Genomic DNA, 56,203 nt, shown 5'->3' with positions numbered 1-56,203 from the left:
GAAAAGCTTCCCCATCCGGAAAGGCCTGTACGGACTCGGGCAGATAAGTATATGCCGAGCTGTCCTTGGAGACCGTTTTCCCTATTATTGGCAATATGTATTTAAAATAAAAATTGTAAATCTGCTTGAACGGAAAGCTTTTGGGCTTCGAAAATTCGACCACCACACAAGTTCCGCCCGGCTTCATCACGCGGTTCATCTCTGTCAGTCCGGCCAGCAAATTCTGAAAATTGCGTACTCCAAACGAAACGATAATCGCGTCAAAATAATTGTCTGCAAAAGCCAAACTTTCCGAGTCGCCGCTTTGCAGGGTAATCACGTCCTGCTTGCCCAGTTTCGCGATTTTCTCGCGGCCGACGGCCAGCATACCCTCCGAAATATCGACGCCGACGATTTTCTCAGGCTTCAACGCGAGGGCCTCGATCGCGAAGTCGCCTGTACCGGTCGCAATATCGAGAATCACCTTCGGCTGCTGCTTTTTGAGCAGTTTAATGGCTCTTTTACGCCAGTATATATCTACGCCTCCGCTCAGGACGTGGTTCAGCAGGTCGTACTTGGGTGAAATGTTATCGAACATCTCTGCAACCTGCTCCCGCTTGGTCCCTTCTTTATCTTTATAGGGTACTACACTCATCTTTATATTGTATTTTCAACTACAAGCAAAACTAACAGATATTTACGGTTATCGCACGGCGGGCCGGCATCTTATTGGTTCTACAAAAGGTGACCAAAATGAAAAGCGTACGTATCAATGGCTGAACAAACATTTCATCCTGATCAATTCCAGCCATGCGTTACATTTTGCTTCTTACCGCTTGTGCATTAGCCGGCATAACCTTCGCGCAGCCTGTCCATTACCGCTCACCGAACGGCATTAGCGACAAGAAAAACTATAACCGCCGCGCTATGCATCCCTGGTCTCTGGACGTGCGATGCGGCCTCACGCAGTTTTACGGGGAACTGAATGCCCAGGCGATGCACGGAATCGCCGGAATAGGCATTGGAAGGTCGATTAACAAACAGTTCGCCATTCAGCTCGATTACAACGCCGGCAGCATTGGCGGCGAGAAAAGGGATTTTTTCAATTCCTGGTTTGTGAATGAATACAATAGCGCCGAATGTCTGGTAAAATGGGACCTCTCGGAGCAATTCTTAGAAAGAGAGCCCGGGCTTACACACATTTCTGTTTTTGCCGGATTAGGGCAAATCTGGTTCAGTGCCAATGCCTATGACCTCAACGACAACCGCCTGTTACGCTTCACCAACAGCGAGCAAAGTGCCAGAAACCCGCTTTTCCTGCGCTGGGGCCCCGCCAGGGGGCCGAAGGGTATCAAAAGAACGCGGGAAGGGATATTACCGCTCGGCACTTCTGTGAGCTATGCTTTGTTAGAAAAATTGAAGGTTTCATTCGAATACCGTTTCTATTTCGTGCGGACCGACAAGCTGGACGCCACATCGGGCAGGCGACTGATCAACCCCGAGGAAAGCGAATCGTACAGCGATACGCCGAACGATACTTTCAGTTTTATTGCGTTATCATTGCAATACCATTTCGGCCAAAAGAAGCACTGAATGGCTGTTAACATCATTAAACAATGTTTTCTACCACTGTTAAATACAAACTTTATCCATCCCTGCTAAGCTGTTTCGACCGGTTTGAACGCGGCTATATCAATGAGCAGGAACTCCTCGACCGCATTAACCGCGTGCCGGTACCGCAAACGGAAGCGCAGTTCCGGGGCTCCTCATTTGAAGATGCGGTGATAAAAGGCATTGGTGAAGAAACATTTGATCCGGAAATCCTGTCCAAAGTGCGGTCGTATCTACCTCGTCCAATGCTGAAAACGCAGGTATACTGCGAATACCAGCTAAACGACAGCCTGATTTACGGATATGTGGACGTGATCGGAAAAATGCTGGCCGTGGACATCAAAACCACCAGTAATTATCGCGAAGGCTGCTTTGTCAAAAGCCACCAGAACTTTTACCTGCCTGCATTACGCACGAAAGGCATCAAAAGCTTACGCTATGTGATCACCGATTTCAAGGATGTTTATCTCGAAGAATATGATCAAATGGCTGATCTTACTTATCAGGAGGAACAAATCGCCCGCTTCTGCGCATTTCTTGAAACCTACCGCGACCGCATTACCGATTTGCGGGTGTTTGCTCGCATTTAACACTGACAACCAGGCTAGAAATCCAGTAATTGATATTTCACGGCGAATATCGCGAGACTGACTGAGTTGCTTGCGCCCGTTTTTTCCAGCAGGTTTTTACGGTGACCTTCCACTGTTCGGTAGCTGATAAAAAGCTCCTCCGCGATTTTGGCCGTATTATAACCCTTGCAAATGAGCGTCAGAACCTCCATCTCACGATCGGTAAGGCCGACGTTCAGAGAAGGAATAGCCACTTTACTCCGCGTCGGTTTGATATCCCCCGCCTGCAAGCCTTGCCGCATTACTTGCGCGATGTCGTCATTGATATAATACCCTTTTGTCACCACCTGCCCGATCGCATCGCTCAGAATACCCTGGTCGATGTCCTTGGGCAGGTAGCCGTGTACGCCTACACGCATGAGCTGTAATATGTGCTCAGGGGAGTAGTTCATGGAGAGGATAATGATCTTTACACCGGGATGCTGTTTTAAAAGCAGCCCGGCCACCTCCTTCCCGTCCATTCCTTTCATAAAGAGGTCCAGCAGCACCACGTCGGGCACGGCTTTGCCTATTTCTTCTAAAAGCTCCTCGCCGGAGGCCGCTTCCAGAACCACCTGGTAGTCTTCATTCCGGGCCAGAATCTGGCCTAATCCCTGACGGAAGAGCTTATGATCGTCCGCTATTGCTATTTTAACCGGTTCCAATTCGATCGTTGAGATAATGTTAGACGGGTATTTCAATTTTAAAACGGGTGCCTGCACCGGGGGCAGAGTTCAGTTCGAGTGTGGCGCCCAGCAGGTCGGTGCGGGTACGGATCGTGCTCATTCCCATCCCGACCGGCTTTGAGCCCGAAAGCATATCGAACCCCTTGCCATTATCGCTCATCAGCAAGCTCAGTTGTGAGCCATTATGGTGCAAGTCGAAAGTAATTTCACTGGCTTCCGCATGCTTGACCACATTCCCGATCACTTCCTGGATAATGCGGTACAGAACCAGCTGCTGGTACGGCGAAAGCACCTCGGCCGGGTCATCGATCGTGCAATGGATATCCATTCCTGCATCCTCCATGCGGTTTAACAGAATTTTTACCGCTCCTGCAAAACCGAAGTTCTCGATAATCACCGGCGACAGATTATGCGCGATTTGCCTTACATCCTTCACCACATCCCCGATAATCTGCCCCGAACGCGCCGCGAGGCCCTTCATTTCCTCCGGCGACTTTTCGTACTGGATCTGGTTTACAAACAAACGGACCGCCGACAACGACGCCCCAATCTCGTCGTGCAGGTCGCGCGCGATGCGCCCGCGCTCGTTCTCCTGCGAGGCCACGATCGATTCGAGGATCCTTTTCTGGTGGACCATTTCCATTTGATGCAGACGACTTTGCTGAAAATGCAGCTTGCGCTGGTAAAGCAGCACAAAAATGACGATCGCAAGGGCCATCATCACCATAATACCGATCCCGCCGAAAAGCAGCTGAGCAAACTCTATTTCTCCCGGCCTACCCATAATGCGATGGCATAAGTAATGTACAGCATATAGTTCATCAGCGCATGGATCATCCAAATCTGGTCATTTAAATTTTTGGAATACAGCAAAATGAAATTCATGAATATGAAAATCAAAAAGTTGCCCGAAAAGAAAAGCAGTAACCCTGCCGACACCCAAAAGAAAGGCTCAAGCAGCAGATTTTGTACTTTTAATTCCTGAAAAACTTTATAGAAATAAGCGAGCGCCAGAAAAATCACTATCACACTTTCAATCGAGCGCCCGGCATTGTCAATCCACACCGACTGTCCGGACTGCCCCAGCTCACGCACCAGGACAATGACCGTAAAGCCCGCCAACATCCAGCCCCGCAACGCCACCAGCCACTTCTGATCCAGCGCCAGGCTGAACATCCAGGTAAGCAAAGCAAATTCCACCGTAATGTAAATAGGCCACAGAAACAGGTTGGACACTTTAAAGAACCAGAAAATACGTGAAATGCTCTCGATGAGCAATGCAAAGAAGATCAGCCAGCAAAGCAACCTCAGGGGGCGGTCGGCCTTGCGGTACCGCGCCAATGCCATTCCCGCTGCCACGAGTACGGGCAGGTACGTAAAAAGCACGATCAGTTGCTCTTTGGAATAGTGCATGGTATTAGTTGGATGAAGGTTCGGAACAGGATACCCAGGCGCCCCTCGTGCAAAGGGTAGCTTTGCGTATCAGCTACTGGAAGTATTGTCGGCAGCGAACGCCTGGTGAATTTTCTGAGAGGGAGGCTGTCAAGGCCGATGGGAAATTAATGGTTAAACCAAAAAGAAAAAAGACCACTTCGATTATTAGTGAGACAGCTTATTTAACGGCAAATTCCACCTCAGGAGATTAGAAAAACAAAAACGCCTTGACAAGTTAGGTGTCAAGGCGTTATGGCATTTTAAAGTGGTGATGGACGGAATCGAACCGCCGACACATAGATTTTCAGTCTATTGCTCTACCGACTGAGCTACATCACCGTTTCAGTTGGCACCTTTTGGGACTGCAAAAATAGATGTCTGTTTTGGCTTTACAAATATTTTAAGCAAATATTTCTGAAATAGTTTTTTAAGAGTACGTATCACACTGATTATCTTACATTTAATTTTACGGCATATTAATTTACACCCAATCCATTTGCGCCGGAATGCATTTTTATCCTACCTTGTTAGTATGCAAGCATACCAAACCAGCCCTTTTTCGCAATGGCGATCTTACAGCAAATCCTCTTTATAGCCGCCCTCGGCGCGACGGCCTGGCTGATTTACCAGCGAGTCGGCATTATCGGCAGAACGATCCGGCTTGGGAAAGATGAGAATCGCACCGACCAGCCCGGCAAGCGCCTTTCGATCATGATGCGCATCGCGTTCGGACAGAGAAAAATGTTTGACCGACCGCTGATCGGCTTACTCCATTTTGCCGTTTATGCAGGTTTCATACTGATCAATATCGAAATACTGGAAATCGTGCTCGACGGCATTCTGGGCACGCACCGGATCTTCGCCGGTCCACTGGGCTCGTTTTACGGCGTTCTGATCGGCTTCTTCGAACTGCTGGCGTTAAGCGTACTCATTTCTTGCTCTATTTTCCTGGTCCGCCGAAGCGTTCTGAAAGTGGAGCGTTTTCAACCAGTACGCCACCGTGAGATGACCGGATGGCCACAGCTCGATGGCAAGCTGATCCTGGTTTTTGAGATCGTACTCATGATCGCTATCCTTACCATGAATGCCTCCGATAGCGCATTGCAGGACCTTGGTAGCGCACATTACCCGGTCGTGGGCGATTTCCTGATCAGCCAGTGGTTGAAACCCCTGTTTGCGGGCTGGAACGAAGGCGCATTGATCGCCTACGAGCGCATTGCATGGTGGATTCACATTCTGGGCATTTTCATTTTTGCGGTTTATCTCACGTATTCCAAACATTTACATATTGTGTTGGCATTCCCCAACACTTATTTCTCCCGACTGGAACCCAAGGGTGAAATGAAGAACATGCCCGAGATCACGCAGGAAGTAAAAATCATGCTGGGGCTCGAAGCGCAAGCAGGAGATGCGGCGGTTCCGGAGCGTTTTGGCGCGAAGGATGTGCCCGATCTGACCTGGAAAAATTTGATGGACGCCTATTCGTGCACAGAATGCGGGCGCTGCACAGCAGCATGCCCCGCTAATATCACGGGTAAAAAGCTTTCGCCGCGCAAGATCATGATGGACACACGCGACCGACTGGAAGAGGTCGGCCGTAATATGCTCACGAATAAGGGCGAATTTGTGCCAGATAACAAAAGCCTGCTTGGTGACTATATTCTCGAAGAGGAAATCCTAGCGTGTACGACGTGTAATGCGTGCGTGCAGGAATGCCCGGTGCTGATCAACCCGCTCGATATTATCCTGCAATTGCGCAGGCATAAGGTCATGGACGAAGCGCACGCACCAGGTTCGTGGAATATGATGTTCCAAAACCTGGATACCAACCAGGCCCCATGGAAGTTTTCACCTGGCGACCGGTTCAACTGGGCTTCGGCAGTGGCAGATAGTGGCCCGAATGGCAATTCAACAGCATCCTAAAAGCAGCAATAAATATGAGTGAGATCGCATACCGGGTGCCTACAATGGCCGAAATGGCGGCAAGCAATGAGACTCCCGAAGTTTTGTTCTGGGTAGGCTGTGCCGGGTCGTTCGACGACCGCTATAAAAAGGTGACAGTCGCTTTTGTGAAAATACTCAACAGTGCAGGCGTGAAATTCGCGGTACTCGGGACGGAGGAGAGCTGTACAGGCGATCCGGCCCGGCGGGCAGGAAATGAATTTACATTTCAGATGCTGGCCATGTCGAATATCCAGGTTTTGGATATGTATAATGTGAAAAAGATCGTCACAGCATGCCCGCATTGTTTTAATACACTTAAAAATGAATACCCGGCATTGGGGGGGAACTACGAAGTGCTGCACCATTCGGAATACCTGCAGCAACTGATCGACACCGGTCGCGTACGCTTGCAGGGGGACGAGGTTTTTAAGGGAAAGAAGATCACTTTCCACGATTCGTGTTACCTTGGCCGTGCGAACGATGTTTACGAAGCGCCCCGGCATGTGCTGGAAGCGCTGGATGCGGATCTGGTCGAAATGAAGCGTTGCCGCACGAAAGGCTTATGTTGCGGCGCGGGTGGCGGGCAGATGTTTAAAGAGCCCGAACCCGGCAGAAAAGACGTGAATATCGAGCGGATCGAGGAAGCCTTACAGACGGGTGCCGATACGATTGCCGTGGCATGTCCGTTTTGTATGGTAATGATGACCGACGGTGTGAAAAATAAAGAAAAAGAACAGTCGGTGAAGGTATACGACCTTGCCGAGCTGATAGCCCAAGCCAAAGGTTTGTAGCCAGATATTGCGAGAACTATGCAGCTAGCACGGTTGTTTTAAATACCCATACAGTACACCGTTTAACCGGCATTTAACCCTTTTTAACCATGTACATCCCTTTTAGTGATATCGATTTTCAATCCCGGGTCTGGGTGTATCAGGCCAACAGGGAACTCACCCCGGAAGAAACAGGAATTATCACCGAAACGCTGAAAGCTTCGCTAGATACCTGGGAAGCACACGGCAAACCACTCACCGCCTCCGGAAAAATATTCGAACACCGCTTCATTGTGATCGCGGTGGACGAACGCGATGAACTGCCAAGTGGTTGCTCGATCGACAAGTCGGTGCATTGGTTGCAGGAAATCGGGCAGCGGATGAATATCGATTTCTTTGACCGCTCACTTGCATACGTCGACGAGAACGACCACGTAAAAACCATCCCGGTACCGAAAATCAAGCAGGCAGTGATCAATGAAACGATCCTGCCGACCACCACGATTTTCGATAACCAGGTGGCTACCAAGGCCCAATGGATGAGCCGCTGGAAAATCCCGGCGTCGAATTCATGGTTGAGCCGTTATTTTACGGAGCAAACCAGCTTATAAAATCGATAAACAGATACTTTTGCAATTCAACATATCAGAGTCTTTCATGAAGTTCGTCCGACTGGCTGTCGTCGTTTTTTTGGTGTTCCTTTTATCAGGCTGTGACAAAAATGTCGTCTATAAAGCCCACGAGGATATTGATGACGGACTCTGGTATATTAAAAACAAACCTTCATTCAAAGTAGAGATCACCGACACGACGCAGGCCTATAACCTGTATTACGTGTTGCGGAATGCACTGCAATATCCGTACTATAACCTCTACATCACACGCAACTTCGCCGGGCCCGACGGGAAGGTCATTTCTAATACATTGGAAGAGGTGTTTATTTCCAATGAAATCACCGGTAAGCCGTATGGCCACGGCTTGGGCGATTTGTTCGACCATAAAATTCCTTTCCTGAAAAATTATCGTTTCCCGCGCTCAGGAACTTACACATTTACAATATCCCAGTCTATGCGCCAGAACCCGCTGCCGTTTATCATCAGCGTCGGAATCAGTGTGGAAAAAGTGGCTGTGGAAAAATAGCCTGATAACTCAGACAACGGGCCCGGTAGGGACGCCGCCTTCCGGTTTTTTCTTCGGTCTGTTGCGGTGCCGGCGGTAGGGCTTTTTTTTGAATTCCTTTGCGACCGCCTGTTCCCTGGCGAAATCGGCCTTTTCTTCCGCAACTTCGTGCACCGGCTCACCCAGCAGGAAGCCGTAAGGTTCGAGGCTTGGAATGGTGTCCATAATCACTTTCAGGATTGCGGTAACCGGCAATGCGAGGATCAAACCGGAAAGCCCCCAGAGCTGTCCCCCCAAAAACAATGCGACGATGGCCGCCAGCGGGTTGACGCTCACTTTCGAGCCCACAATATGCGGCGTGATAAAGTTGCCTTCCAGAAATTGTACAAAGCTCATAACGCCTATCACGCCGAGCGCATACCAGGGCGAATCCATGGTGACGATGCTCAGCAATGCCGGTAATATCGAGCCAATCAGGATGCCTATGTAAGGTATAAGAATCAGAAAGCCGGCGAGGAAACCGAAGAATATCGCATGCGGAACGCCTAATATCAACAATCCGACACTGTTTAGCACGCCCACGATCAGGATCACCAGGAACAGACCGGAGAGATAGCTTTGGATTACCTCGTAAATTTTCTTCAGCAGTGCATTCAGCTCTTCGTTCGGCACACTGCGAATGGCTTTATGAACAAACATCCTGAAAAAATCGCGGTAGAGCAGGAAGAAGAATATGTACAACGGGATTAGCACAAATGTAGAAATAGCGCCAGTCGTCGTCACAAGCGTATTAAGCAACACCGCACGACCCTCGCTCAATGCGTTGATCAGGTACTTTTTGGCCTCGCTGACCTGCTGGGTACGGCTGATATTCAAGTAGCGCTCACCCATCGTAAGCGTCTCGTCGAGGATTGCCTCCGCCTTTTCAGTAATGCGGGGAAGCTCTTCCGCAAAACTGCCTATTTGCATCGAAACGACGTAAACGAGGATCACAAGCACCGTAAATAGTGCAAGAATGCTCAGTAGAATGGCCCCTATCCGTGGTACTCGCCGTACTTCGAGCCATGCGCAAACCGGGTGCAGCAGGATCGCCAGCAAAATCGAGAACGCCAGCGGGATAATTGTTTCGCGAAGTACGTAGAGAATGTATACCGTCGCGATGAGCGCCACGAGCGAGCTGGCGATCTTTAAGTACACGGGGGTTTCGCTATCTTTGTTTGGAAGAGGACGCAACGTTGAATTCATGAACAAGCTGATATATCTGTGGTTAGCGGTCAAAACGGTGTTCTGTACCTGTCAGCCCGATCACAGAACCAATGATTTTAAGAAAGTTAAAGCGCATTACAAAAATAGCAAAATAGGAAAGCTTCCCGCGGTGGCTTCCGAAAGTTCGGGACTGGCCCCTGGCAAGCAGCCCGGCACGTTCTGGACGCATAACGACAGCGGCGGGAAACCGGAGCTGTACCTGTTCGACCTGGACGGCAAACTACTCGATACAAAAGCCGTTCCTAACGCCAAAAACATCGATTGGGAAGACCTGACGCACGACGACAAGGGTAATCTCTACATCGGCGATTTCGGAAACAATGCCTCACAGCGTGATGTTTTTGACATTTACCGCTTCAACCCGGAAAGTAATGGAAGCGAGCGCATTACATTTCGTTACCAGTCAGCGGCACCCGATTGTGAGTCTTTTTTTTATCATCAGGGAAGTTTGTATCTTTTTTCGAAAAACTGGGGCAAGGACAAATGGGTGAAAATGTACCGCCTCCCAGCGCAGGCCGGCGAGCATAGCATCGCGCCCGGCGACAGCATCCGCATTAGTGCACAGGTTACTTCCGCAGCCATCAGCCCTGACGGTAAAACATTCGCATTGCTGACTTATGGGAAAATATTGCTGTTCGAAACAGCTGGCGACAACATCGATTTCAGTAAACCAAAAGGCTGTTTCCGCTTTTCAAGGAAGCAAACCGAGGCCATTGAATTTTTGAACAATACCGATATGCTGATCACCAATGAGCAAGGCGGCGTCTATCGGACTACTTTTCGTTGATGTTATGTTTATGTTAATATTAGATTTCCTCATGTAATGTGAACATCACATCTGCTAATTTCGAATCGTGTTTTAATCATCAAAACAATGAGCACTGCTAAATCTGCAAACTCGGCTCCGAAAGTACTGGTAGTTGACGACGATTCCGACATAGTTGAACTTCTCGAATATAACTTAACCAAGGAAGGCTATTCGGTATTAACTGCTTCCAATGGGAAGAAGGCCATCGACATCGCCAAGGCATTCGTACCGGATCTTATCCTCCTCGATATCATGATGCCTCAGCTCGACGGCATCGAAACCGGCAGGATCCTGCGCCAAAATCCCGATATCAAGAACACCTACATCCTGTTTCTGACTGCCCGCTCCGAGGAATATTCGGAGGTAGCGGCGTTCGAGGTAGGTGCCGACGATTATATTACGAAGCCTATCAAGCCACGTGCATTGATGAGCCGTATTAATGCATTGTTCCGCCGGGAAGCCCAAAAAGCGGAGTCGGGCGACACGATCGAAATCCTCGATTTGTCGATCAACCGGAAGAATTATACGGTAACACAGGGAGGCGAGAAATCGACTGTTCTGCCTAAAAAGGAATTTGAATTGCTATTCTTCCTCGCACAAACGCCTAACAAGGTTTTCAGCCGCGATGAGCTTTTGCAGAAAATCTGGGGAGCGGATATTTATGTACTCGAACGGACCGTCGACGTGCATATCCGCAAACTGCGCGAGAAACTCGGCGACAATTATATCAAAACTTTGAAGGGAGTAGGCTACATGTTCAGCAACGAGCGGGAGTAACCGTCACCGCTCGATATCTTCCAGCTTTTTGACCTCAGAGTCCTCGCCTTTTGACTTATCCTTCTTTTTTCTGCGGAAGGCGAGTTTGATATTTACCTCCCCGTTTTCATCGACCGCCCTGAGGAATATCTTCGACCCCTCTCTTTTTTCAGGGTTATTGGGATCCAAAACGTAGGTCGAATCACGCTTTTTGAGGTTGCTGAGCGGGATTTGAATATTGATATCGGTTTTATTCCCAAAACTGTAAATGCCGTCGATATAGAGCGTCAGCACATTGGATTCAATTTCCATCGGCGCTATTTCTATTTCCTGCCCGTTCAATCGAAAATCATTCCGGATGGGGGCAAATTTGACCCGTTCGAAATTCCGTCTCTTGAAAATCAACTTCTTCATCTTCATAAACGGCTCGAAGTTGATAATGTAAGCGTTTGTCAGATCGATCCTCAGCAGCCCCTTCATGCTGGATGGTACCAGCTTCACATTGTTATTCAATGCGGATTCAAAGCTGAAATCGGTGTTGAGAATGCCTTTCAGGTTTTGATGGGTAAGCGTTTTCTGACCAAAATTGTCGAAAGAGTAAAAAACGGAATGGACATCTGCATTCGCGATTTTCCCGCGTACAGCCATATGCGGCAATTTCCCCGAACCGGCATTGTCCATTTCACCCGAAAGCCGCACATTTCCTCCGCCGAAAGCTTTTAACACAAAATATTCGATCCTCACCGCATTGTTGCTGATCGTAAGCTGGCCTTTCACGTCCCTACCCGTAAAATGCCTGTACCGCACCTTTTTCGCGTCGAGTTTCGCCACGATTTCCATTTTATCAATTGCGTTATCAAGCAGCTCCGAGAGTTTGAGCGACTTTTTTGCCTTTGGCTTACTGCTTCCCCTGGCCGCCAGCAGAGTTTCCAGCCAGTTGAGCTGCCAATCGGGAATATTGATGTCGACGTTGGCCCGTAACGGCTTGGGGGAGCCGAAGAGATAGGGGATAAGGTCGAGCAGCGTTCCACGTACATACAGCATATTCTGCCCGTCATAGAACCTGAGGTTAGGCAACACCATTACCTTTTCATTGAATGTCAGGTCGCCATTGATTTGGCTTACCCTCACCTTTTGCGGGAGGTAGTCCATCCCGATGTTTTTGAGTGAAACCCTGCCCGATACTTTGCCGTCAAAATTGTCCTTAGCGGGATTATAAAACTTCTTCAGATTGCCACTGAAGTGAAAGTCGATCCGGGCCGAGCCGTTTTTGAAACGATAACGTCCGGGATCTAGCAATGCCCCGAGATTAGTGGAATCGGCTTCGATACGACCGTCGATATCCGCCCTCGGATTTCGAAAGTTATTAACCACCAGCTTGAATGCAAATGGTATGGTTTCAAAAAAGCCTGTTATCTTCGGCGCTATCAGCCTCGAATTGAAGACGTCAGCCAGTTTTGTCGTGTCCGCACGGTTTGTGAATGTTCCGGAAGCTTTCATTTTACGCAAAACGCCCACCGGAAGGTTGTAGCGGAAAGTGTCTGTTTGAAAATGCACATCCACCTGCGGTTTGAGCCCCGGCCTGCCTAAAATCCCGGCTACCTTGACCTCCGTATCCACATTCGTCTGGATCCCGATCGAGTCGATCTGCTCTTGCAGCCGTTGGTTCAGCAATGGCAATGCATTTTTCACCGGTATTCCCTTTGCTTCGAAATTGAGGTGAAATATTTTGATTGTGTCTGAAAAATCGAAAACGCCATTGATTCCAATTTTGTCGTGCGTTGCGCTTTCGAGTGTTGAAGGGTAAATTTTCAGCTTTTTTTCGTCCTGATCATAACCCAAAGCCAAAGCCAGCGTCGTTTCCTGGTTCATCAGAAAACCACCCTTTTCAACTCTGAATGTCAATCCATTGAAAAGCACTGCCCCGGTAAGACTGGCATTCATGCTCGAATCAGTCCGCTCGATGATGTTGGTCGCGTCATGAAAAAGCGCTCCGTAATATTTCTCCTTTACCGAATCCGAATATGACACTGCGAAGTTGAGAAAGCGGATATTTCCCAGCTTTTCGAGAATCTCGTTGGCGTCCTTTTTTCCTGTTTTATTTTTGTTTTGCTCTTCAGGTTTGAAAATAGATGCATTGGAATACCCGTCCCGCTGAACAAACATTCTGAGTCCGCCGTCTTCCAGCACGAGGTTCTTTACCTCTACATCTCCTGACAAAATGCGCTGGAGATCGAGTGCGACGTGCATTTTCCCGGCTTCGAGAAACGGTTTATGATGAACGTTATAAAGCGTGTCGGTCAACTTAACGTCGTATAATGTGAAATTCAGCCCCAGGCCGCCGTAAAATGGCCTGAATTTAAAATCGGCTATTTCAAGGTTCCCGTTAAGATTTTCATTGATCACCTTCTTAGCCCTCAGGAAAAGGGCTTCCCTGTTCTTATAAACCCAAAGCTCGACCGCCCCAAAGAGCAGAGCGCTCACCAGAGCAACGATACCAATGACTTTTAAGACCTTTTGAGACATCTAACGAAGAGGTTTAGCGCTGTTGATGAAGGGGAACAGTTCACTCCGATCTACAATATAAGCAAGACATTAATAGCGTGCCAGAAATAATGTCCCACCGGCCAATACAGCATCTTAACGGCCGCTTTACTCGCTATTCAGGACAAAATGTAGTAGTTTTGCGCACTCTTTTGGAATACCTACTTCCATTTACCAATCCATTGCTGTAAGATGCTATTGAGCGAACAGGAAATACTGCGCCGTCAAAAACGCGAGGAACTCATGCGAATGGGCATTGAGCCTTATCCTGCGGAAGAATTTGTCGTAAACGCTTACGCGGCCGACATCCTTAAAAACTACGAAAACAACAAGATCGACTATAAAAACGTCACAATGGCCGGCCGGTTGATGGGCTTCCGTATTATGGGAAGCGCTGCATTTGCCGAATTCCAGGATGCCACCGGGCGTATCCAGTTGTATTTCCGCCGCGACGATCTTTGTCCGGGCGAAGACAAGACATTGTACAACACCGTTTTCAAGAAACTGCTCGACATCGGCGATATCATTGCCGTGAAGGGTTTTGTTTTCACGACACAAACCGGTGAAATCTCCGTGCACGTGCAGGAGTTCAAGATTCTCAACAAATCGCTCCGTCCGCTGCCGGTCGTGAAGCGAGACGAGGACGGCAATGTGCACGACGGTTTTACCGACCCCGAACTGCGTTACCGCCAGCGTTACGTGGATTTGATCGTAAACCCGGAAGTCCGCGATATATTCATTAAACGTGCACGGATCATCACCACTATGCGTTCGTATTTCGATGCGAATAACTGGCTGGAAGTAGAAACCCCGGTATTGCAATCCATTCACGGGGGCGCGGCTGCGCGTCCGTTCACAACGCACCACAACGCGCTTGACCTAGGCCTGTACCTGCGTATTGCGACGGAGCTTCACCTGAAACGCCTCATCGTGGGTGGCTTCGAAGGAGTTTATGAATTCGGGAAACTGTTCCGTAACGAGGGAATGGACCGCACACATAACCCCGAGTTCACGACTGTGGAGCTTTATGTGGCTTACAAGGATTACCTTTGGATGATGAATATGACCGAGGAAGTACTCGAAAAAGTAGCACTGGCAGTGAATGGCACTACCAAGGCGAAATTCGGGGATGTGGAACTGGATTTTGCCGGCCCTTATCCAAGATTGAGCATTACCGACGCTATTAAGCAATATACCGGTCTCGACGTGGAAGCGCTCGACGAAGTGGCGATCCGCGAACAATGCCGGGCGTGGGGAATGGAAGTTACCGAAAGCATGGGCAAAGGCAAGCTGATCGACGAGATTTTCGGAGAGAAAGTGGAATCGAACATTATTCAGCCTACTTTCATCATCGACCACCCGGTTGAAATGTCACCGCTGACTAAGAAACATCGCACCAAAAAAGGCATGGTGGAACGTTTCGAGTTGTTTGTGAATGGCCGTGAAATAGCCAATGCGTACTCCGAGTTGAATGACCCGATCGAGCAGAAGGAGCGTTTTGAAGACCAGCTCCGTTTGAAAGAAAAAGGTGACGACGAGGCGATGGAGATGGACGACGACTTTATCCGTTCGCTGGAATACGGCATGCCTCCAACCGCCGGTATCGGTATCGGCATCGACCGTCTTACCATGCTGCTGACAAACAATGCCAGTATCCAGGAAGTGATTTTCTTCCCGCAAATGCGTCCCGAAAAGAAAGCGGAAATTGCGAAAGAAGCTGATTATGTGAATGCGGGCGTACCGGCTGTGTGGGTACCGGCATTGCAGAAGATGAATATCCTGACGATTGAGCAACTGAAAAGTGCAAATCCGAACAAAATCTTCAACGATTTGGGTGGAATGCGAAAAAAGCTCAAAATAGATGAAAAAATGCCGTTGCTGGACGAGGTGAAGTCGTGGGTAGCATAGCTTTCAAATTAAAAATGCCGCTAGTGAGCGGCATTTTTAATTTCTCTTGCAAAAAAAATACAATTATATCTTTTTTACCTGCACAGCGTTAAGTCCTTTTTTTCCTTCAACGACTTCGTATTCTACTTGGTCATTTTCACGGATAGTAAGTCCTCCCAATCCTGTCACATGGACAAAAATGTCCTTTTTTGTGTCGTCTTCCACGATGAAGCCGTATCCCTTAGCTTCATTGAAAAATTTTACAGTACCTGTTGGCATAATAGTTGAAATAAAAAAATTGAAATAAGGTGAAAATACAGAAGATATGTAGGCGTTTCAGTTAAAAGTCGAAATGGCTATACCAAATAATTGAGGGAGGCTCAACGCATTAGCAAAAGAAATTTTGGAAATTCTCCCGAAGACATCTTGATTATAATGAACAACTTACAAATTCTTCAATCACAAAGAAACAAAAATTGTTTGTAAAACAATTTATTTGATTAAAGAATTTGAAAATTTAACGAGCAAGCGGTATTTTGCCTTTTTGGCTCATTTAAAGCAAATTTCACACGACAGAATTGCATATTCCGGCGAAAATCGCTAATTATGAGGCAATTATCGAAAACAAGGTATGAACAAGTTTAGGTATTTCGTTGAGAACCAAATATTTGGAGTTTGTGCAGAACTAGGAGAAAAGCTCAATTTCCCGGCGAGCAGCATCCGGAAATACTTCATCTACGCCACCTTCATGACCTTCGGCTCGCCCATTATCCTGTACCTCGTGTTGGCCTTCTGGATGGAGCTGCACCAGCATTGGCGCCGGCATAATAGCCCTACGATCTGGGAGCTTTAATGGGTTCGATACCCGTAAGCTTCCCGAATTTGTGCTTTCCCAGCACAAAATATTCCCACACAACACTTCTGTAATAAAGCGGTGCCCGATACCGGGTCCTCGGTGTTTTTCGTGTTAACTCGGGGATCATCGCGTAGAAGGCAAAATGCGCCCGCACAATAGCCAAAACGTCGGGCCAGGCCCCCGTGGCCATAAACCGCACGCTGGAAATGCCGTCGAGCACGAGCCTTATAAGCACCGTTTTCCACCTGCGGCCTTTCGGCAGGTTCTTGAAAAGCATGATCAGGTTGTTGCGGTAGTTCAGGAACGTCTTCCTTGGATTGGATTTGTGCAACGTTCCGCCGCCGACATGGTAAACGGTGGATTTGCCACAATAAGTGATGCGGAACCGCATGTTAAGCAGCCGCCAACAAAGATCTATTTCCTCCATGTGGGCGAAAAAAGACTCGTCAAAGCCGGATGCAGCGTGGAATGCAGACGAACGCACAAAGAGACAGGCACCTGTGGCCCAAAACACATCCTTTTCATCGTCGTATTGCCCCAGGTCTTCTTCCCGCGTATCGAAAATACGTCCGCGACAGAAAGGATAACCCAGGTAATCCATATAACCGCCCGCCGCGCCCGCGTACTCGAAGTGCGTAGGCAGATCGTATGCGCGTATTTTGGGTTGGCAGGCAGCGATAAGCGGGTCCGACTCCATGAATGCGATCACCGGGGCGATCCAGTTTTCAGTAACCTCGATATCGGAGTTGAGCAGAATGTAATAGTCGGCCTGAATGCGGCGCAGTGCATCGTTATACCCCCCCGCATAGCCCTTGTTTTCACTGATTGTGAGTATGTTCAGCTCCGGGTAATGCGTATTCAGCCATTCGAGGGAATGGTCTGTCGAAGCATTGTCAGCAATCCAGATAGCGTGGCTGCCGGAATGCTCAATGACTTTTGGAAGGAATTTTTCGAGATAATGCTGACCGTTATAATTCAGGATTACAATCGCAACAGAGGGAGTCATTCGGTATTCGGTTATTTCATAAAGCTGCCCAAATCCAACCCTGGAATATTGGGGAGCACTCCATCCGTTACCTTTTGCAGATGTTGTTGAATTTTGGATTCGATATTCTCATTGGCTTTGTTAACTGCTGCTACAATGAGATCTTGGAGCATTTCCTTATCGTCGGCGTTAATAATGTCCTTATCGATATCCAGGCTAAGCAGCTTTCTTTTCCCATCGACGGTAGCCTTCACCATTCCCCCACCCGATTCGGCAGTTTCGGTAATGTAAACCAGTTGTTCCTGTGCTTCTTTCATACGCGACTGAAGGTCCTTCATTTTGCCCATGAGGCCCATCATGTCCGCCATATTTCCAAACATAGCTGTACTTATTAAGTTTAAAACTTGAGAAAACTTATTTTACGGAAATAGTTCCTTACCGTAAAAGCATAAAAGTACCGCTTTTTTCAACAGTTTGATTGATGTCGTCGACGAAAGTCATCTTGTAGTAGTAATATCCCACAGGCGCATTGGTTCCTTCGAAAGTTCCATCCCAGCCTTTGGTAATATCATCGGAGTGGAAAACGACCACTCCCCATCGGTTCATGACCGACATATTAAATGACTGCAATTGCTCCGATTTTGCTTCCAGGATATCATTATGGCCGTCGCCGTTCGGGGTAAATGCGTCGGGTACAAAAACGCCTGCATTGCGGCGGTAGTTGATAATATTCGATAAACTCTCAAAATTCCCATCCAGCGAAACGGCCTTGACCAGAAAATTATATTCCAGGGCACTCTGGTTGTTCAGCTTCACGGTATAACTCGTATTCTTTTGCATCGGAATGTCCTCGGAGGCCCCTCCCGAGCCTGTCTGAACGACTGTATAGTCCTCAAAACCGCCCAAAATCGGACTATCGCTGGTCCAGTTGAGGGTTGTAAGTTTTTTACTCAAAAGGATCGTACAAATCGGCTCAGACGGGGGCACCTTCTGGCCACAGGAATTTTCATAACTCATACGGTAGCAATAAGATCGCTCATCCGTATTGGCCGCATTGTCAATGTAATCGCTCTGGTTATAGAGTGTGATGATTTTCTTGAACAATGTGCTGCCTGCTTCCGCCCGCTCGATCGATAGTTCGAACGAAGTGTTGGGGCCCGCGCCGGGCACCTCTGCCTTGATAGCCACACTGCTTTTGTCCAAAACCGAAACGGATCCTCCGCTGAGTGGTTTCGCGCTGCCTGTCTCGACTTTAATCCCAATCGCCGCGGAAGTAGAAGTGGCTGTCTTCAATTTAGCAACCACCTGATATTCCGCAAATGTTCCGCACTCTACATCGTTATCGGTGTAGCTGGTTTCCCCGATTGCCGTAAAGCTCTTGATAACCGTTCCATCGCGGAGGAGATCGTAACCATCAAATTGTGCCGCATCGGGATACTGGCTCCATTTCAGGTTGTTGGAACCATCGGTACTGTTGCCAGATATCGTCATCGTACTGATAGGTTCTGTTTCGGTACTGCCGGCACAAAGGTCTTCTGATGAAAGCCTTACCTTGTAACTCTGGTCTTTATTAAGCCCTTTGATGTCGTAGGGCTGGGTACCGCCAGAGGAGCGCGTACCGGAGGTAACGTAAGAGGTACCGTTGGTGCTGTATTGAATATTGGTGCGAACACCCGTCACACCTCTGTAAGTAAGCCGTATCGTGCCGTCATTCCGCATTTCAACCGCAGTTGTCTGGATCTCATTAAACTGAGGGCGCTCGAAGGTAACTGGGAAACTGTAAACCCTGCCTTTGTCACAAGCCTTTCCTGCGGCGTACAAACCGGTAATCGTCACAGTCGGACTGGTGGCGACACTTTTATATTCATGTACAAATTTCAGTGCGTTTCCTTTCTGCCATGTGGCAGTCTCTCCGTCGCCCCACTTTATTTCAACCTGGTCGTAAGCCGCCAGAATAACATCGTTGGTGAGTTCCAGAAAAATCTTGCCGCCTCCGCAAGAGGAGTAAATGGCACCAATGGGACGCGTTTCACTCACTTTCACGGTTTTACAAGCATATCCCCGTCCGGATGGAATACCAGCCACCTGTAACATAATAAATGTCCCGGGCAATTGATATGTATATGTAGAGACCTCCCGGATACTCGGATTGGTTTCCTTGCCGTCGTACAGCGCATAATAACCTACCAGGTTGTAATTAGTAAGGTTATTGGTAATCTTAACCGTCAGAGGTGCGCATCCTTCGTACTTGTCAAGCTCAAAATTACCTCCCCCAAGGTCACACAACCCCTGTCCGTACGAAGTAAGCGTTGAAAGTAACAGAAAAAATAAAGAGAAGGATAGTAGTGTTATTCTCATAAGTGTGGCATATTTAACCCTGACTTTTTTCAAAGACGATAGATAGAACAATAAGTTTCCGGAATCATAACGAATTCAAAAACGCAATAGCAAAAATAAGCTATTTAGGGGTGGCAATAATGCGTACCTATTAAACGGGGATATTAAAAAAGTATTATCCCAGGAAACACAGTCTTGGAAAAATACTATCTTATTAGGAGAAAGCTCCCATTTTTGACGACCGTCTGGCCGGAAGCATTGGTCGCTTCGATCTTGTACAGATAGTAACCACCCGGAGCTTTGCCGGTTTTGATATTCCCGTCCCAGCCCTCGGCGATGTCGTTGGAATGGTAAACTACTTCGCCCCAGCGGCTGAAAACAGACATTTTAAAATCTTTAACAAAATAAGCCTTGACTTCGAAACGCTCGTTGTAGGCGTCCCCGTTCGGTGTAAATGCGTCCGGAACCAGCAGAATGGCCTCACTTCGGAAATTCAGCAGATTGGATAAACTCACAAAATTACCATCGGACGATTTGGCTTCGATCCGATAACCGAAATCGGATTGGGATGCGAGATCCAGGGTATGGTTGGTAGAAAGGCCTTTGGGCGTTTCATTGACCACGTTCCCGCTTTTGTCAACTTGTTGCAGGGTATAGGTTTCAACGGTACTGATGAACGGCGCTTCGGGATTCCAGACAATATCCGGCGTGTTTGTTGTCAGCAGAATGGAGCAAACCGGCGTGCTAAATGACGGAGACTTCATTTTACAAGCATTCTCGTACTGGAAACGGTAGCAATAGGAATTTTGCGAGGTACTCACGTTCGTATCATCCCATTGCAAGCTTTGATTATTCGCAGGCGAAACCAGTTCGAAGTTGGAGGTGCCCAGTAATGCGCGCTCTACAATCAGGTTGTATTCGCTGGTTAGCCCTTCGCCGGAAAGCTCCACTTTGGTGCTGATCGTGTTTTCGTCCTTGACCGTCACCAAGGCATTGGTGATATCGCCCGGCGCCGAAGTTTTAGGTTCCAGACTGATAGGCGCTGAATAGGAGCGAACGTCGTTTTCGATAATTGCTACAACATCATATTGATAAGTATTACCGCATTTAACATCCGTGTCTTCATAGGAACGTTTGAGGGGGTCCGAGAAAATCACCGCGCCGTTCCGTTTCAGCTGGTATTCGACCAGTCCTTTGGTATTAGGCTCGTTCTCCCATTCGAGGGAAATGATTTCATCGAGCGATAGTCCGCCTTGCTTGATCGCAATGCTGCTCACTATGGGGCTTTGAACGACGTTTCCGCAAATGTCCGTCGACCAGAGCTGAAACCGGTAAACCACCTTAGGGTCCAGCAGCGGCACTGATACCGACTGAGAGCCGCCGGTTTGGCCGCTTTTGTTGGTAAAAATGAAATCTCCGTTTCCCTTGGCAATGTAAACCTTGGTTTCGATGCCTTCCATTCCGTCATAAATGATTTTCGCATTCCCGTCTGCCGGCATTTCCACGCTTCTGATACGGATACTGGCGAGCGACTGCGGTGCACCGGCCGTCAAAGTAGTAGTGTTGGCTTCCGCATTGCACAAGGTACTGGTGTAAGAGCCTTTCAGTGTAATGGCCGGGAGACTGCCAGGGTCATAGGTGTGCTCGAAATATGGGGTGGTATTGGTTTTAGGATTAACATTCTGCGTCTTGCCGTCGCCCCAGTTAATGATCACCATATCATAGGCCTTCGTGATGGCATCATTCCCGAGTGTAACCCGCACCTTTCCGTTGGGGCAACTAATTAGTTCTGCTTTGGGACCGCGGGTTTCTTTCACGGTCACATCTTTACACAAACTGAACCCGCCTACGTCTTTGATACTGCCATATTGGAGGATCGTATAGGTGCCTGGCACATTGTAAGTGTGGGTTAAATCGTAGGAGCGGTCGGCCTCCTTGGGCGGGCTTGTACTATTCCGGTCAAAATTGTAGGAATAGGTCACGCTTTCCGCATTGGTCATCTGACTGGTAATCGTGACCTCCATGGGCGCGCAACCGACCTCGGGCGTAACCGTAAACGCCCCGGTAGTACTGCAAAAGCTCTGACCTGAAACTTCTTGGTGAACAAGCGAAAAAATGCCTAACAGAAATATGATCAGTAGCCTGTGTTTCATAGTGAGTAAAGTAGGTTCCGCGAGGTATGCTGACGTCGGATTGCCCCAGTGAAACGGATCATGCAAATCCTTTGTTCAATCTGTAACGGACGTTCAAAAATAGAACTTTCGACATTATCAACGTACCTTTGCAGAGTAAAAACGAGTTTTAGTTTAAAACTATTTTTTCATTAACCCGATTAATGAGTAACAATACAAACCCGATTGCGCTGGACTCCATCGAAGATGCCATCGAAGCAATCAAAAGAGGGGAGCTTATCATCGTAGTCGATGACGAGGACCGTGAAAATGAAGGTGATTTTATCTGCGCTGCCGAGCTGGTAACGCCGGAAATAGTCAATTTTATGGCAAGGGAGGGCCGCGGGCTCATTTGCGTGCCGATTACCGAAGAGCGCTGCGCCGAACTTGAACTGGAAATGATGGTGGGCAACAACACCGCCCTGCACGAAACGGCATTTACTGTTTCCGTAGACCTGCTCGGGCATGGTTGTACTACCGGTATTTCAGCCAGCGACCGCTCCAAAACCATCCAGGCGCTCGTCAGCAAGGACACCAAGCCTACGGATCTCGGACGCCCCGGCCATATTTTCCCATTGAAAGCCAAAAGAGGCGGTGTGCTTCGCCGCACCGGCCATACCGAAGCTGCGATCGACTTTCCGCGCCTGGCAGGCTTGTCGCCGGCAGGCGTTTTGGTGGAAATCCTGAATGAAGATGGTTCGATGGCGCGCCTGCCTCAGCTGCGCGAAATCGCTAATCGCTTCAATCTGAAACTCGTCAGCATTAAAGACCTGATCGAATACCGCCTCCGCGAAGAATCGCTGATCAAACGCGAGATCGGCGTGGATATGCCTACCAAATGGGGCCATTTCGACCTGATCGCCTACCGCCAGATCAATACGGGCGACCTGCACCTTGCTTTGGTGAAAGGAACCTGGGAAAAGGACGAGCCCGTGCTTGTACGCGTACACTCGTCGTGTGTGACGGGAGACATTTTCGGCTCCTGCCGTTGCGACTGCGGCCCCCAGCTCCACGCCGCCATGGAAATGGTGGACCAGGCCGGCAAAGGTGTAATCGTTTATATGAACCAGGAAGGCCGTGGAATCGGTCTTTTGAATAAACTGAGAGCCTATAAATTACAGGAAATGGGCCGCGATACCGTGGAAGCTAACCTCGAACTGGGCTTCCCGATGGACGACCGCGATTATGGCGTGGGTGCGCAGATTTTGCGTGACCTCGAACTCACCAAAATCAAGCTCATTACAAATAATCCAAAGAAACGCGCCGGGCTGATCGGCTATGGTCTCGAAATCGTGGATTCTATAGGCATTGAAATTCCTGCCAATCCGTACAACGAGAAATATCTGCTCACCAAGCGTGATAAAATGGGCCATAACCTGAACAATCTGACCATCGTAGGACATAACAAAGGACTATGACGATCGAAACCGTCCAGACCGACGCTGATATCCTCAAATGCCGCGGCGCTATCCAGGCGCTGCGGCCATTGCTGACCGACGATGTTTATATCGACGCCGTTAAGCAAACCCTTGCCGACAACCGGCAAATCATTTTCATCGAAGACGGCAGCCCTGACGCCGCCGCAGTGGCCGTTTTTGAAACCGGTTACAATCTTTTTCGTGGAAAATACATCTACATCGACGATCTTTCGACTTTGCCGACGCAACGCGGGAAGGGCTATGCAGGAATGCTGCTCGATTGGATCGCAACATATGCCCGGGAAGAAGGATTCAACGAAATCCATCTCGATTCCGGCGTCAATGCCGCCCGGACGGACGCGCATCGGCTTTATCTCAATAAAAGATTTCAGGTTGCCAGCCTGCATTTTGTTGCCAGGGTCTGATTTTTTACCACAGATTTGCCGGCAATTTTAGCACATAACTACATGACAATCGATCAGGTTTTTGAAGCATTTGATACCCTTCGTGTACTGGTAATCGGCGACGTAATGCTCGATTCCTATGTCTGGGGAAAAGTTGAAAGAATATCCCCGGAAGCACCCGTACCGGTGGTCAATGTTCAAAAAAGGGAATACCGGCTGGGCGGCGCAGGCAATGTGTTACTGAATGTACAATCACTGGGTGCAGAAGCCATTATCTGCTCAGTCATTGGTACCGACGCGCCCGGCGACTTACTCGAAAACAGCCTGAAAGAAAAAGGTTTGAACTGCGAAGGCCTGATCCGCAGCGACTACCGCATTACCACTATTAAGGAGCGAATTATTGCCGGCTCTCAGCAGGTAGTGCGCATCGATACCGAAACCGACAAACCGGTTTCCAAATCAGAGACTGAAAGACTGGTAGCGAAGGCCAAGGAATTAATCCCGTCCTGCCAGGTGATTATTTTTGAAGATTACGACAAAGGCGTACTCACACCCGAATCCATCGCCGAAATCACCGCATTCGCCAACGAGCATAATGTACCAACCGTCGTAGACCCCAAAAAGCGCAATTTCCTAGCCTATAACCACGTCACACTTTTTAAACCAAACCTGAAAGAACTCCGCGAAGGTTTAAAAGTGGACTTCAATGTGGATAACCTCGACGAGCTGAAAGCGACTGTACAGCATTTGAAAGATACGCTCCAAGCCAAGGGCGCATTGATCACATTATCGGAAAGAGGCGTTTTCATTGATCTCAACGACGAAACGCACAAATTACCTGCCCATATCCGTCAGATAGCCGACGTTTCCGGCGCGGGCGATACGGTGATCAGCATTGCCGCATGCTGTGTGGCATTGGGCCTTCCGCCGAAAAGCGTCGCTGCCATCTCAAACCTCGGCGGCGGGCTGGTATGTGAAATGGTGGGCGTGGTACCTATTGACAAAGCATTGTTGAAATCGGAAGCCCAAAAACTGGTGTAGCTACCAGTTAATACCACCCTCTCCGAGGCTCATTCTTCGCATAAATTTGGACGACAATCGCGACCGGCTCGTGATGTAGCGTACACTCGCGCCTATGTAAGGCGTCGTCGCGGGCGTGTACGAGCTAAGGTTTTCGCGGGCACTATTAAATGTGCGTAGTTGCCGGAATGTGGTCACCCCCGCTTCCACCGACACATTCAGCACCGAAAACAAGTGCGCATTGGCCGCTATGCCGGTTTTAATCTGACGGTAATTTTCGCGGCGTAACGCCTTTTCTTCCGGCGTTTGCACCTGGAACCCGCCGCTATAACCGCTCAATCCCGCCAGGAAATCCACGTTGAACCACTTGGTCGCTTTGTAGTTCGCATTTACCATAAACGGCAACAATGCAGACACGCGCCAATCTTTCCCTAGTCCCTTGTTTATTCCAAATACCGGAATGAACCGCAGCTTCTGGTTGTAAGCCAATACCGATCCGTACATAAACTGCGTGCGAAGCCCGAGGATGTGCATTCTCGCCGCGCCCCCCCAAAAGAATGGCTGTGGACTGAAAAACGTCTCATTGCTTTCCGTCATGCCTAATCCGCCACCATACACCCACAGCCGGTCCTTGATGCTCGCCTGCAAGCGGATCACACCAAGCGATAACGTTTTATAGCCGTTGGATGGATCATTCTTACCATCGAAAGTGGGCTGAATTTGAGTATACTGAGCGATGGCAACTGTGTGAACAGCCCTCAGATCAAATTTTTTCCGCAGACTATAACCCAGCTGCACCTCACTCTGCAAGGGAATAATCCCGAAAAATCCTGTCCTCGAAACGCCGTAATCCCGCGTCCCGTCGAGGCTCGACGGCACATTGTAATCCGCTTTGAGCGTCAGATTTGGATAAAAAAGGCGACTTAGAGAAAAGTGCTGGGCTTGTGCGGGAATAATCAGGCACAGTAGCAGACAGGTTAACAGGTTGCGCGAGTTAGTCATGCAGGGATGTCAGGGGATACGTTAAAATGTTGGCAAATAACGCGAAAAGCAAGGGGGTATTGTGTAACCGGAATCATCATAATTTTGAGAAAAAGTTTGTTGATTTACATACACTATTCCAACAGTTTGCCTTGCCATGATCAAACTCCCTTCTTTAAAAACATTAGGCGACCTCCTCGCGGACACTGTTATCCGCTACAAATGGGTCACGCTGATCGCCCTCGCCAAGACTATTATTTTCATCTGGCTTACTGAAATTCCCTATGACGAGCAGAATATTAAAAATGAGTTGCTGCGCCTGTCGTACGTAGCTACATTAGCGCTGCCGATAGCCCTGGCTATACGGCTTTCCTGCGAACGACGTTCATGGAAATCATATACCGGCCCTGCCATGGTTGTCGTGATGATCGTCGCGTTGGCAATTTATTATTGGCTAATGAACCCTGATCCGGGGTTTAGCGAAACGTATCGGTTCTTTATCCTACTGGCTGGCGCGCATCTGCTCGTTTCCTATTTGCCGTTTATTGGAACCGATGATAAAGAAGGTTTCTGGCAATTCAACAAAACGCTTTTTCTCCAATTCCTTAATGCGACTTTATATTCAGGTACCCTTTTCGTCGGCTTGCTCATTGCCGTGCAAACCGTCAAATACCTTTTCAGGATTGAGTATTCATTTGCCATAGAGGCGGATTTGTTTATGGTCGTGGCCTGCTTCTTTCATACGGTGTTTTTCCTCAGCAAAATTCCAAAACCCACCGAAACGCTGACAGGTTATCCGAATGGTCTGAAAATATTCACGCAGTATGTTCTATTGCCCCTGGAAGTCGTGTACCTGGTCATTCTCTACATTTATTTGGCTAAAATCATCGTACAATGGCAGCTACCGCAGGGCCAGGTCGCCTACCTCGTACTGGCATTTTCGGGCGCAGGGATTTTGGCGTTGTTGCTTTTACATCCGCTTCGCCAAAACATGCAGGAACGTTGGGTCGCTATATTCAGCCGGAGGTATTATCTGGCACTTTTGCCGCTTATTGTACTGCTGTTTACGGGCATATTCAGGCGCATCGGCGATTATGGTATTACCGAAAACCGCTATGTTGTGGCAGTGCTGGCATTCTGGCTGGCCGGTATTACCCTGTATTTCCTCTCCGGCAAGCGCGATGATATCCGCTGGATTCCCATTACACTTTCCATTTTATGTTTCCTGCTGCCGATCGGGCCATGGAACATATTTGCCGTCGCCAAAAACAGTCAATTGAAACAGTTTGAAGAGATATTGACAAGAAATAAGGTTCTGGATACAAACAACCAGATCACCCGGCAAAAGACAGTCACCAAGGCAGACCAGGCGCAACTCATTTCCATTATCAGTTTTTTCAGGATAAGGGAGTTGTCGGGGCTGGAACCCTATTTTGCAGGATTTAAAGAAAAGGACAAAGGCGACTACCGTTATTACGCTGCGATGGAAACAACATTGAACAAGTTTGTCGTCTCTGACAAACAGCTGGAATCCGAAAAATACACCAACCACTCATCCCAATTTGCCAAAAATGCTGCCGGCATGTCGATTACCGGATTCGAGCACGCGCTGTTTATCGATGCCAGCGAGGACAGGCAAATCGGCGACGGACAAGTGGAAGTAAAAATTGAGCAGGGTGGAAAGACATGGACAGTATATCGAAATAAAAAGAAAATAACCGCCTGGAATGTCGCAGACCGTGTGAAGGCGTTGCAAATAGCATTCGGTAATCACGCTGCGGACGTGCCGCAGGACTCACTCGCGCTCATGCATGGAAACTACAAGATGGTGTTCCGGTCGCTCTCTTCCTCCAATAGTAGTTATTACGGCCAAGGTGTTTTGTTTTATAAGTAGACTGTGAGTAGCCAGCGGATAGTCCAAAATCGCATTCGCCGTGTATAATCGTCAGACTTCCAGCTCCATCCAGTAACAGATTATTTTATGAAAAAACTACTATTCCTGCTAGCCATTCTCCCCAGTCTGCATTCAGTTGCCCAAACGACCGAACAAACTTACGCTGAAAAACTCGGCTACCCCAAAGGCAAAAAAGTCCTGATTATCCATGTCGACGACGTGGGAATGTCTTATGAATCCAATCAGGGCGCCATCAAAGCTATTCGTGAGGGCGTCGCCAACTCACTGAGCGTTATGATGCCCTGCGGCTGGGTGCCGGGTTTTGTACATTATTGGAAAGAGAATAAAGACATCGACGCCGGCCTGCATTTGACCATGACATCGGAATGGAAAGACTATCGCTGGGGACCGCTGGCAGGCAAGAACCAGGTGAAAGGACTTACCGACCCGGAAGGTGCATTATGGCGCGGCGTTGCGGACGTTGTCAAAAATGCTTCTCCCGATGAAGTTGAGACCGAAATCCGCGCCCAGCTCGAACGCGCACGTACGATGGGCTTTGAACCTACCCACCTCGACTCGCATATGGGTACGCTCTTCGCGACGCCCGAGTTTTTGGAAAGGTATTTAAAGGTAGGAATGCAGGAGAAGATCCCAGTGATGTTCCCTGGCGGACATAACACGGCTATTCGGGGCGAGGAGAAAATGATTGCAGAACGCTTCGAAATGACGCAAAAAGTGGGCAAACAACTCTGGGCAGCAGGATTGCCCGTGCTCGACGACCTTGAAAACAGCAGCTATGGCTGGAAAGGCCCGGAAAATGGCGACAAATCCGAAAAAGCGTTGCAGAAATACAAAACCGCCAAATACATTGAAGCGATCGGTAAATTGAAACCCGGCCTCACGATGGTGATCATGCATTGCACCATCCACACCGAAGTCTTCCCCCACATTTCCGACTCGTGGCCGACACGCGAAGGGGATTTCCTGGCCATGATCGACCCAGAATTGCGGAAGTATATTGAGAAGGAAGGGATTATTTTGACGACCTGGCGGGAGGCAATGCAACGTAGACAGAAGGTGAAGTAGAACTTCGGCTTTCGGCAGTCGGCTTTCAGACTTTTTTCGAACAACGGCAATCCATACCGCCGCCGACTACGGGTTGTCGTTGTTCAATTCTTCCCAAATACGTTGTAATTCTTCGACATCCCCGAGATCCTTGTGTCTTGCGGCGGCTTTCTTTTCTGCTATTAAATCGCGTAAATGGAGCACTCGGAAGGGCACCCCGTTGTAATCGGCCAACAGTGCCCTTTCATAGCATGCATCAAAATCGGTCTCGGCGAAAGCTCTCAAAGCATGTCCCAAATCCAGTTCGAAACCTGATTTTCCGAAACGCACGGACGTCCAGCCGAAAATAAGCGGCATTGTTCTTAAAAGCTCAGCACCTACGACATCATTTTCAAGTAAGGCACGAACAAATGCTTCCGTATTTCCGTAGGTATTTCCGATCCACAAATCCATATCCAATGTGGTGCGGATATGGCCGTGAACGACCCCGGCCATGCCTCCTACCAAAAGGTATCGGACCTGATGCTGGTTAAAACTTTTCAAAAGTTGCAAAACGTCCTCGCTGCTAATATCCATCGAATGCTTGTTTCTGTTTCTGGGATTCGAACGATATAGCTTGTCTGCAACACCATTCAAGCGAATGAATGCTTCCAGATTCTCGGAATGTTGCTTGGTTAATGTATTCGCAGGCATAGGAAGTCGAGCAGTATTTTGAGTAAAAATAAACAATGCCCGGAAAATCTCCCGGGCATTGCCACTATCAATATTTCGACAGCCGAAAGCCGACAGCCGAAGTCTTACATCTTACAAATCAATCGCCTCACCGTAAGCCGCCTCGGTTGCGCCTTTCAACGCTTCCGACATGGTTGGGTGCGGGTGTACGGAACGCATGATCTCGTGCGATGTAGTTTCGAGCTTGCGGGCTACTACTACTTCTGCGATCATTTCGGTCACGTTCGCGCCGATCATGTGGGCTCCGAGGAACTCGCCATATTTTGCGTCGAAGATTACTTTTACGAAACCGTCGGTAACGCCCGCTCCCACCGCCTTACCAGACGCTTTGAATGGGAATTTACCCACTTTGATATCGTAACCTGCTTCTTTCGCTTTTTTCTCGGTGAAACCTACCGATGCGATTTCAGGCTGGCAGTAAGTACATCCAGGGATGTTGCCGTAATCGAGTGCTTCGGTTTTGTGACCTGCGATTTTTTCCGCGCAGATGATACCTTCGGCAGTTGCCACGTGCGCCAATGCCTGGCCAGGTGTGCAATCGCCAATCGCGTAGAATCCTGGAACGCTGGTTTCATACCATTCGTTAACCACGATTTTACCTTTGTCGGTTTTAATACCGGTTTCTTCCAGACCGATGTTTTCGATATTTGCAACGATACCAGCCGCTGAAAGCACTACGTCTACTTCGAAAGTTTTCTCGCCATCCGGAGTCTTAACAGACACTTTGCAGCCTTTCCCGCTTGTATCCACTTTCTCCACCGAAGAGTTTACCAAAGTTTCGATGCCGATCTTTTTGTATTGCTTCGCGATTTCTTTTGAAATCTCCTCGTCTTCAACCGGAACCAGATTCGGGAGGAATTCCACTACGGTAACCTTGGTTCCCATTGAGTTATAAACGTAAGCAAACTCCATTCCGATCGCGCCTGAACCGATTACCAGCATGGAAGCCGGCTGCTTTTCGAGGCTCATCGCCTTGCGGTATTCGATGATCTTCTGTCCGTCGAGCTTGATGTTCGGCAACTCGCGTGCGCGTGCACCTGTTGCGATAATGACCCCTTTTGAAGCGCTATAATCGGTCTTTTTGCCGTCTTTGTCAGTGACTTCTACCGTTTTCTGGCCTTTCACTTTGCCGGTGCCCATGATGACGTCGATCTTGTTCTTTTTCATCAGGAACGACACCCCTTTGCTCATCGTATCGGCCACGCCGCGGCTGCGTTTGATTACCGCTCCGAAATCAGCCGATGAGTCGCTTACATTGATACCATAATCCTTTGCGTGCTTGATGTACTCGAAAACCTGAGCACTTTTCAGCAGCGCTTTTGTTGGAATACAACCCCAGTTAAGGCAAATCCCTCCTAAACTTTCTTTTTCAACAATAGCAACTTTAAGTCCTAATTGGGAAGCACGAATGGCTGCGGGATAACCCCCGGGGCCGCTACCAATTACAATCACATCATATGTTTGAGCCATTTTCCGGTATTTTTATTGTACGAAATGGGTTGACAAAATTTTGACGCAAAGGTAATAATTATCGTCAGAAATTGGTCAGGAATTAGTCAGGCCTGGTCAGATGTTGTCAGGTGTGGTCGGGAATTAGTCAAGTGGGTTAGAAAATGGTCAGGTGTGGTCAAGTGTAGTCAGGAAGTCATTTGTTGTGAAGCTGATAAGGTTATTACAAGTTGTTACCAAAGGGAGATTCTGGCGTATCAATTTGGTAACAAACGGGCTGCATGATGAAACCGGAAGAACTGCAAGTATACCAGCTGGCAATGGTGATTGGCGACGAAATATGGCGAATAGTAGACGATTGGAGCTATTTTGTGAAAGATGCGTTTAGCAAACAACTGATCCGGGCTGCCGATTCTATCGCTGCCAACATCGCCGGGGGCGTTGGAAGATACCACTATAAAGAGAATCTGAACTTCTGCTACTATTCTAGGGGTTCTTTAAGGGAAACAGTAACCTGGCTTCCCAAAGCATTAAACAGGAATCTGATTTCTAAGGAAAAATTCACAGAATTGAAGCAACTTTGTGAGTTGTTATCCATTAAACTTAACAACTACATCAAAACAATAGGCAACGGCTTGCGGTGATTCAAGCAGGAAATAGTCACAACAAATGACCACACCTGACAAATCATGACAACCCATGACTAGACTTGACCACAACCGTCAAAGCCTGAGCCCAAACAGCGAAGCATTTTTTTAACTTAAATTCAAAAAATTCAATGACTGCAGAGCAATTGAAAGACTTGAAAGCCCGTGTAGAGGCTTTGGGGAGGTATCTTTGACTACGCTAACCGGAAACAACAGCTAGGACAACTTGAACAGCAGACTGTTCAGCCGGAATTCTGGAACGACTCAACCCGCGCGGAAAAGGTCATGAAGGAAATCCGCGGATTGAAATTCTGGACCAACGGATACGAGGAACTCGCGCGCCTGCGCGACGACCTGGACACGATCTGGGAATTTTATGAAGCCGACGAAGCCACCGAAGAGGAGGTGGACGAGGAAGGCAAAAAACTCGCCGACAAACTGGACGAAATCGAGTTCAGGAAAATGATGGGCGAAGAGGGCGATGAACTCCCGGCCGTGATCGAGATCAACGCGGGAGCGGGTGGTACCGAGTCGCAAGACTGGGCGTCGATGCTCATGCGGATGTACATCATGTGGGCGGAGAAAAATGGTTACAAGGTCCGCCAGGTGGATTTGCAGGATGGCGATGTGGCCGGAGTGAAATCCGTGACCCTCGAAATCGACGGTGAATATGCCTACGGCAACCTGAAATCGGAGAACGGCGTGCACCGCCTCGTCCGCATTTCGCCATTCGACTCGAATGCGCGCCGGCATACTTCCTTCACCTCTGTGTATGTGTACCCGCTCGCGGACGACAACATCGAGATCGAAGTGAATCCAGCCGACATCACCTGGGACACTTACCGATCAGGCGGTGCCGGTGGGCAAAACGTAAACAAGGTAGAAACCGCGGTACGTTTGCACCACAAGCCTTCGGGCATCATTATCGCGTGCCAGCAGGAACGTTCGCAGCTGATGAACAAAGAGGTAGCGATCCGCTTGCTGAAATCGCGCCTCTATCAGATCGAGCTCGAAAAGCGCAACTCGGCACGGGCCGAAGTGGAAGCTTCGAAACGTAAAATCGAATGGGGCTCGCAAATCCGCAGCTACGTCCTCGACGACCGCCGCGTAAAAGACCACCGCACCGATTACCAGACTTCGAATACCGAAGCGGTACTGAATGGCGATATTAATGGGTTCATCAAGGCCTATTTGATGGAAGCATAAGATTAATCTAAAAGACCTCTCAAACGGCTGCTTCAATGAGTACGGCGTTTGGAGGTCTTTTTGTTTTAGCTTAAATTTAATATTCCTATCAAACTTAATTGCGCTATGACAGGGGTCAGATACAATACCGACGCACAGGGACATAAAACCGAAGTGATTATCGATCTGAAAAAACACGGTCAGATAGTCGAGGATATTCTGGACGCTCTCTTAGTCGAAGAAAGGAGAAATGAAGAATCAATTTCCTTCGAAGAGTTTGTGCAACAATTAAAAGCCGAAGGCAAATTTGATGAATGAGGTTTATGAAGTCATCATTAATAGTTCGGCACAGAAAGATGTCAAAAAGCTTCCCGCGCAGGAAATCAAAAAAATAGTCCCGGCCATTCGCCTACTGGCCAACGATCCGAGACCGACGGGTTGTAAAAAGTTGGTCACTACAAAAAATACTTATCGGGTTCGGGTCGGAAATTATAGGATACTCTACTGCATTGAGGATCAAATCAGAATTGTAGAAGTGTCGGCAGTAAAACATCGCCGGGAAGCCTATGAATGATCATCATTCCAAAAATCTTCCATTTCAGAAACTAGGCTCCGGCCCGAATGTGCTCCTTGCATTCCACGGCATCGGACAAGATGGCACCGGGTGCTTTGCGGCCATCGAGAAAACGCTCGGTACGCATTATACCATCTACGCATTCGACCTTCCCTTTCACGGCCAGCATAGCGACGCCGCATTTGAAGTCATTTCAAAAGCCGATTGGAAAAACAGCGTCGCCCATTTCCTCAATCAAAACAACATTTCCCGCTTCGACATTACCGGTTTCAGCATTGGCGGGCGCTTTGCGCTGGCCACGCTGGAAGCATTTCCTGAAAAAATCGACCATGCCTTCCTGATCGCGCCCGATGGCGTGTCCGAGCATCCTATGTATGCGCTCGCGACACGCGTTCTGCCTGCGCGATGGATTTATGGGTGGCTGATGCGGCATCCCGGTGTGTTTTTTCCCGGCGTTCGCGTGGCGAGGACGTTGAAACTGGCGAGTAAAAGCCTGGTAAGGTTTACGCAGCAGGTTTTAAATACACCCGAAAAAAGACAGACAATTTACCGCTCCTGGGTCGCATTCCGGGATCTGCGGTTTGATATTTCCGCATTAGTCAAAACGGCGAATGCGAATCAGGTAACGATTTACCTTTTTGCGGGCGTTTATGATAGTTTGCTGAAACCAAAAGCAGTAAAGAAGCTGGCGGAGCTGCTTCCCGAAAACCAATATATTGAACTAAAAAGCGGCCACACGCGCCTGGTAGAGCACGCGGCCGCATGGATTTGCACTTTATTTAAGTAAATTGGGAAAACCTAATCCCGATTTATGGAGCAAACTTTACACAAAGACGATACAGGCTGGCGCCTTAAAGCCATTATCGGCGGATCGGCCGGTAACCTCGTCGAATGGTACGACTGGTACGCTTACTCCGCATTCTCCCTCTATTTTGCCAATACATTCTTTCCCGATTCAAACCCCACGGTCCAGCTCATCAATACCGCGGGCATTTTCGCCGTAGGTTTCTTAATGCGCCCGATCGGTGGTTTCGTGTTTGGAAAACTGGCTGATAACCGCGGACGTAAGGTAGCAATGACGGTGTCGGTACTGCTGATGTCGCTCGGTTCGCTCCTGATCGCATTCCTGCCGGGTTATAACAGTATTGGCATTGCTGCGCCATTGTTGCTGTTGGTCGCCCGATTATTGCAAGGACTCAGCGTCGGCGGCGAATACGGCACTTCCGCCACGTACCTCAGCGAAGTAGCCACCGAAGAGAAACGCGGCTTCTTTTCCAGTTTTCAATATGTGACGCTTATCGGCGGGCAGCTCATTGCATTAGGTTTGCAACTCATTTTACAAAATATCTTCCTCACCGACCAGCAAATGCACGACTGGGGCTGGCGCATTCCGTTCGTGATCGGGGCATTGCTATCGTTGGTAGCATTGTACCTCCGCGCACATCTGAATGAAACCGAAGCTTTTCAATCCAAAGACTTAAAAGCAAAAAAGGAAGGCTCGCTAAAAGAGCTGATGAAGCATCCGAAGGCCATTCTGGTAGTAATAGGCCTTACTTCGGGCGGTACGTTGGCCTTTTACACCTACACGACTTACATGCAGAAGTTCCTGGTCAACACAGTGGGGCTTACGAAATACCAGTCGACAATACTCACCTTTTGTTCGCTCTTCATCTTTGCCGCATTACAGCCCGTTTTCGGGGCTCTCAGTGACCGCATTGGCCGTCGGCCGTTATTGATTGGTTTCGGGGTTTTGGGAACGATTTTTACCTACCCGCTGCTTGCCACGCTGAGTCATACTACCCAAATGTGGCCGGCATTTGGACTGCTGATGGCCGCGTTGATCATTGTAAGTGGCTATACTTCCATTAATGCGGTAGTGAAAGCCGAGCTCTTCCCCGTGGAAGTACGTGCGCTGGGCGTAGGACTACCCTATTCGATTGCCGTGGCGGTTTTCGGCGGAACAGCCGAGTACCTTGCACTGTGGGCCAAAAATCTCGGACACGAAACATGGTACTACTGGTATGTGACCATCTGCATTTTCGTGTCACTGATCGTCTACGTCCGAATGAAGGACACCAAACACACTTCTCTGATCGAAAAACATTGATTTTTAGCTCCTAAGGAGCTTGGAAAAAAGCCATTTCCTCTTGACATAGTCCATTCAAACCTGTAACTTTCTTGAAACCAAAATTTGAGAAGTTATGAACATGATGGATCGAATCGAGCATTGGGGCGATACGCACCATCCGGCATGGATGGACATAGTTCGTATTGCTTTGGGAGTATTTTTGTTTGCTAAAGGTATCAGCTTCATCAGCGATACCACCAAGTTGTCTCATCTGGTTACCGGCCTCGACTTTCATTTATACACCGTCACAGCCGTTCACTACGTAGCTTTTGCGCACATTTTTGGCGGATTCCTTATCGCAATGGGATGCCTGACCAGAATCGCATCCATCATTCAGATACCGATCCTGCTTACCGCCGTGTTCTTCGTTAACATCCGGCTCGGTTTTTCCTATCTCAACTCCGAGCTGTGGCTTTCGATGATCACACTCATTCTCGTAGTAACGTTCTCCGTCATAGGCTCCGGACGTTTCTCGATGGACGAATGGATGAAGAATCACGACAAATGATCAGACCATTTCGGGTGCGGCTTTGTAAAGATATTTCCGCTTGTATTCCAGGGGGGTCATATCGGTAACCTTCTTGAAATGCCGGTAAAAGTTGGAAACATTGTTGAAGCCGCACTCGAAACAGATCACCTCCGTAGCCATTTTATCTTCGATCAGGAACCGGCAAGCCTGGCTAATCCTGATCTCCACCAGAAAATCGTTGTAGGTTTTCTTGGTCATCAATTTAAAATACCTGCAAAAAGAAGTAATACCCAGGTTGGCGATCGACGCTACATCTTGCAAAGAAATGTCGTTGCGGTAATTGGAAAGCGTGTAAGCGTAAATTTTGTTCAACCGCAGCGTTTCGGCGTCGTTGGACTTATAGAATGCGTGTGCCGAGGCGATCGTCTCATATTCACTTGCCTCCGCCAGGATTTTCAGGATCGATAGCAATGCGATCAGCCGGTCAAGATTTTCCGCATCCACCGCGGAATGCATCAGTCGAATCACCTTCTCTCTGGCTTCGCCGCGTATCAACAGGCCCCTCTTGGCGCGCTCGTATAATTTCGGGATCTGGTAGGCTTCCGGGAGCAGAAGCAGTTCACTGCCCAGGCAATTAGGCAAAAAGTGAATGATAATCACCTCCACCGCTGTGTTACTCGCGCCCTCTTCCACCCGCCACGTGTGCGGCAGATTTTCACCCAACAAAATCAACTCCCCGTCGGAAAAGTTGCTGATGTTATCCCCGATGAACCGTACCCCTTTTCCCTTGACCAGATAGTGGAGCTCCAACTCGGGATGGTAATGCCAAACCGTGCCGAAGCCTGAGTCTTTGTCATGACGGATGCTGAACGAAGTCCTCGAGGGGATAGGGACCTTATGGAAATGCGGTTTCATTTTAAATCAATGCCGGCAGGGTTTAGGTTGGCTGCCATTGCTCAATTTAAAAGAAATTTTTTTAATAATCCATCCTGTGCAATGGGCAAAATGATTAAAAAATACTATTAAATAGTGTAATACTAATATTACGCTATTATAAAGAGCATTAGCTCGTGCGAAAGGACTGTATACGATCGAGATATTGCTTGCGTGCGGTCGGATCACTGTATTTTCGCATCTCCCCGAAGACCTGATCTTTGAGGCTGCTGAACAGGTAAGACTGGAAATTTCCCTCGGTCCGTAAGTCAAGCCGCTCGTTCCAGATTTTGCTGAAAACGGAATTGATGACATTCTCCGCCTCTGCTTCGTCTTTCAGGAGAACGGTACAAAATTTAAATGCAGCGACATGGAAGTACGAACGGAGCTGCGTAAATGCCGCTTCGTCCCCCTCGGTTACCCGATCCAAAATTTGCTGGTTAGGAAAAGTCATAGCTCAAAATTTAGAGTTTGATCCGATTGGGTTATTTCAACGGTGCTTCAAGAGTCTTTTTAAATACACTGGGAATTCCGAGGGCAACCTGTATCCGGTCCACTTCGTCCAATAGCTGGTCGGCACGTTCCTGCAAGTCCATTGTCAGTTCCCCCACATCGCGGCGCGTGTAGGTCGAAATGGGGAAACCTCTCTTTTGCAGACAATATTTCGCAATGATCGGGTAGGCCGAGTGCACAATATCCATCGACTCGACGAAGAACGCTTGCAGCGCTTTTACATCTTCTTGTCGCCCTGCATTGTTGTAATTTTTGCAAATCCAGACGATCAGTTCAGGATAAATGTTTCCCTGAATGCATGAGAGCCCGGCAGCGCCGGCTTTGAGTGACGCCGTCGCATTCACCATGTAAGCATCGTAAAGCCCGAAACGATAACCTTCGGCCACTTTAATTCTGCGAACGACTTCTTCAATATCCAGGCAGGTATCTTTATGATAAATAATGCGGTTCGAAGGAAGCAGTTCCGCAAGGACTTCGCTACTGATCAATCTCTTGTACGGGACCGGGCATTCATAAAAACCGAGCGGAACCTCGGCTGTAAGGCTGATCAGCTCCTTCGCCCGCTGGATAAATATTTCGTCCGACTCACCCTCATCTGCCAGCAATCCGGTAATTACAATCACCGCCTGTACACCGGTGTCATATATACGTTTAACGAACTGAGCCTGCTCCGGGATAGGCCCTCCGAAGGTGCCCGTAGCTACAACAGGCACTCGTCCCGCTGTATGTTCCACGACCGTGCGGGTTACTTTCAGCCGTTCTTCCACCGAAAGCTCGTACATTTCGCTTGAAAGACAGTTGGCAAACAGTCCCGCAGCCCCCGCTTCGAGGTACAGGTCCGTCAGTGCTTTTAATCCTTCATAATCCACTTCACCGGTTTCCCGGAAAGGAGTAAGCATGACGGGAATGAAGCCTTGCGGCAACGACGCGGCGGAAGACGTTACAGATGACATCGTGTATGGTTTTAAAATACTAGTAAAAAAATCTCTCTGAAATTCCAGCGCACCTGCCGAAACTCCGGCGCGCCGGCCCTACGATTACTTGCTGTGCAAAAGCACCTCTTTTTCAACCGGTTGCTTACCTTTCAATCTGGTAAGCAGCACTCCGGCCAAAAAGATCGTCAGTGTTCCGACCACCATGATCATGTTCTGGTGGAGCGGGTTTCTCAAATAGGAATAGGTGTCAGGAAGCTGGGTCGAGAATGTCATCCATATAATGACCACGATCCCGATAATTGTTGCCGTAAGCGCCTCCGTATTCTTTGTACTTTTTGAAATAATCCCCAGCAGGAACAACCCGAGCATTCCGCCTGCAAAAATCCCTGAAAGCATCCACCACACGTCCAGGACACTTTTCACACCGATCATCGCAATGCCCGTCACCATTCCCAGCAGGCCGAAAGCGGTGGTGGCAATGTAGAGCAGGCGCAGTGATTGCTGCGATGTGAGGTCAGATTTGATATATTTTTGGTAAATATCCACGGAGAAAACCGTCGCTGAAGCATTCATTCCAGAACTGATCGTACTCATGGCAGCTGACATGATCGCGGCGATGATCAATCCCAGCAAACCCACCGGCACCTTGGTAACCATGAAATGCGGCATCACTTTATCACCATAGTCGGCCGGTGTGAGCGTCGCAGCCAAACTTGCAATTGCGTCCGAAGTCCCACCCGGTAGTTTTTCCGCCGCTACCTGCATTTTAATGGTTTGCAACAGCTCGGGATTTCCCTGGTAATAGGCAAATAGACAGGTTCCCAGCAGGAAGAATATCAGCGACACGGGCACGTAGAGATACACACAAAGCCAAACCGAACCGGCAGCCTCTTTCGCCGAGGATGTGGTATGGTACCGCTGCACGTAGTTCTGGTCCATTCCGAAATTGTTCAGGTTCATGAAAAACCCGTACAGTAATATCACCCAGAACGAGGCCGTAGTAAAATCCGGTGCCAGCGTACCCAAGCTGAATTTGTCCTCAGCCTTTCCGATCTCGATAATGCTGGGTAATCCACCCGAAACCCCTGAAACGACTAGGTAAAGTATCACCAGCGCACCAATGGTTTTGATCACTCCCTGCACCACTTCAGTCCAGATCACCGCCTCCATACCGCCCATTACTGTGTACAGCACAATACAAATCCCCACGACAACCATGATGGTGGACATCGGGTAGCCCGTCAGCGCCTGCAAACTCAATGCAATTCCGAAGAAAATCGATCCCATGCGGGCGAGCTGCGTGAGCAGAAAGCAAATCACGGCATAAGTACGCGCCCATGGCCCGAAGCGATGTTCGAGGTGGGTATAGGCTGACACTTCGCCGGTACTTCTGTAAAAAGGAATAAAAAACTTCGTTGCAACCCAGGCGGCCAATGGCATCGACAAGCTGAAAACAAAGGAACTCCAGTTGCTTCCGAACGCCTTACCCGGCACACCGAGAAACGTATTACTGCTCAAAAACGTCGCATAAATAGAAATACCGATCGCCCAGCCGGGAATACGCCCCGACGCTTTGGTAAACTGTTCGGCATTGGTATTCTTTCTCGAAAAATAAATCCCTACTGCCACCATTCCCGCGAGGTAGGCAATCACTATGGCGAGGTCAACAAAAGGTAAGGATTTCATTCTACTTTTCGGGTATTTATAACTTTACCACAAAGAAACAGGATGAAGTTGATGCTTTTGTGGCAGTTTGTAGCCATTTATTATACGATATTATCAAAGCGTGTTATGAATTCGTAAATTCCGCGCTTATGATTCTACCATACTCTTGTCTTTGAAGAAATAACCGATGCCGACGGTCGAAATGATAATCAATGCGATGAGCACGATTTTGGTAGCCAATCCTTCATTCGGATGTTCCAGCAAATACCGGATGTCCTGTGCCTCTTTACCTGCCCAAACGGCCAATACGGTCCGGGGAATCATGCCCAGGGTTCCGCCAGTAAGCACTTGTTTGAAACGGGCACCAGCCATGGCAAAAAACAGGTTGGTAATGGCAAATGGCAGTACGGGAGATAGTTTGGCAAAGAAGATCAGTCTTAACTCATTTTTATAAAACCGCCGCAGCAGCGTTCCAACCTGCGGATAAACCTGAATGAGGTAACTTCTTACAGAGGCGGCATGCAGGAAATGCGCGGATACATAAATAATGGATATCGCGCCGATGTTCAGCACGAAAAGCATCGGCAGCGAGGCCCAGCCGAGGAAGTAGCCGTACACCAATGCCAGAAATGTTGGAGGTGTGAGTGCTGCGGAAGAAGCCAGCGTGAGCAGAACAGTTACCCCCAGCCACCATTCGATTGGCAATTCGCGGAGAATTTTTTCATGATTGATAGCCCACGCCGTTATCACAGAGGTCGTCACCAATGGCACGATCGTCATTAATATACTTACGACGACCGGAAGTGAGAATCTTTTTGGTGTAGACGTTTCCAAGGCTAATCTGCTTAACTTTTCTAATTGGATAACCAGTTGTTTTGACAAAAGGTTTTTATGAACTTGCTTTTCTGCATTATTATTTTGACGCCACGAAAGCACGAATTATCACTAAGATTTTTTCGTGCTCCTTCGTGCCTTCGTGGCAACCATAACCACTAAAAAATGAAATTCGCAACCAAAGCCATACACGCCGGCGTGGAGCCGGACCCGAGCACCGGCGCTATTATGACGCCGATCTACCAGACGTCCACCTACGTCCAGGAAAGCCCCGGAAAGCATAAAGGCTACGAGTACGCCCGCAGCAGCAACCCCACGCGCACCGCATTGCAAAAGGCATTGGCAGCCCTCGAAAACGGCAAACACGGCATTTGCTATGCCTCCGGCCTCGCAGCTACGGACGCGGTTCTGAAACTTTTCAAGCCAGGCCACGAGATCATCGCTCCGAGCGACATCTACGGCGGGACCTACCGCCTCATGAAACGCATTTTCGAGCCGATGGGACTTGTTTTCAAGTTTGTGGATATTGAAGAAGTAGGGCAAATCGATCGGCTATTGTCTGAAAACACGAAGCTCGTCTGGTTGGAAACTCCCACCAACCCGCTGCTGAAAATCATTGATATCGAACAAATCGCGCGCATTTGCAAAGAACGGAATGTACTAACCTGCGTAGATAACACGTTCGCATCACCCTATCTGCAAAACCCGCTCGATCTCGGTGCGGATATAGTCATGCATTCGGTCACGAAATACCTCGGCGGGCATTCCGACACGGTAATGGGCGCATTGGTCACGAACAATGACGAACTGGCCAGCCAGTTGAAATTCATCCAAAATGCTACCGGTGCAGTACCGGGTCCTCAGGATTGCTTTTTGGTATTGAGAGGAATTAAAACACTACATATAAGAATGCAGCGTCATTGCGAGAACGCCGGACAAGTGGCCGTCTGGCTCGCCTCGCACCCCAACGTAGGAAAGGTCTATTACCCCGGCCTGCCCGACCATCCCGGGCATGAACTGGCCGCAAAGCAAATGCGAGGTTTTGGCGGCGTTGTATCCTTCGAGTTAAAAGATGATAGCTATGAAAAAGCCGTGCGTACCATGGAACGAATGGAGGTATTCGCTTTGGGCGAATCGCTTGGCGGTGTGGAATCGCTTTGTACACACCCCGCGAGCATGTCCCATGCAGGCATGCCACGCGAGGAGCGACTGAAAATAGGCCTGAAAGACACATTGATACGCCTCAGCGTGGGTATCGAGGATGTAGAAGATCTTATCGCCGACCTCGACCAGGCGATCGGCACCGATTAGCAAACAGCGTTGCAATCAACGGTCAAAAACCTTACTTTTGGAACCATTTTTGAAACGACACTAAAAAAACATATTATCAATGGAAGTATCAGGAACAGTCATTTCATTGCTGCCGGAAGTTACCGGCCAGGGAAAAAACGGAATGTGGCGCAAGCAGGAGTTCATCCTTGAAATACCTTCTCAATACCCTAAAAAAGTGTGTATCTCACTTTGGGGCGACAAAATTGACCAGGCCAATCTGCAAGTGAACGACTCGGTAACCGCTTCCATCGATATTGAAAGCCGCGAGTACAACTCCCGATGGTATACTGAGGTCCGCGCATGGAAAGTTGAGAAAGCTGGAGCCAACAACTATGGCGGCAATGCGGGCGGCGCGCCACTGCCTCCGGTGACCACCTTCACCGAAGACGAATCGGACGATCTGCCATTCTGATCACCGGAATTCAAGCTGTTCCAAATCGTCAATGCCTGCGGGTGTTGGCGATTTATTTTTGCAGGAAAAGATTTTTGCTAGTTTTGCAGAAAAGGAAATGGTGTCTTCCTACTTAACCGCCCTAAAAAGCTGATGGCGCCTGGTATAACGAAAATTGCTCATTATCACCAGGTATTACTATGTCCAATCAAAAGTCATCCGGCAACTCGCAGTCATTTCTAAGTCCGTTTACCCGCTTCAACAAACGGTTTCCGTCTACATTATACATTGCAAAATGGCTGGTCATTTGCTCTATAACCGGCGCATTAATCGGTTCATCGTCTGCTCTTTTCCTCGTTTCGTTGGATTGGGCCACCCAAACACGCGAAGCGAACGGCTGGATCATCTGGTTGCTGCCTGTCGCAGGCTTTGCGATCGGTCTGCTTTATCACTATTTCGGTAAGGAAGTCGAGCGGGGAAATAACCTGCTCATTGAGACGATTCACGACCCAAAGGAATTCATCCGTTTCAGAATGGCGCCTTTTGTGCTGCTGGGGACGGTTACCACGCATTTGTTCGGTGGATCAGCCGGTCGTGAAGGCACGGCGTTGCAAATGGCCGGGGCCATCGGTGAGCAATTCAGCAAATTATGCAGGCTGAATGCCTATGATCGCAAAATCCTGCTTATCTCGGCTATCAGTGCCGGGTTTGGGTCGGTTTTCGGTACGCCTCTGGCCGGGGCCATTTTCGGGTTGGAGGTATTTTTAATAGGCCGGCTTAAATACGACGCTATTTTTCCCGCATTCGCTTCCGCGATCATCGCAAGTCTCGTCACCGACTCATGGCAGGTAAAGCATACGCATTACCACATTCCGCTTATTCCCGAAATGTCCTTTGCCAACATTATCTACGCGATCGTGGCCGGTATTGCATTCGGCATCATAGCGGCCGTTTTCAGCAAAACCATTCATTTTTGCACCCAGCAATTCAAACAACATATCGCTTATCCGCCGCTCCGACCTGTGGTGGGCGGATTAATCGTTTCTGCTGGCGTATGGCTGATCGGTACACGTTATATCGGCCTGGGGATCCCGGTGATCGTGGAGTCGTTTACAATACAGCTGGCTCCGTATGATTTTGCATTAAAAATCATTTTCACCATCATAACGCTTAGCGCGGGATTTAAAGGAGGCGAAGTGACACCACTGTTCTTCATCGGCGCTACGCTGGGCAATGCATTATCTTACTTTATCCCGCTTCCGACGGGATTACTCGCCGGAATGGGCTTCGTTGCCGTGTTTGCAGGCGCTACCAATACTCCGCTTGCCTGCATATTGATGGGCATCGAACTATTCGGAAGCGAATGCGGCGTTTTTGTAGCGATAGCCTGCGTGGTCTCGTATCTCCTGTCAGGACACACGAGCATTTACCGTTCGCAAGTTTACGGTGGGCCCAAAACTAGCTCGACTGATAAGCCATCGACATGGTAAATTTGTCGATCATTTCGTGCGGATGCACTTCCAGGATCCGCGCCAGCACCATTACCACCAGGGTATTGGAAGCGATTTTGCGGGGAATGCCGGCCACCGTCGCGAACAGGTCCACCGTCACCGATTCCTTCTCGTCGAGCAGTTTCATCAGCTTTTCTTCTTTTTCGCCATATTGAAAACTGACGTCGCGCTCACCGCGCCCTCGGCGCATGATTTCCTTCATTTCGCGGCTGGCCTGGATGGATTTGTCCTCCACGCGGATGTACGCCTGGCGCGCACCCGTGTCGTCCACCACATAATGCGGCTTATCCACACTGCGCGGGATTGTGAGCACGAGCACATCGCGGTCGGGCGTGATCGCCACGCGTTCTTTTTTGAAACTGATTTTGGGGAAAATGTACTTGTCGATGGCACGAGAGAGCGTGTATTCATCCTCATCGGCATCTTTAAGGCCCTTGATGGTCCTGTCATCACCCACTCCGACCAGCAGCTTACCGCCGCCTGAATTTGCGAAAGCAACCACTTCGCGGACGATCTTTTCGGGATGATTGGACTTCAGTTTGAATTCCAGATGTTCCCCCTCACCTTTCTTAACCAGCTCTTTCAACAATCGAAGCTCCATCGGGTTGGAATGGATAAATTATGAGTTATGACTAAATCACTTTCGGTAACTTACCTCGTCCTCCTCATTTGTTAACGCTAACAATTTACATTCCTTTTGTCAGATTTAAAAAACTATGGAGAGCGAGTCACGTAAAAAAGCGGGCTATATATCATAAAAAAAACGGCACCGATAGAGTGCCGTTCGCATTTAGTATTCGTCTTCGTTGAAAAAGAAATCGTCTTTCGTAGGATAGTCGGGCCAAATCTCTTCAATGCTTTCATAAGGCTGCCCATCATCTTCAAGCTCCTGAAGGTTTTCAACTACTTCTAACGGAGCGCCTGTTCTGATTGCAAAGTCAATTAGCTCGTCTTTGGTAGCTGGCCAGGGAGCATCTTCAAGGTACGATGCGAGTTCGAGAGTCCAGTACATAATATTTTCGCCTATTAATGGTTACTTTACTTTTCTGCAAAAGTAAAAAATTTGCTATCTTTTAAAAGCTTAAAGCAAAAAAAAAGAAAAATAATTGCCTGGTTGCAGATTTTATTTTCCGGGGACTAACAAACAATTGAATATCAACAAATTAAAACTCACAACGCTAATAAAGTCTCTGCTGAAATCCCTAGCCCCTTGTGAATTTTGCGGATCATTTCGAGGGTTAGCGGACGCTTTTTGTTGAGCACTTCCGATACCCTGCTGGCACTGCCGAAATAGTCGATCATGTCCTTCCGCTTCAAACCCTGCTCCTCCATTCTGATCTTGATCGCTTCCAACGGATCGGGTGCCTCGATCGGATAATGCTTTGCTTCGTAATTCTCTACCAGAATCGACACCAATTCGAGCACCTCTTCCTCCGGACTATTTTCAGCACAATCTACCAACTCGTCGATTATCCCCAAGTATTCCCTGTAAGTCGCTTCTGATTTAATGGGACGAAGCCCACTTTTGATTTGCTCTAATGGTACATGTGTGTGTAAGGTTTTTATATCAAATGAAGGATTTTTTTGCTCACGATGCAAAGTTTGTCCCCCCACATTTCCCCTCTCCCTGAAAAACCCTTAATTTCCCTCACCATTACAAATATCCTATTATGACCATTGAAATTTGCGCTTACTCGCTGGAATCCTGTATCAATGCGCAGGCCGGTGGAGCGGGCAGGATTGAACTATGCGGCGGGCTCGGAGAAGGCGGTACTACGCCTAGCGCCGGACTGATCGAAATCGTAAGAAAAAACGTTGATATTCAGCTATATGTGATGATACGACCGCGTGGCGGGGATTTCGTTTATGATTTTTTTGAAGAAGAAATCATGCGGAAAGACATCGATCTGGCCAAAAAACTGGGTGCTAATGGCGTAGTACTGGGCATTCTCACGCCCGATGGCAACGTGGACGTGGCACGTACCAAGGCCCTCGTCGATTACGCGGCACCATTAAAAGTAACGTTCCACCGTGCATTCGATCTCACGCCCGATCCGATGAGGGCATTGAAGGATGTTATCGCCACCGGGGCGGAGCGTATTCTTACTTCCGGTCAAAAACCTTCGGCCATTCAGGCGGTCGAACTGCTCGGTCAGCTCGCGAGAGAGGCCGATGGTAAAATCGAGATTATGGCAGGCGGCGGGGTAAACCATAACAATGCAGCCGAGCTCAAAGCTGCCGGCGTGCATGCATTGCATTTAACTGCTAAAAAATTCCGGCCAGCACGGCAGAAATTCTTTCCCGAGGGTATTTCCATGGCTGGCGAAATTCCGGATGAGAAGTCGGTCATGTACTCCGATCTCGAACTGATCGAGGCCATGGTGCAGGCCGTTTCGGAATAATGCCTTTTTCCAATAAAAGCACACCAACATCCTCTATATGAAGTTCGTAAAGGCAATTCTGTTTATCGCAATCACTGCCGGGCTCGTGTATGTGCTGGATAAGCCGTGGGCGCCTGCACCCGCGTTGGGGCCGTTCCTGAGCCCTTTTTGCGGGCTATGGCAAAACAGCGAGGAAGTGATCGATCCCAAAACACGCGTAACCCTGCAACTCGACAGCCTGCGCGACGAGGTAACGATCCGTTTCGACGACTCGGGCGTTCCGCACATTTTTGCTAAAAACGACTTCGACCTTTTTTACGCGCAGGGCTACATTACCGCCAAAGACCGGCTGTGGCAAATGGATTTGCAAACCCGCGCCGCGGCGGGTCGGCTTTCGGAAATACTTGGCCCCGCTACACTTTCTCTGGACCAGCAGAGCCGCAGGCTGGGAATGGGTTATGGCGCGGAGGCTAACCTGAAAGTGGCGATGACCGATCCCCGGTCGAGGGAGGCATTGCTCGGCTACACAGCGGGTGTCAATGCATTTATCCGGCAACTCGCTCCGAAAGATTATCCTATTGAATTTAAACTATTAGGATACAAACCGGAGCCCTGGAAGCCGATTAACACCATGTACATGCTCGAACAGATGACGCTCACGCTCGCGGGGCGCTCCAACGAGCTTGCCATGACCAATGCGTTGAAAAAGTACGGCCGGGAAACCATCGCACAGCTTTTTCCCGACTACCCCATGTTGCAGGAAAGCCCGATTATCCCCTCCGGAACTCCCTGGGATTTCCCTAAACTTCCCATTCCAAAAGCTGTTCCGCCAATGGTACCGGGCGACAGCGTCCTGCTGTCCTCGAAATCTCTAACCACATTGCCTCCCAGGGGGCCCAAAGAAGAGGGAATCGGCAGTAACAACTGGGCGATAGGTGCCGAAAAATCCATTACCGGCTATCCTATCCTCGCCAACGACCCACACCTGGAACTATCCCTGCCGTCGATCTGGTACCAGGTGCAACTGCATTCTCCGGACATGAATGTGTACGGTGTCTCACTGCCGGGTATTCCGAGTGTGATCATCGGTTTCAACGAACGAGTCGCATGGGGCGTTACCAACGTGGATGCCGATGTTTTCGATTTGTATAAAATCAAATTCAAAAATGAATACCGGAACTTCTATTGGCATGATAATCAATGGAAGCCTACACATAAACGCGAGGAGATTATCCACGTAAAAGGCCAATTGAAACCTTACCGGGAGCAGATCATTTATACCCATCACGGACCTGTGACCGATTCGGACGGCACCTTTGGGGATCTGCCCAACCTTGCCATCAAATGGATCGGACATGAGCCCGGGAACAGCTTTATTACCTTTTACGAGCTCAATAAGGCCAAAACTTACGACGATTATCGCAAGGCTTTGACGCATTATGTTGGCCCCGCACAAAACTTCGTATTTGCGGACAATGAGAAGAATATTGCCATTACCGTGAATGGGAAAATGCCGTTGAAATATAAGGAACAAGGCAAATTCCTGCTGGATGGCTCCTCACCCGCTGACGACTGGCACGGCTGGATACCTGCCGAACAGAACCCGTTCGTAAAAAATCCGCCTAGAAACTTTGTAAGCAGTGCCAACCAGTCGTCTGCCGATACCACTTATCCTTATTATATCAACTGGAGTTTTGCGCCTTCCGAGCGGGGAATCCGTATCAACGAGCGCCTGCAAGCCATGACCAACGCCAATGCTGACAGCCTCCGGATGTTGCAAAATGACAATTTCAGCGTGTTGGCACGTACATTACTGCCCAGGTTGCTCAGCATTCTTGAGACCCGTTCATTAACACCCAAACAAAAGGCAGCCCATATCCTGCTCTCGAACTGGAACTACCAAAATTCCCCGGAATCCATTGCAGCGTCGATCTTTGAAACCTGGTACCCATTGCTGGGCCAGGCCATCTGGAACGACGATTTCGCTTCCTCCGAAGCTCCGATGGAATATCCCTCCCGTGACCGGACATTGTACCTCATCTTGAAGCAGCCGAATGAAAAGTGGTTCGATAATGTGAACACGCCTCAAAAGGAGACCTTACCCGACATAGTTTACCAGAGCTTTAATGCATCACTGGACACGCTTACTGTCCGTAGAGGCACAATGAGTCCCGAATGGCAATGGTCGAAAGTGAAAGAAGCTGAAATAAGACATTTGAGCCGTAGCATCAAGCCATTCAACGCGCCTCCATTGGTGACGGGTGGCGGCAGCAGCATTGTGAATGCGATGACGAAACGTAAAGGGCCGTCGTGGCGTATGGTGGTCGAACTCGGACCTACACCGCGCGCTTACGGTATTTATCCGGGAGGTCAATCGGGCAATCCGGGCAGTCCCTATTATCTTAATCTGTTAAAAAAATGGGAGAAGGGAGAGCTCAATGAGTTGATATTCCTCACGTCGCCCGATCAGAAAGTGCCGCATCTGGCGTCGAGTCTTGTATTGCAAAAACGTTAGCTTATGAACTTCCTCATCATAGCCGTTCTTTCGGCATTGTTACAAATATTCGCTCCATGGTGGATAATCGCCATTGTTCCTTTCGTAATCGTGCTATGGCGCCCATCCAGGCCTTCCGGCTCATTCTGGGCGGGTTTCGGCGGCATTGCCGTCCCCTGGCTGCTTTACGGGTACTATCAGCATTTCATCTCCGACGGCGCCCTCTCCGACCGGGTTGCGAAGATATTCATGTTGCCGAATGGCATCCTCCTTTTGCTGGTGACGGCTCTTGTAGGGGGTCTTGTGGGCGGTTTTTCGGGGCTGTCCGGATATTGGGTACGGCAGATCTTCCGAAGGCGTCCTGTACCTGTGTCCGGTCCTATTTCGTAAAGCGCTCGCCCCGGCCTTATTCATTGTACTTAAACACAAATCATTATCTTTGCGGCTCGTTCAAAAACAATAAACCTTAAAAACGTGAACAACAATACTTCATTGATCTGGAACGTCGTCCTTTCGCTTGCTGTGGCGGTGTTATTCTTCCTTCATTTTTCAAGCAAATCGTCAGACACCGGTGCAGCCGCAGATGGTGCAGTAGTGGCAGGCCGCCGCACTGTTTACGTTCAGGTGGATTCTCTTCTGAAAAACTACGACTTCTTCAAGGACACCAGAAAAGAGCTTGAAAATAAGAATTTCCAGCTTGAAAACGAGCTGACCACCAAAGGACGCTCATTGCAAAATGAAGTAGCTTTCTTCCAGCAACGCGCCGCTACCATGACTCCCGAGCAAGCTCGTTCTACCGAGGCTCAACTCATGAAAAAGCAGCAAGATCTGATGGCTTACCGCGATCAGTCGGCGCAAGCACTGGGCCAGGAAGAGGCTAAAAAGAACGAAGAGCTTTATAAGAACATCCGTGCCTACATCGAGAAATATAACAAGGAAAACCAGTTCGAATACGTACTCGGCTACTCCCTGGGCGGTGGCATTCTGTTCGCAAACCCATCCCTGGACGTGACCCAGAAGATCATCGACGGTTTGAACAAAGAATATAAAAACTCAGGCAAAGCAGCCGCTCCGGCTGATACTACCAAGAAGAAGTAGTATTTCCTGAATTGTATAAAAGAGCGAAGCAGACGATCCGAGGATCGTCTGCTTCGCTCTTTTAATGTAAAATTAATATGAAATTTTCAGCTTATTCAAATCGAATTGAAACCCTAGCAGCACATTTTCTCCTGATAATTGCTGATTAAAACCATTTAAAATCTCAACATCCGCATTAGCTCGATAAACGAAAACCATTTCCTCAAACGGATCAATGAGCCAGGCCAGCTTACAACCATTTCCAATCCATTCCGTTTCCACTTTCCTTTGAATTGTTTTCAAATCATCATTTGTCGAGAGTAGTTCTATCACGAAATCAGGACATACTGGCGGGAATTTTACTTTTTCCGCCTTAGTCAAACGCGCCCACCGTTCTGCTGAAACCCATGCAACGTCTGGGGATCTGACGGAAGTATTGGGTAGGCGAAAAGCGGTAGAAGAATCGAAGACAAATCCCAAATTCGCAGCAAGGTGCCAATGCATCAACCAATAGTTAATGATCGAGTTCAACATTCCAGTAACTCCGCCGGTATTCGACATAATATAGATCGTTCCCTCGCTATCCCTCTCTATTTTGAGTTGATCATTCTCCCTGCAAAATTCATAGAATTCATCGTCGTCAAGACGCAGGGGCTTGTATCTCAATTCTATCGTATCCATGTTGTTGTTTCCTTACCTAATGCAATATAAACATTTTGAAACACTAACAGATCCAGGCCATGCCTCTCAAAAACAAAACAGGGCAGCCGGAAATCCGACTGCCCTGCGCTTTGCATTGAATATATTTTAAACCGCCGAAGAAGAGAACTTCGCGCCGATGTACTCACGGTTCATGCGGGCGATGTTTTCGAGGCTGATTTCTTTGGGGCATTCTGCCGAGCAGGCACCGGTGTTGGTGCAGGCTCCGAAGCCTTCTGCGTCCATTTGAGCGACCATTTTCTCGGCGCGGATGCTGCGTTCCGCCTGTCCTTGCGGCAACAATGCTAGCTGGGAGATTTTGGCAGATACAAAAAGCATAGCAGAGGCATTTTTACAAGCTGCTACGCAAGCGCCGCAACCGATGCAAGCCGCCGCTGCAAATGCGTCGTCCGCTGCCTCTTTCGCAATTGGAAGCGAGTTAGCATCCTGCGCATTACCCGTGTTGACAGAAATGAAACCACCGGCAGAGATCACGCGGTCGAATGCGTCACGGTCTACCACGAGGTCCTTGATCACCGGGAATGCCTGTGCTCTCCAGGGCTCTACCACGATGGTATCACCGTCTTTGAACGAACGCATGTGCAGCTGGCAGGTAGTTACCCCACGCAGAGGCCCGTGCGGACGGCCATTGATATACATCGAACACATCCCGCAAATGCCTTCGCGACAGTCGTGGTCGAATGCAACAGGTTCCTTTCCTTCTTCGATGAGCTGCTCATTGAGGACATCGAACATTTCAAGAAATGACATATCGGGGGAAACGTTGTCCAGCTTGTAGTCTTCGAAACCTCCCGCTGCGTCTTTATTGCTTTGTCTCCACACTTTCAGAGACAACCTCATATTTCCTTCCATACCTATATTCTTTATTTCTGATACAACTTTTTAGCGTGGCATAAATCCTGCCACCGGAGGTTTCTTATTTGTAGCTGCGTTGAGCGATTTTAATGTTTTCGTAAACGAGTTCCTCTTTGTGAAGCTCCCATTGCTCAGGTCCCTTGTGTTCCCAGGCCGATACGTACATATAGTTTTCGTCGTCGCGCAATGCTTCGCCTTCTTCGGTCTGGTATTCTTCCCGGAAGTGGCCACCGCATGATTCATTGCGGTTCAGAGCGTCGATACACATCAGCTCGCCCAGTTCGATAAAGTCTGCAACACGGTTCGCTTTGTCGAGTTCAGGGTTGAAGTAGTTGGCAGTACCCATTACTTTCACATCCGACCAGAAGTCTTTTCTCAACTGACGGATTTCTTCGATCGCCTCTTTCAAGCCCTGTGCATTACGCGCCATACCACATTTTTCCCACATGATCTTACCCAAACGGCGGTGGAAAAGCTCGGGAGAAGTTTTACCCTGAATGCGCAGCAGCGTGTCGATGCGCTCTTTCACCTCTGCTTCCGCTTTCACGAATGCTTCGTGGTCGGTAGAGATTTTTCCGGTACGGATTTCGCTCGCCAGGTAAGCACCGATGGTGTAAGGGATCACGAAATAACCATCGGCCAGACCCTGCATCAATGCCGAAGCACCGAGGCGGTTGGCACCGTGGTCGGAGAAGTTGGCCTCTCCCAGCGAGTACAAGCCCGGAACGGTGGTCATCAGGTTGTAGTCAACCCAAAGCCCGCCCATGGTGTAGTGCACCGCAGGATAAATACGCATAGGCACTTCGTACGGATCTTCACCCGTGATTTGCTTATACATATCGAAGAGGTTACCATATTTTTCTTTCACAACTGCCTTACCCCAGGTGATGATATCCGCATCGGAGGCATTGTGGATATTGTTCTTGTTGGCTTCCGCACGTCCGTAACGCTCAACCGCCGCGGCGAAATCTAGGTAAACGGCCAATTTGGAGGCTCCCACCCCGTAACCGGCGTCACAACGCTCTTTCGCTGCACGGGAAGCAATGTCACGCGGTACGAGGTTACCGAATGCAGGGTAACGGCGTTCGAGGTAGTAATCACGCTCGTCTTCGGGAATTTCGTTACCCGGGCGGTTATCGTCCTTTTTCTTGGGGACCCAGATACGTCCATCGTTACGTAGCGACTCCGACATCAGTGTGAGTTTCGACTGGTGCTCGCCCGAAACGGGAATACACGTAGGGTGAATTTGGGTAAAGCAAGGGTTACCGAAGAATGCACCGCGTTTGTGGGCCTTCCATGCCGCGGTCACGTTGCTGCCCATTGCATTGGTAGAGAGGTAAAAAACGTTTCCGTAACCACCTGTACAAAGCAATACCGCGTGGCCACCATGTCTTTCGATCTCGCCTGTGATCAGGTTACGTGCAATAATACCGCGGCATTTGCCATCGATATTCACGACGTCGAGCATTTCGTGGCGGTTGTACATTTTTACAGTACCCATACCTACCTGGCGCTGCAAACCTGAATAGGCTCCGAGCAACAGCTGCTGGCCAGTTTGGCCCGCTGCGTAGAAGGTACGCTGCACCTGCGTTCCACCGAATGAACGGTTGGAAAGCAAACCGCCGTATTCACGCGCGAAAGGCACACCCGCCGCTACGCATTGGTCGATAATGTTCCCCGAAACTTCGGCAAGGCGGTGTACGTTCGCCTCACGCGCACGGTAGTCACCACCTTTGATGGTATCATAAAAAAGACGGTAAACCGAGTCACCGTCATTCTGGTAGTTTTTTGCTGCATTGATCCCTCCTTGTGCGGCAATAGAGTGCGCACGGCGTGGAGAATCCTGGAAACAGAATGCTTTTACTTTATAACCGAGCTCGGCGAGCGTAGCAGCGGCAGAAGCACCGGCAAGTCCGGTCCCTACGACAATGATCTCGAGATTACGTTTGTTCGCAGGGTTGACAAGCGGAACGGACGAGCGGTATTTGCTCCATTTACTTTCGAGTGGTCCTTGTGGTATTTTGGCATCCAGACGAGATGAAGTTGCCATATATCAAATATTATTTAATCGAAAATTTAGAAATGAGACGCTATCGGGATTACTTCACCCAGCCGAGGTAGATCGAGATCGGCATTAATGCGAAGAGGATCGGCACGATGATGGAAAATGCAGTTCCTATGAATGAGATCGCACCATTGTATTTCACGTGGTTTAGACCCAACGATTGGAATGCACTTTTGAAACCGTGGAGCAAATGCCAGAAAAGCGAAATGCAACCGAGTACATAAATCAGTACCACAACCGGGTTCTGGAATGTTTCGAGCATCATCTGATAGAGGTTCAGTTCTTCGCCTGTGGCAAACTGGTTGGAACGGTTAGGAATCCAGAAATGCGAGGTGTGGATCACAAGGAAAATCAGAAGCAATGTCCCGAGCAAGCCCATGCTGCGTGAGTACCAGGTGCTGTTCGCTGCTGCGTTGTTGACAGCATACTTTACCGGACGGGCGTCACGGTTACTTTTCCAGAGCATCAAACCATCAACAATATGGATGATGAAGCCCGCAATAAGGCCTATTTCAAGCGTACGTATAATCGGGTTGGTACCCATGAAATGCCCCCAATGGGAGAAAGTCTCTCCGCCATCATTATAAAAAATCATTGCATTGATGGTGGCATGAACAACCAGAAAGCTAATCAGAAAAAGTCCGGTAAGAGCCATCAGAAGTTTTTTACCGATAGAGCTCGTTAACGTTTGTGAAAACCACGACATAATCAAAAACGAATGGTTTTAGTGCAAAAAAATGAGGTATATTTAGAACCTTTCAAAGGTATATCACAAACGTTAGCGAGGCAAAGAATCCCTTTCATTTTTGCAAACCGCCCTGTTTATTTATAATCATTATTAAGAATTATTTAGACTGATTAGTCTTTAAAAAAGCAAGCCCCTCATTCCGAAGGGTTCAGGGCATTCTTCCCAACTATTTTGTAACCGAATAGCACACATTTTCAAACATGTGTTTCGTTGAGTTGGTACATAGCCAAACGATCAACGAACCTACCCATGCCCAAACCTCTATTTTTCCGGATTTTGGTTGTTTTCCTGATGCTGACAGTGCCATTCGGCCAGGCTTTTGCCACACACTTTCGGGCGGGGGAGATCACGGCGAGAAGGCTCTCGCTCACATCGCCCACCTACGAAATCAAACTGACGGCGTATTTCGATATGCTTAGCGGATCAGATGCCGCCAACCAGCAAAATAAGGTCGTTTTTACCATCAACAACGACAAGGGCACCGGAGACCCTAAGTTCATTGATGCGCCCCGGATTCTCCCTATTGTTAATATTGGCAACAATACCACTCAAAACGTCTACATCGCCATTTATACCTTTCCATCGGTAGGTGCCTACCGCATTTCGATCGAAGAAGATGCTCGCAACGAGAATGTACTGAATATCGGGCCGAAGCCTACTAAAAGCCTTAATTTTTATGTTAGTACCACCCTGGAAATCAATGCCGCTTTCGGTTTGAATCGGACGCCTGTCCTCCGTAACGCTCCTATCGACCTCGCGGCAGTGGGCCAGCGGTACATCCATAATCCTGCCGCATTCGATGCCGACGGCGACAGCATTTCTTACCGGATGTGCGTCCCTCAGCAAAGAGGATCTAATGGCATGGGTATAGATCTCGAATATCAGGACCCGAACACCGTTACGCCCCCCGGCCAGACCGAATCTGGTACTACGCCCGCGACATTCAGCCTTAACCCCGTAACCGGCGACATCACATGGGATGCACCCGTCACCAAAGGCTACTATAATATTGCATTCATTGTGGAGGAATGGCGCGACGGCGTACCGATAGGCCAGATCGTCCGTGACATGCAAATCATCGTCGACGACGCCCGAAACGATCGGCCTGTCTTGACCCCGTTAAAGGATATTTGCGTCGAAGCAGGTATGCTAATTAACCAAAAGGTCGTAGAGACCGATAAAAACGGTGACAAGCTGACGCTAACATCCGCGAGCGGTACGTATGATGCTACATTAGTAAAACCTCCGCTGGCCACTTTCACTGTACCCAATCAAGGCGCCCAGAGCAGCGTAACCGGGACATTCTTGTGGCAGACATCCTGTGATCATATCCGGATGGGACCTTACGGTGTACTGTTCAAGGTGGAAGACGGCCCGCCTCCCACTTACCCAAATCCATCGCTATTCAGGAAGCTCGCCGACATGACGTCATTCAATATCCGGGTCTACGGACCGAAACCTACGGGATTGAGGGGCACAGCCGTGTCCGATCCTACCGGAACCGCTTACCGTCTCAACTGGGATGCTTATAAATGCCAGGTCACAGGCGCTAAAATTGCTATCTACCGTGCTGAAAAATGTACCGACCTTCAAGAAGATGTGTGTAGTCCGGGCATTCCTGCCGGCTCGGGTTATGAAGAAATCGGGAGGGTGGACATTAACCAGACCACATTCCTGGACAACAATGGCGGCGAAGGACTCCGCCCCGGTGTTTCCTATTCCTACCGCATCGTGGCCCTGTTCCCAAGGCCAGGCGCCAGCCCCACAGACCCCGGTTACCTGATCGGCGGGGGGGAAAGCCTTGCTTCCGCCGAGTATTGCCTCAACCTCCCATTGGCCATGCCCGTCATTACCAATGTAACGGTTGATTCCACCAGCACCACCAGAGGACAGATCACCGTCAAATGGATCAGACCTGCTACTGCAGCCGGACTACCTGCTCAGTACCGCCTGTACAGGGCCACCGGACAGAATGGTACCGCTTTCACCAAAATTGCCGACATCAACACCAACCTCACGCCG

Annotated in this window: 55 protein-coding genes, 1 tRNA gene, 1 pseudogene and 1 riboswitch (1 of these 58 cut by a window edge); of the genes and pseudogenes, 30 read left to right on the top strand and 27 right to left on the bottom strand. The window is 48.9% G+C overall.

Features of this window, described 5'->3' with window-relative positions:
* Positions 1-634, bottom strand: the 5' portion of a protein-coding gene (ubiE, locus tag ACQ4MZ_RS06935) for a bifunctional demethylmenaquinone methyltransferase/2-methoxy-6-polyprenyl-1,4-benzoquinol methylase UbiE (RefSeq protein WP_430843861.1). Its footprint begins 89 nt before the window's first position; the window shows 634 of its 723 coding nt (coding positions 1-634); it begins with the start codon at positions 632-634; the stop codon falls past the left edge of the window.
* A 155-nt stretch (positions 635-789) separates the two neighbouring features.
* On the opposite strand from ubiE, the gene ACQ4MZ_RS06930 reads away from it, so the two are divergent.
* Both ACQ4MZ_RS06930 and ACQ4MZ_RS06925 read left to right on the top strand, forming a co-directional pair.
* Positions 790-1,572, top strand: coding sequence for a hypothetical protein (locus ACQ4MZ_RS06930; protein ID WP_430843860.1), 783 nt, complete (start codon positions 790-792; stop codon positions 1,570-1,572).
* Between the two features lie 23 nt (positions 1,573-1,595).
* Positions 1,596-2,180: a hypothetical protein gene (locus tag ACQ4MZ_RS06925; protein WP_430843859.1), complete on the top strand. Its 585-nt coding sequence runs from the start codon at positions 1,596-1,598 to the stop codon at positions 2,178-2,180.
* Between the two features lie 14 nt (positions 2,181-2,194).
* Here the strand turns inward: ACQ4MZ_RS06925 and ACQ4MZ_RS06920 are convergent, their stop codons facing one another.
* The 4 genes from ACQ4MZ_RS06920 to ACQ4MZ_RS06905 all read right to left on the bottom strand — a co-directional run bounded on the left by ACQ4MZ_RS06920 (position 2,195) and on the right by ACQ4MZ_RS06905 (position 4,657).
* Positions 2,195-2,899 carry a response regulator gene (locus ACQ4MZ_RS06920; protein WP_430843858.1) on the bottom strand — a complete coding sequence of 235 codons (705 nt, stop codon included), beginning with the start codon at positions 2,897-2,899 and terminating at the stop codon, positions 2,195-2,197.
* Positions 2,883-3,668, bottom strand: a complete 786-nt coding sequence (locus ACQ4MZ_RS06915) for a sensor histidine kinase (protein WP_430843857.1) — start codon at positions 3,666-3,668, stop codon at positions 2,883-2,885. The genes ACQ4MZ_RS06920 and ACQ4MZ_RS06915 overlap by 17 nt, the downstream gene beginning before the upstream one ends.
* Entirely contained in the window at positions 3,647-4,297 is a 651-nt protein-coding gene (locus tag ACQ4MZ_RS06910; RefSeq protein ID WP_430843856.1) for a hypothetical protein, read from the bottom strand. Before ACQ4MZ_RS06910 ends, ACQ4MZ_RS06915 begins: the two co-directional genes overlap by 22 nt.
* A gap of 287 nt (positions 4,298-4,584) precedes the next feature.
* Positions 4,585-4,657 (bottom strand) — tRNA-Phe (locus tag ACQ4MZ_RS06905).
* A 225-nt stretch (positions 4,658-4,882) separates the two neighbouring features.
* On the opposite strand from ACQ4MZ_RS06905, the gene ACQ4MZ_RS06900 reads away from it, so the two are divergent.
* From ACQ4MZ_RS06900 to ACQ4MZ_RS06885, 4 genes are all read left to right on the top strand, one after another.
* Positions 4,883-6,241 carry a 4Fe-4S dicluster domain-containing protein gene (locus ACQ4MZ_RS06900; protein WP_430843855.1) on the top strand — a complete coding sequence of 453 codons (1,359 nt, stop codon included), beginning with the start codon at positions 4,883-4,885 and terminating at the stop codon, positions 6,239-6,241.
* Between the two features lie 14 nt (positions 6,242-6,255).
* Entirely contained in the window at positions 6,256-7,053 is a 798-nt protein-coding gene (locus ACQ4MZ_RS06895; protein WP_430843854.1) for a (Fe-S)-binding protein, read from the top strand.
* A gap of 89 nt (positions 7,054-7,142) precedes the next feature.
* On the top strand, positions 7,143-7,643 hold the full coding sequence (locus tag ACQ4MZ_RS06890; RefSeq protein WP_430843853.1) for a hypothetical protein: 501 nt from the start codon (positions 7,143-7,145) through the stop codon (positions 7,641-7,643).
* 46 nt (positions 7,644-7,689) lie between these two features.
* On the top strand, positions 7,690-8,172 hold the full coding sequence (locus ACQ4MZ_RS06885; protein ID WP_430843852.1) for a gliding motility lipoprotein GldH: 483 nt from the start codon (positions 7,690-7,692) through the stop codon (positions 8,170-8,172).
* A 9-nt stretch (positions 8,173-8,181) separates the two neighbouring features.
* On the opposite strand, the gene ACQ4MZ_RS06880 is transcribed toward ACQ4MZ_RS06885, so the two are convergent.
* Positions 8,182-9,396 (bottom strand): AI-2E family transporter, encoded by a 1,215-nt coding sequence (locus tag ACQ4MZ_RS06880; protein ID WP_430843851.1) that lies wholly within the window; start codon positions 9,394-9,396, stop codon positions 8,182-8,184.
* Between ACQ4MZ_RS06880 and ACQ4MZ_RS06875 the strand changes: the two genes are divergently transcribed.
* Together ACQ4MZ_RS06875 and ACQ4MZ_RS06870 are read left to right on the top strand one after the other, a co-directional pair.
* Positions 9,395-10,204, top strand: coding sequence for a hypothetical protein (locus ACQ4MZ_RS06875; protein ID WP_430843850.1), 810 nt, complete (start codon positions 9,395-9,397; stop codon positions 10,202-10,204). The genes ACQ4MZ_RS06880 and ACQ4MZ_RS06875 overlap by 2 nt on opposite strands.
* 87 nt (positions 10,205-10,291) lie before the next feature.
* Positions 10,292-11,002: a response regulator gene (locus tag ACQ4MZ_RS06870; RefSeq protein ID WP_106594009.1), complete on the top strand. Its 711-nt coding sequence runs from the start codon at positions 10,292-10,294 to the stop codon at positions 11,000-11,002.
* 3 nt (positions 11,003-11,005) lie between these two features.
* Here the strand turns inward: ACQ4MZ_RS06870 and ACQ4MZ_RS06865 are convergent, their stop codons facing one another.
* Positions 11,006-13,507, bottom strand: coding sequence for an AsmA-like C-terminal region-containing protein (locus ACQ4MZ_RS06865; protein WP_430843849.1), 2,502 nt, complete (start codon positions 13,505-13,507; stop codon positions 11,006-11,008).
* Between the two features lie 210 nt (positions 13,508-13,717).
* Between ACQ4MZ_RS06865 and lysS the strand changes: the two genes are divergently transcribed.
* Entirely contained in the window at positions 13,718-15,433 is a 1,716-nt protein-coding gene (gene lysS, locus ACQ4MZ_RS06860) for a lysine--tRNA ligase (RefSeq protein WP_430843848.1), read from the top strand.
* A 63-nt stretch (positions 15,434-15,496) separates the two neighbouring features.
* On the opposite strand, the gene ACQ4MZ_RS06855 is transcribed toward lysS, so the two are convergent.
* Positions 15,497-15,691: a cold-shock protein gene (locus ACQ4MZ_RS06855; RefSeq protein WP_015813455.1), complete on the bottom strand. Its 195-nt coding sequence runs from the start codon at positions 15,689-15,691 to the stop codon at positions 15,497-15,499.
* A gap of 352 nt (positions 15,692-16,043) precedes the next feature.
* On the opposite strand from ACQ4MZ_RS06855, the gene ACQ4MZ_RS06850 reads away from it, so the two are divergent.
* Positions 16,044-16,265 carry a PspC domain-containing protein gene (locus ACQ4MZ_RS06850; RefSeq protein WP_015813454.1) on the top strand — a complete coding sequence of 74 codons (222 nt, stop codon included), beginning with the start codon at positions 16,044-16,046 and terminating at the stop codon, positions 16,263-16,265.
* On the opposite strand, the gene ACQ4MZ_RS06845 is transcribed toward ACQ4MZ_RS06850, so the two are convergent.
* The 4 genes from ACQ4MZ_RS06845 to ACQ4MZ_RS06830 all read right to left on the bottom strand — a co-directional run bounded on the left by ACQ4MZ_RS06845 (position 16,246) and on the right by ACQ4MZ_RS06830 (position 21,743).
* On the bottom strand, positions 16,246-17,274 hold the full coding sequence (locus ACQ4MZ_RS06845) for a glycosyltransferase family 2 protein (RefSeq protein ID WP_430843847.1): 1,029 nt from the start codon (positions 17,272-17,274) through the stop codon (positions 16,246-16,248). The two genes, ACQ4MZ_RS06850 and ACQ4MZ_RS06845, sit on opposite strands and share 20 nt — an antisense overlap.
* Positions 17,275-17,285: 11 nt before the next feature.
* Positions 17,286-17,633 (bottom strand): YbaB/EbfC family nucleoid-associated protein, encoded by a 348-nt coding sequence (locus tag ACQ4MZ_RS06840; RefSeq protein WP_211302183.1) that lies wholly within the window; start codon positions 17,631-17,633, stop codon positions 17,286-17,288.
* Positions 17,634-17,688: 55 nt separating this feature from the next.
* Positions 17,689-19,611 (bottom strand): gliding motility-associated C-terminal domain-containing protein, encoded by a 1,923-nt coding sequence (locus ACQ4MZ_RS06835; RefSeq protein WP_430843846.1) that lies wholly within the window; start codon positions 19,609-19,611, stop codon positions 17,689-17,691.
* 185 nt (positions 19,612-19,796) lie between these two features.
* The gene (locus ACQ4MZ_RS06830; protein WP_430843845.1) at positions 19,797-21,743 is read right to left on the bottom strand and encodes a gliding motility-associated C-terminal domain-containing protein; all 1,947 of its coding nucleotides are present in this window, start codon (positions 21,741-21,743) and stop codon (positions 19,797-19,799) included.
* Positions 21,744-21,925: 182 nt separating this feature from the next.
* Between ACQ4MZ_RS06830 and ACQ4MZ_RS06825 the strand changes: the two genes are divergently transcribed.
* The 3 genes from ACQ4MZ_RS06825 to ACQ4MZ_RS06815 are packed head-to-tail and all read left to right on the top strand — an operon-like array spanning position 21,926 to position 24,624.
* Complete coding sequence (locus tag ACQ4MZ_RS06825) at positions 21,926-23,179, top strand: bifunctional 3,4-dihydroxy-2-butanone-4-phosphate synthase/GTP cyclohydrolase II (protein ID WP_430843844.1); 1,254 nt, start codon at positions 21,926-21,928, stop codon at positions 23,177-23,179.
* Complete coding sequence (locus ACQ4MZ_RS06820; RefSeq protein WP_430843843.1) at positions 23,176-23,604, top strand: GNAT family N-acetyltransferase; 429 nt, start codon at positions 23,176-23,178, stop codon at positions 23,602-23,604. Before ACQ4MZ_RS06825 ends, ACQ4MZ_RS06820 begins: the two co-directional genes overlap by 4 nt.
* A 42-nt stretch (positions 23,605-23,646) precedes the next feature.
* The gene (locus ACQ4MZ_RS06815; RefSeq protein WP_430843842.1) at positions 23,647-24,624 is read left to right on the top strand and encodes a bifunctional heptose 7-phosphate kinase/heptose 1-phosphate adenyltransferase; all 978 of its coding nucleotides are present in this window, start codon (positions 23,647-23,649) and stop codon (positions 24,622-24,624) included.
* Here the strand turns inward: ACQ4MZ_RS06815 and ACQ4MZ_RS06810 are convergent, their stop codons facing one another.
* Positions 24,625-25,605 (bottom strand): hypothetical protein, encoded by a 981-nt coding sequence (locus ACQ4MZ_RS06810; RefSeq protein WP_430843841.1) that lies wholly within the window; start codon positions 25,603-25,605, stop codon positions 24,625-24,627.
* Between the two features lie 136 nt (positions 25,606-25,741).
* On the opposite strand from ACQ4MZ_RS06810, the gene ACQ4MZ_RS06805 reads away from it, so the two are divergent.
* A complete protein-coding gene (locus ACQ4MZ_RS06805; protein ID WP_430843840.1) occupies positions 25,742-27,478 on the top strand; it encodes a DUF4153 domain-containing protein in 1,737 nt (578 codons plus the stop codon).
* Between the two features lie 87 nt (positions 27,479-27,565).
* A complete protein-coding gene (locus ACQ4MZ_RS06800) occupies positions 27,566-28,564 on the top strand; it encodes a polysaccharide deacetylase family protein (RefSeq protein ID WP_430843839.1) in 999 nt (332 codons plus the stop codon).
* A 66-nt stretch (positions 28,565-28,630) separates the two neighbouring features.
* On the opposite strand, the gene ACQ4MZ_RS06795 is transcribed toward ACQ4MZ_RS06800, so the two are convergent.
* Positions 28,631-29,236 (bottom strand): hypothetical protein, encoded by a 606-nt coding sequence (locus ACQ4MZ_RS06795; RefSeq protein ID WP_430843838.1) that lies wholly within the window; start codon positions 29,234-29,236, stop codon positions 28,631-28,633.
* Positions 29,237-29,347: 111 nt separating this feature from the next.
* Positions 29,348-30,745: a dihydrolipoyl dehydrogenase gene (gene lpdA, locus ACQ4MZ_RS06790; protein ID WP_430843837.1), complete on the bottom strand. Its 1,398-nt coding sequence runs from the start codon at positions 30,743-30,745 to the stop codon at positions 29,348-29,350.
* Positions 30,746-31,005: 260 nt separating this feature from the next.
* Between lpdA and ACQ4MZ_RS06785 the strand changes: the two genes are divergently transcribed.
* From ACQ4MZ_RS06785 to ACQ4MZ_RS06755, 7 genes are all read left to right on the top strand, one after another.
* On the top strand, positions 31,006-31,368 hold the full coding sequence (locus tag ACQ4MZ_RS06785) for a four helix bundle protein (protein WP_430843836.1): 363 nt from the start codon (positions 31,006-31,008) through the stop codon (positions 31,366-31,368).
* A 134-nt stretch (positions 31,369-31,502) separates the two neighbouring features.
* Positions 31,503-32,577 (top strand): peptide chain release factor 2 gene (gene prfB, locus ACQ4MZ_RS06780; RefSeq protein WP_430843835.1). Its coding sequence is split into 2 segments (ribosomal slippage): positions 31,503-31,562 and positions 31,564-32,577, totalling 1,074 coding nucleotides; the frame shifts between segments, so codons are not numbered across the junction.
* A gap of 105 nt (positions 32,578-32,682) precedes the next feature.
* Positions 32,683-32,874 (top strand): hypothetical protein, encoded by a 192-nt coding sequence (locus ACQ4MZ_RS06775; protein ID WP_430843834.1) that lies wholly within the window; start codon positions 32,683-32,685, stop codon positions 32,872-32,874.
* Entirely contained in the window at positions 32,867-33,130 is a 264-nt protein-coding gene (locus tag ACQ4MZ_RS06770) for a type II toxin-antitoxin system RelE family toxin (protein ID WP_430845343.1), read from the top strand. The genes ACQ4MZ_RS06775 and ACQ4MZ_RS06770 overlap by 8 nt, the downstream gene beginning before the upstream one ends.
* On the top strand, positions 33,123-33,917 hold the full coding sequence (locus ACQ4MZ_RS06765) for an alpha/beta fold hydrolase (RefSeq protein ID WP_430843833.1): 795 nt from the start codon (positions 33,123-33,125) through the stop codon (positions 33,915-33,917). Before ACQ4MZ_RS06770 ends, ACQ4MZ_RS06765 begins: the two co-directional genes overlap by 8 nt.
* A 24-nt stretch (positions 33,918-33,941) precedes the next feature.
* Positions 33,942-35,237 carry an MFS transporter gene (locus ACQ4MZ_RS06760; protein ID WP_430843832.1) on the top strand — a complete coding sequence of 432 codons (1,296 nt, stop codon included), beginning with the start codon at positions 33,942-33,944 and terminating at the stop codon, positions 35,235-35,237.
* Between the two features lie 94 nt (positions 35,238-35,331).
* Positions 35,332-35,766, top strand: coding sequence for a DoxX family protein (locus tag ACQ4MZ_RS06755; RefSeq protein ID WP_430843831.1), 435 nt, complete (start codon positions 35,332-35,334; stop codon positions 35,764-35,766).
* Here ACQ4MZ_RS06755 and ACQ4MZ_RS06750 read toward each other — a convergent pair whose 3' ends face one another.
* From ACQ4MZ_RS06750 to ACQ4MZ_RS06730, 5 genes are all read right to left on the bottom strand, one after another.
* Positions 35,767-36,642: an AraC family transcriptional regulator gene (locus ACQ4MZ_RS06750; protein WP_430843830.1), complete on the bottom strand. Its 876-nt coding sequence runs from the start codon at positions 36,640-36,642 to the stop codon at positions 35,767-35,769.
* Positions 36,643-36,790: 148 nt separating this feature from the next.
* Positions 36,791-37,114, bottom strand: a complete 324-nt coding sequence (locus ACQ4MZ_RS06745) for an RNA polymerase sigma factor (RefSeq protein ID WP_430843829.1) — start codon at positions 37,112-37,114, stop codon at positions 36,791-36,793.
* Positions 37,115-37,145: 31 nt separating this feature from the next.
* Positions 37,146-38,126 carry a dihydrodipicolinate synthase family protein gene (locus ACQ4MZ_RS06740; protein WP_430843828.1) on the bottom strand — a complete coding sequence of 327 codons (981 nt, stop codon included), beginning with the start codon at positions 38,124-38,126 and terminating at the stop codon, positions 37,146-37,148.
* An 84-nt stretch (positions 38,127-38,210) separates the two neighbouring features.
* The gene (locus ACQ4MZ_RS06735) at positions 38,211-39,794 is read right to left on the bottom strand and encodes a sodium:solute symporter (protein WP_430843827.1); all 1,584 of its coding nucleotides are present in this window, start codon (positions 39,792-39,794) and stop codon (positions 38,211-38,213) included.
* 126 nt (positions 39,795-39,920) lie between these two features.
* The gene (locus ACQ4MZ_RS06730; protein WP_430843826.1) at positions 39,921-40,607 is read right to left on the bottom strand and encodes a VTT domain-containing protein; all 687 of its coding nucleotides are present in this window, start codon (positions 40,605-40,607) and stop codon (positions 39,921-39,923) included.
* 165 nt (positions 40,608-40,772) lie between these two features.
* Between ACQ4MZ_RS06730 and ACQ4MZ_RS06725 the strand changes: the two genes are divergently transcribed.
* From ACQ4MZ_RS06725 to ACQ4MZ_RS06715, 3 genes are all read left to right on the top strand, one after another.
* On the top strand, positions 40,773-41,918 hold the full coding sequence (locus ACQ4MZ_RS06725; protein ID WP_430843825.1) for a cystathionine gamma-synthase: 1,146 nt from the start codon (positions 40,773-40,775) through the stop codon (positions 41,916-41,918).
* A 79-nt stretch (positions 41,919-41,997) separates the two neighbouring features.
* Complete coding sequence (locus tag ACQ4MZ_RS06720) at positions 41,998-42,351, top strand: DUF3127 domain-containing protein (RefSeq protein ID WP_430843824.1); 354 nt, start codon at positions 41,998-42,000, stop codon at positions 42,349-42,351.
* 84 nt (positions 42,352-42,435) lie between these two features.
* Positions 42,436-42,500, top strand: a riboswitch (Fluoride riboswitch).
* Positions 42,501-42,530: 30 nt separating this feature from the next.
* Entirely contained in the window at positions 42,531-43,820 is a 1,290-nt protein-coding gene (locus ACQ4MZ_RS06715) for a voltage-gated chloride channel family protein (RefSeq protein WP_430843823.1), read from the top strand.
* On the opposite strand, the gene ACQ4MZ_RS06710 is transcribed toward ACQ4MZ_RS06715, so the two are convergent.
* The 3 genes from ACQ4MZ_RS06710 to ACQ4MZ_RS06700 all read right to left on the bottom strand — a co-directional run bounded on the left by ACQ4MZ_RS06710 (position 43,789) and on the right by ACQ4MZ_RS06700 (position 45,320).
* Positions 43,789-44,442, bottom strand: coding sequence for an AlbA family DNA-binding domain-containing protein (locus tag ACQ4MZ_RS06710; protein WP_430843822.1), 654 nt, complete (start codon positions 44,440-44,442; stop codon positions 43,789-43,791). The genes ACQ4MZ_RS06715 and ACQ4MZ_RS06710 overlap by 32 nt on opposite strands.
* 189 nt (positions 44,443-44,631) lie before the next feature.
* Positions 44,632-44,853, bottom strand: coding sequence for a DUF2795 domain-containing protein (locus tag ACQ4MZ_RS06705; RefSeq protein WP_013927448.1), 222 nt, complete (start codon positions 44,851-44,853; stop codon positions 44,632-44,634).
* A 158-nt stretch (positions 44,854-45,011) separates the two neighbouring features.
* Positions 45,012-45,320, bottom strand: coding sequence for a helix-turn-helix domain-containing protein (locus tag ACQ4MZ_RS06700; protein WP_430843821.1), 309 nt, complete (start codon positions 45,318-45,320; stop codon positions 45,012-45,014).
* A 191-nt stretch (positions 45,321-45,511) separates the two neighbouring features.
* Between ACQ4MZ_RS06700 and ACQ4MZ_RS06695 the strand changes: the two genes are divergently transcribed.
* The 4 genes from ACQ4MZ_RS06695 (at position 45,512) to ACQ4MZ_RS06680 (ending at position 49,814) form a co-directional block, all read left to right on the top strand.
* Positions 45,512-46,243, top strand: coding sequence for a copper homeostasis protein CutC (locus ACQ4MZ_RS06695; protein ID WP_430843820.1), 732 nt, complete (start codon positions 45,512-45,514; stop codon positions 46,241-46,243).
* A 37-nt stretch (positions 46,244-46,280) separates the two neighbouring features.
* Positions 46,281-48,737 carry a penicillin acylase family protein gene (locus tag ACQ4MZ_RS06690; protein ID WP_430843819.1) on the top strand — a complete coding sequence of 819 codons (2,457 nt, stop codon included), beginning with the start codon at positions 46,281-46,283 and terminating at the stop codon, positions 48,735-48,737.
* Positions 48,738-48,740: 3 nt separating this feature from the next.
* Positions 48,741-49,106 (top strand): hypothetical protein, encoded by a 366-nt coding sequence (locus tag ACQ4MZ_RS06685; RefSeq protein WP_430843818.1) that lies wholly within the window; start codon positions 48,741-48,743, stop codon positions 49,104-49,106.
* A gap of 84 nt (positions 49,107-49,190) precedes the next feature.
* Positions 49,191-49,814 carry an OmpH family outer membrane protein gene (locus ACQ4MZ_RS06680; RefSeq protein ID WP_430843817.1) on the top strand — a complete coding sequence of 208 codons (624 nt, stop codon included), beginning with the start codon at positions 49,191-49,193 and terminating at the stop codon, positions 49,812-49,814.
* Positions 49,815-49,886: 72 nt separating this feature from the next.
* Here the strand turns inward: ACQ4MZ_RS06680 and ACQ4MZ_RS06675 are convergent, their stop codons facing one another.
* The 4 genes from ACQ4MZ_RS06675 to ACQ4MZ_RS06660 all read right to left on the bottom strand — a co-directional run bounded on the left by ACQ4MZ_RS06675 (position 49,887) and on the right by ACQ4MZ_RS06660 (position 54,139).
* Positions 49,887-50,474, bottom strand: a complete 588-nt coding sequence (locus ACQ4MZ_RS06675; protein WP_430843816.1) for a Uma2 family endonuclease — start codon at positions 50,472-50,474, stop codon at positions 49,887-49,889.
* A 126-nt stretch (positions 50,475-50,600) separates the two neighbouring features.
* Complete coding sequence (locus tag ACQ4MZ_RS06670; protein ID WP_430845342.1) at positions 50,601-51,353, bottom strand: succinate dehydrogenase/fumarate reductase iron-sulfur subunit; 753 nt, start codon at positions 51,351-51,353, stop codon at positions 50,601-50,603.
* Between the two features lie 76 nt (positions 51,354-51,429).
* A complete protein-coding gene (locus ACQ4MZ_RS06665) occupies positions 51,430-53,418 on the bottom strand; it encodes a fumarate reductase/succinate dehydrogenase flavoprotein subunit (RefSeq protein WP_430843815.1) in 1,989 nt (662 codons plus the stop codon).
* A 49-nt stretch (positions 53,419-53,467) separates the two neighbouring features.
* Positions 53,468-54,139, bottom strand: coding sequence for a succinate dehydrogenase cytochrome b subunit (locus ACQ4MZ_RS06660; RefSeq protein WP_430843814.1), 672 nt, complete (start codon positions 54,137-54,139; stop codon positions 53,468-53,470).
* Positions 54,140-54,430: 291 nt separating this feature from the next.
* On the opposite strand from ACQ4MZ_RS06660, the pseudogene ACQ4MZ_RS06655 reads away from it, so the two are divergent.
* Positions 54,431-56,203 (top strand): annotated as a pseudogene (locus ACQ4MZ_RS06655) (gliding motility-associated C-terminal domain-containing protein); the annotation flags it as partial.

The organism is Dyadobacter sp. BHUBP1, assembly GCF_050587785.1.
Lineage (GTDB): Bacteria > Bacteroidota > Bacteroidia > Cytophagales > Spirosomataceae > Dyadobacter.
Note: the sequence above shows the minus strand (reverse complement) of the source record. Positions and strands in the feature narration are given on the sequence as shown.

What these genes read in the sequence shown, in the direction of transcription:
- ACQ4MZ_RS06930 (WP_430843860.1), top strand. Translation starts at nt 790, where the DNA reads ATGCGTTACATTTTGCTTCTTACCGCTTGTGCATTAGCCGGCATAACC.
- ACQ4MZ_RS06925 (WP_430843859.1), top strand. Translation starts at nt 1,596, where the DNA reads ATGTTTTCTACCACTGTTAAATACAAACTTTATCCATCCCTGCTAAGC.
- ACQ4MZ_RS06915 (WP_430843857.1), bottom strand. Translation starts at nt 3,668, where the DNA reads ATGGGTAGGCCGGGAGAAATAGAGTTTGCTCAGCTGCTTTTCGGCGGG.
- ACQ4MZ_RS06910 (WP_430843856.1), bottom strand. Translation starts at nt 4,297, where the DNA reads ATGCACTATTCCAAAGAGCAACTGATCGTGCTTTTTACGTACCTGCCC.
- ACQ4MZ_RS06900 (WP_430843855.1), top strand. Translation starts at nt 4,883, where the DNA reads ATGGCGATCTTACAGCAAATCCTCTTTATAGCCGCCCTCGGCGCGACG.
- ACQ4MZ_RS06895 (WP_430843854.1), top strand. Translation starts at nt 6,256, where the DNA reads ATGAGTGAGATCGCATACCGGGTGCCTACAATGGCCGAAATGGCGGCA.
- ACQ4MZ_RS06890 (WP_430843853.1), top strand. Translation starts at nt 7,143, where the DNA reads ATGTACATCCCTTTTAGTGATATCGATTTTCAATCCCGGGTCTGGGTG.
- ACQ4MZ_RS06885 (WP_430843852.1), top strand. Translation starts at nt 7,690, where the DNA reads ATGAAGTTCGTCCGACTGGCTGTCGTCGTTTTTTTGGTGTTCCTTTTA.
- ACQ4MZ_RS06875 (WP_430843850.1), top strand. Translation starts at nt 9,395, where the DNA reads ATGAACAAGCTGATATATCTGTGGTTAGCGGTCAAAACGGTGTTCTGT.
- ACQ4MZ_RS06880 (WP_430843851.1), bottom strand. Translation starts at nt 9,396, where the DNA reads ATGAATTCAACGTTGCGTCCTCTTCCAAACAAAGATAGCGAAACCCCC.
- ACQ4MZ_RS06870 (WP_106594009.1), top strand. Translation starts at nt 10,292, where the DNA reads ATGAGCACTGCTAAATCTGCAAACTCGGCTCCGAAAGTACTGGTAGTT.
- ACQ4MZ_RS06865 (WP_430843849.1), bottom strand. Translation starts at nt 13,507, where the DNA reads ATGTCTCAAAAGGTCTTAAAAGTCATTGGTATCGTTGCTCTGGTGAGC.
- lysS (WP_430843848.1), top strand. Translation starts at nt 13,718, where the DNA reads ATGCTATTGAGCGAACAGGAAATACTGCGCCGTCAAAAACGCGAGGAA.
- ACQ4MZ_RS06855 (WP_015813455.1), bottom strand. Translation starts at nt 15,691, where the DNA reads ATGCCAACAGGTACTGTAAAATTTTTCAATGAAGCTAAGGGATACGGC.
- ACQ4MZ_RS06850 (WP_015813454.1), top strand. Translation starts at nt 16,044, where the DNA reads ATGAACAAGTTTAGGTATTTCGTTGAGAACCAAATATTTGGAGTTTGT.
- ACQ4MZ_RS06845 (WP_430843847.1), bottom strand. Translation starts at nt 17,274, where the DNA reads ATGACTCCCTCTGTTGCGATTGTAATCCTGAATTATAACGGTCAGCAT.
- ACQ4MZ_RS06840 (WP_211302183.1), bottom strand. Translation starts at nt 17,633, where the DNA reads ATGTTTGGAAATATGGCGGACATGATGGGCCTCATGGGCAAAATGAAG.
- ACQ4MZ_RS06835 (WP_430843846.1), bottom strand. Translation starts at nt 19,611, where the DNA reads ATGAGAATAACACTACTATCCTTCTCTTTATTTTTTCTGTTACTTTCA.
- ACQ4MZ_RS06830 (WP_430843845.1), bottom strand. Translation starts at nt 21,743, where the DNA reads ATGAAACACAGGCTACTGATCATATTTCTGTTAGGCATTTTTTCGCTT.
- ACQ4MZ_RS06825 (WP_430843844.1), top strand. Translation starts at nt 21,926, where the DNA reads ATGAGTAACAATACAAACCCGATTGCGCTGGACTCCATCGAAGATGCC.
- ACQ4MZ_RS06820 (WP_430843843.1), top strand. Translation starts at nt 23,176, where the DNA reads ATGACGATCGAAACCGTCCAGACCGACGCTGATATCCTCAAATGCCGC.
- ACQ4MZ_RS06815 (WP_430843842.1), top strand. Translation starts at nt 23,647, where the DNA reads ATGACAATCGATCAGGTTTTTGAAGCATTTGATACCCTTCGTGTACTG.
- ACQ4MZ_RS06810 (WP_430843841.1), bottom strand. Translation starts at nt 25,605, where the DNA reads ATGACTAACTCGCGCAACCTGTTAACCTGTCTGCTACTGTGCCTGATT.
- ACQ4MZ_RS06805 (WP_430843840.1), top strand. Translation starts at nt 25,742, where the DNA reads ATGATCAAACTCCCTTCTTTAAAAACATTAGGCGACCTCCTCGCGGAC.
- ACQ4MZ_RS06800 (WP_430843839.1), top strand. Translation starts at nt 27,566, where the DNA reads ATGAAAAAACTACTATTCCTGCTAGCCATTCTCCCCAGTCTGCATTCA.
- ACQ4MZ_RS06795 (WP_430843838.1), bottom strand. Translation starts at nt 29,236, where the DNA reads ATGCCTGCGAATACATTAACCAAGCAACATTCCGAGAATCTGGAAGCA.
- lpdA (WP_430843837.1), bottom strand. Translation starts at nt 30,745, where the DNA reads ATGGCTCAAACATATGATGTGATTGTAATTGGTAGCGGCCCCGGGGGT.
- ACQ4MZ_RS06785 (WP_430843836.1), top strand. Translation starts at nt 31,006, where the DNA reads ATGATGAAACCGGAAGAACTGCAAGTATACCAGCTGGCAATGGTGATT.
- ACQ4MZ_RS06775 (WP_430843834.1), top strand. Translation starts at nt 32,683, where the DNA reads ATGACAGGGGTCAGATACAATACCGACGCACAGGGACATAAAACCGAA.
- ACQ4MZ_RS06770 (WP_430845343.1), top strand. Translation starts at nt 32,867, where the DNA reads ATGAATGAGGTTTATGAAGTCATCATTAATAGTTCGGCACAGAAAGAT.
- ACQ4MZ_RS06765 (WP_430843833.1), top strand. Translation starts at nt 33,123, where the DNA reads ATGAATGATCATCATTCCAAAAATCTTCCATTTCAGAAACTAGGCTCC.
- ACQ4MZ_RS06760 (WP_430843832.1), top strand. Translation starts at nt 33,942, where the DNA reads ATGGAGCAAACTTTACACAAAGACGATACAGGCTGGCGCCTTAAAGCC.
- ACQ4MZ_RS06755 (WP_430843831.1), top strand. Translation starts at nt 35,332, where the DNA reads ATGAACATGATGGATCGAATCGAGCATTGGGGCGATACGCACCATCCG.
- ACQ4MZ_RS06750 (WP_430843830.1), bottom strand. Translation starts at nt 36,642, where the DNA reads ATGAAACCGCATTTCCATAAGGTCCCTATCCCCTCGAGGACTTCGTTC.
- ACQ4MZ_RS06745 (WP_430843829.1), bottom strand. Translation starts at nt 37,114, where the DNA reads ATGACTTTTCCTAACCAGCAAATTTTGGATCGGGTAACCGAGGGGGAC.
- ACQ4MZ_RS06740 (WP_430843828.1), bottom strand. Translation starts at nt 38,126, where the DNA reads ATGTCATCTGTAACGTCTTCCGCCGCGTCGTTGCCGCAAGGCTTCATT.
- ACQ4MZ_RS06735 (WP_430843827.1), bottom strand. Translation starts at nt 39,794, where the DNA reads ATGAAATCCTTACCTTTTGTTGACCTCGCCATAGTGATTGCCTACCTC.
- ACQ4MZ_RS06725 (WP_430843825.1), top strand. Translation starts at nt 40,773, where the DNA reads ATGAAATTCGCAACCAAAGCCATACACGCCGGCGTGGAGCCGGACCCG.
- ACQ4MZ_RS06720 (WP_430843824.1), top strand. Translation starts at nt 41,998, where the DNA reads ATGGAAGTATCAGGAACAGTCATTTCATTGCTGCCGGAAGTTACCGGC.
- ACQ4MZ_RS06715 (WP_430843823.1), top strand. Translation starts at nt 42,531, where the DNA reads ATGTCCAATCAAAAGTCATCCGGCAACTCGCAGTCATTTCTAAGTCCG.
- ACQ4MZ_RS06710 (WP_430843822.1), bottom strand. Translation starts at nt 44,442, where the DNA reads ATGGAGCTTCGATTGTTGAAAGAGCTGGTTAAGAAAGGTGAGGGGGAA.
- ACQ4MZ_RS06705 (WP_013927448.1), bottom strand. Translation starts at nt 44,853, where the DNA reads ATGTACTGGACTCTCGAACTCGCATCGTACCTTGAAGATGCTCCCTGG.
- ACQ4MZ_RS06695 (WP_430843820.1), top strand. Translation starts at nt 45,512, where the DNA reads ATGACCATTGAAATTTGCGCTTACTCGCTGGAATCCTGTATCAATGCG.
- ACQ4MZ_RS06690 (WP_430843819.1), top strand. Translation starts at nt 46,281, where the DNA reads ATGAAGTTCGTAAAGGCAATTCTGTTTATCGCAATCACTGCCGGGCTC.
- ACQ4MZ_RS06685 (WP_430843818.1), top strand. Translation starts at nt 48,741, where the DNA reads ATGAACTTCCTCATCATAGCCGTTCTTTCGGCATTGTTACAAATATTC.
- ACQ4MZ_RS06675 (WP_430843816.1), bottom strand. Translation starts at nt 50,474, where the DNA reads ATGGATACGATAGAATTGAGATACAAGCCCCTGCGTCTTGACGACGAT.
- ACQ4MZ_RS06670 (WP_430845342.1), bottom strand. Translation starts at nt 51,353, where the DNA reads ATGAGGTTGTCTCTGAAAGTGTGGAGACAAAGCAATAAAGACGCAGCG.
- ACQ4MZ_RS06665 (WP_430843815.1), bottom strand. Translation starts at nt 53,418, where the DNA reads ATGGCAACTTCATCTCGTCTGGATGCCAAAATACCACAAGGACCACTC.
- ACQ4MZ_RS06660 (WP_430843814.1), bottom strand. Translation starts at nt 54,139, where the DNA reads ATGTCGTGGTTTTCACAAACGTTAACGAGCTCTATCGGTAAAAAACTT.